This is a genomic window from Anaerotalea alkaliphila (genome assembly GCF_010179735.1).
Taxonomy (GTDB): Bacteria; Bacillota; Clostridia; order Lachnospirales; family Vallitaleaceae; genus Anaerotalea; species Anaerotalea alkaliphila.
This window is the reverse complement of the sequence record NZ_JAAEEH010000024.1, coordinates 1-49,000: the sequence shown is the minus strand read 5'-3', so window position 1 is coordinate 49,000 and position 49,000 is coordinate 1. Positions and strand designations below refer to the sequence as shown.

Genomic DNA, 49,000 nt, shown 5'->3' with positions numbered 1-49,000 from the left:
GAGTAAGACCCCTGGAAGACTACCAGGTTGATAGGTTGGAGGTGTACGCATGGCAACATGTTCAGCTGACCAATACTAATCGGTCGAGGGCTTGACCTAGGCGACTAGGCGTCAAACCATAATTGTGAATAAATACTGTTGCACATGCTATGCGGTTGTTTTCGTAACAAGGCAGGAGACAACAGGCAAGCGTCGGAACATCCGATGTTTGCCTGTTGTTTTGTTGTTTTATATGGAAAAAACGGCAACCTTCCTATATAATGGTGCAAAAGGGATGGAAAGGCCTGAGAGGGAGGTGTGGTATGGAATATGTGGTCAAGATGGAGGAAAGGCCGTTTGAGCTTTTCAATGGTTTTTCCACACCGAGGACGGTACGGGTGGAATCCATCCATCCAGAGGAAAAATCGACGAAAGTACAGCACTTCGGGTGGATGACGCCGGAGCTTTTCAAAGAGTATCATGCGCTGGACAAGGATGTCATGCTGAAGGACGTCTACTTCCAGGATTTCGACATCCATCTATACCGGGACCTGTTCTACCGGGAGAGCCTTCATTATGTAGACCGATTCCATGCGGAACGGTGTTTTTTCGATGGGGACAGCCACTTTGGGAGTACCGTTTTTGGAAAGGGAGGATTCAGTCTGGCCCATTCCACTTTCGGAAACGGTAAGGTGGACTTCAGCAAATCAACCTTCGAATCGGAAGCCGTCTATTTCAGCGGAATCCGTTTCGGCTGCGGGGAAAAGTTGTTCACTTCCACCGTGTTTCTGGGGAACAGCGTGAACTTCTTCAGTACGGATTTCTCGGATGGACACGTGAATTTCAAGACGAGCAATTTTGAGAATGCCCATCTGAATTTCAGCGGTGCCATCTTCGGTGATGGGGACGTGGATTTTGACTTTTCCCGTTTCGGGTCTTTGGGCACGGATTTTACGGGCGTCTGTTTCGGGGATGGCCTGATTTCCTTCCGGAACTGCAATTTCAACAGCGGAGACCTGCTGCTTTTCGGTTCCCGTTTCGGTCAGGGCAAGGTGACTTTCAGCGATGCGGTTTTTGGCGACTGCAATGTGGACTTCAGCTTTTGCCACTTCAAGAAGACGATTTTCCATTTCAAATACGCGAAACTGGGATATGGCCGTTTTGCCATGAACAACATCCGCTTGGAAGAAGGGTATGTTCTCTTCAAGTCCGTCGAATTCAAGAGCAAAAGCGTGAATTTTTCTGACAGCGTCATCGACAAGATCCATTTTTGGAACTCCATCTTCAACGAGCATGTGAACATGGCGGTCAGGAAGTGCAACCGTCTGACGCTGGAAAACTGCATCATCGAAAAGACCTTCGACATGATTTCCACCACCAAGCGGAAGGTGGAGATCCAGTGTCTGAACCTGATGGACACCAGGAATTTGGGGATGATCTATGTGGATTGGGATCTGAACGACGTGAAGCAGATGATTTATGCCCAGGGGAAGAGCACCTCCCACCTGGACAAGGCCCACCAGTTCCGGCTTCTGAAGGAGAATTTCCACGAGATTGGCCACTACAAGGACGAAGACCGGGCCTACGTGGAGCACAAGCGCTGCGAGGCACTGGCGGAACTGAAAGGGGAAGACCTGGTACACGTGGAGAACAAGGGACGGATCACCCTGCTGCGGCGGTTGCAGTATCCCTTCCGCTGGTTCGTCCTCGATTTCATCGGAAACTATGCCACCAATCCGTTCAGGATCCTGGGGACCCTGGTCCTGACGATCCTAGCATTCACCTTCATCTATCTGCTCCCCTTCGTGGAGTTGGATGGAAGGAAGTCCTACTACGTAAGCTCCATCGTGGACCCCCAGAGGGCCGCCTTCATGACCGCACTCTACCACAGCATCGCCACCATTTTCACCATAGGCTATGGGGATGTGAATCCAGGCAACGGGATCTCCATGTTCCTTTCGGGCTTTGAAGGCTTCATCGGCCTGTTCCTGATGGCCTACTTCACAGTCGCCTTCTTAAGGAAAACACTGCGGTGAGGCAGGTTCGCAAAGGGGAATTCTTGACGCGCGCCGATTATTACAGTATAATGTATACTTGAGACGGGAAAATAGAAAGATCTGATAAGGAGAGAGTGTAAAATGAAGAAGACAATGAGCCGAATCCTCGCGCTTGTTCTGGCCATGACGGCATTTACAGGACAACCCGCAGTGGCGGCAGAGAGTGTTGTATTGACGGAGGCGGTCGTGGACAGCCTGCTGGACCTGCAGGAAGAGCAGAAGGAAACGTTCGTCGAGATGATTGAAATGTATGACATGACAGGAAACCAGACGGGATTGGCCGCATCCCTCCACGGTTCTTTTGGAGCCCTGGTCGGGGAGGCCGGACAGGAGAAGGCCGACCTGCTTTGGGAGATCCTGAATTATGTGGATGGATATGCGGACCAGCAGAACAAGAGCCTGGGTGAGATCCTGAAAAACTATTTCGACATCCAGGAGCTGGCGGAGCTGATGGACGTGGATGCGCGCCAGATGTTGGTGAACGCGCTGGCTGCATACGGGATGGAAAACATGCTAGCAACCGCGGGCGTCACCGAAGCCCTTGTGGCGGAATCCTTCGGCTACCTCCAGGGAATCCTGGACCTGTTGCTGGAGGTGGAGGACACCCCTGTCTTCGTAGTCGTCCCTGACAAGAGCAGCATGGGTGTCAACAAAAGCAGCGCAGCAATGACAAAGGTGGCGGACCTGTTGGCGGACCGCTTCACGAAGACAAAGATTGAGACAAGCCTTGGAAAGCTTTCCGCATTCTACAATGCCAATCCCGGCGACAGGGCGGCGGTTTACAGCTTCCTTGCCGGCTACGGCCTACTCCATCAGGAAACCGCACAGGCACCTGTCCCGGGCGGTGGCGGAGGTGGACTTGCAGGGGATCTGGCAGAGGTTCCTGGGGAGGAACCGGCAGAGGAATCCCCTGCTGCTGACATCGTCCGGTCCGTATCTGCGCTGAAAGTGGCGGCAACGACTTCCGTGGTGGAAGGAAGGACGGTCGCCGTCTCCAATGTGGATGCCGGAATCCTTTGGGACGCGCTGGTGCAGGCGGAAGAAGCCATCCAGGAAGCGAAAGAGAACGGTGGGGATCCGGAGAGATACCTGCTCCAGCCAGAGCTTCTCTTGGTGATGGATGTGGTGCAGGCGGACAAATCCCTGCTGGAGCTTTCCGCTGCCGACCTGTTGGCTGTCGAGGCGGCAGGAGCCGCGGGAATCCGGATTGCAAGCCCCTTGGGTTCCATACGGTTCAGCACCGCAAACCTGCAAGGCCTGCTGGGGGATGCCTCCAGCATCCAGGTTTTGATGGAAACCATCGACCCAGCCAACGTTGGGTTGGCTCCGGGAGCGGTTGTCGTGGATTTCAAGATCCTGGTGGACAACATCCCTGCAGAACATTTCACCGGCACTGTGGCGGCAACGTTTGCCTATACGCTTCCTGACGGAGCAGACCCGTCTTTCCTTGCCGTATACCATAGGGCGGAAGACGGTGCTGTGTCCCCCGTGGGGGGCAGGTACCGTGCAAAGGCCAAGGCGGTTGAATTCTTCACAAACCACTTCAGCACATTCTTCGTGCGGGAGAACAGGGTGGAGTTTGCGGATGTGCCCGGCAGCCATTGGGCCAACCAATATGTGAATGGGTTTGCCGCCAAAGGGTTCATCCAAGGCCGTGACGGCATCACGTTCGACCCGGAGGCCAATGTGACCCGCGCGGAATATGTGGCCATGATCGCAAGGATGTACAAGCTTGTGGGAGTTGCGGAAGAGAGCCCTTTCGGTGACGTCCAACCAGAAGACTGGTTTGCAGGCGCGGTTGCCGCTGCCCATCAGGCCGGAATCATCCGGGGTAAATCGGTCGACTCCTTCGACCCCCTTGCCCTGATCACAAGGGAGGAAGCCGCCGTTGTGGTTGCCAATGCATTGGAATATGCGGGATTCGCCCAGGCGAAAACAACAGAGCTCCTTGACCGGAAATTCCAGGATACGGAAAGCATAGCAGCCTGGGCAAGGGAAGCGGTAGCGACGGCTGTGCGGGAAGGGATCATCAACGGCCGCACCCAGGACACATTCGTTCCAAAGGCCAATGCCACAAGGGCGGAAGCGGCGAAGATGCTGTTCCAGCTGTATGCGGCGGAATAAGTTCATATCTGTGGACCGGGCAGGGAATCCCTGCCTGGTTTTTTGTACACTGGGAAAGGATGAGGGTTTGCGGAAGAGAAGGGTTTTATTGGCTGCACTGGCAGTGGGGACGGGTTTGTTGGTGGTTGCGGCCGGTGCCATGATACCGGTATGGCAGCAGGGTGGCAAGGATTGGTTTGGGGTGGAATCCCCTTCCGGGACGGAATCCGCAAAGAGGGTCGGGGAACAGGAGACTGTCCCTGGCCTCGAATCAAAAGAGGGAATCGAGGAAAACAAGGAGTCGGCTCCAATACAGGAGAAAATTGCCGCAACTGCGGACTCCACGGGGAAGCCCAAGCCTTCGGACGGGGGGGCCTCCTTGCAGGACATGCGGCCTGTGCCGGAGGAACCCCCATCGGAACCGGCAGAGGGTCCGGTTTCCAGTTACGAGGAGCATGTCCGAAGGAAAATAAGGGAAAACCAGGGAAGCCTGAAGGAGGAGGATGTGGCCTTCGGAAATGCCATGGCTGGCAAGGTGGATCCTTCCTATGTCGCAGGGCTGATGGAGAACGGTCTCACCCAGGAGGAAAGGGCGGAATTGAAGGCATACCTTCTTGCCCGGCTCACCGAGAACGAAGTCCAAAGGGCCTTGGAAATCTATCAGGCTTATGCGGGGGCGTTGCAATGAAGTTCGTGGACGTCCACAACCACACGCTCTTGGGTGTCGACGACGGCCCCCAAAGCATGGCCGCAGCCATGGAAATGGTTGCCCATGCCTATGGGGAAGGCGTACGGCAGATCATCCTCACCCCCCACTATCGGCCGGAAATCTTCCCTGTAAGGGAGAGGGCGTTGCAGGAACGGTTCCAGGAATTGAGGACGGCTGTCGGAAATTCGCATCCGGACCTGCAGCTGCATCTGGGGCATGAAGCGCATTTTTCCCATGACCTGCTGGATGCCCTGGATGCCGGAGAATGCAAGACGTTGGCAGGAAGCAGGGTTGTCCTTTTGGAATTGCCTGCGTTTTGGAACCCACAGACAATGGAACGTTTTTTCTTCGACGGGGAAGCCAGGGGATACAAATTTCTGATTGCCCATGTGGAGAGGGTCGAGAAGCTTATGCAGGACAGCGCGCTGATGGGGGACTGGCTGGACCGGGGTGTCCTGTTCCAGGTTAACGCCTCCAGCATCACGAATGGGCGGCCCAAGGCACAACGGATCTTGCGCAGGCTGATCATGACGGGCTGCATCCATGTGGTTGCAACGGATGCCCATTCCATGGGAAGGAGACGTCCGGACATGGCCCAGGCCTATGGATTGGTGGAAAGATGGGCTCCAGGATCGGGAGAATCCCTTTTTTACGGAAACGGATTGAAAATCATTGAAAACAAGCAGGTGGAGAAGAGGGAACCGTGCATCGGGGAAAATCACTGGTTCCAAAGATTGAAAGGGGTAACGAAGTGGAACATGAATTTGAAGAAATAGATTTGATGGAATTGATCCATGCGGTGTTGGCCAAGTGGTGGATTGTCGCATGTCTGGGACTGCTGGGCATGGGAAGCGCCGCGTTTGTGACTGCGGAGTACATCACGCCCATGTATGAGGCGAAGACAACCCTGTTCATAGGCAAGGAGGCGAACAGCCTGGCCGGCATCAGCATTTCGGACATCACCTTGGGGGACAAGCTGGTGGGAGACTATAGGGAACTGATCAAGACCCGACTGATCGCAGAGGATGTGGTGCGCATCCTGGAGTTGGACATGCCCTATGAGACGCTTGTTGGGAGATTGAAGATCAGCACCATCAGCGACTCCAGATTCATCAACGTCAACTTCCAGGATTCCGATCCCGCGCAGGCGGCAAGGATTACAGACACCCTGTCGGAGGTTCTGGTGTACAGGGCCGAGGAAATCGTGGGCGCGGAGAATGTGCGGATTGTCGATTACGCGGTGGTGCCAAAAAGTCCGGTCAGCCCCAATCTGCGGATGAACGTGATGATTGCCGGTGTCCTGGGGGCAATGGCCGGCCTCTTCCTGATTTTCCTCCTGATGATGATGGACAACACCATCAAGCGGGAGGGTGACATCGAGAAGCATCTGGGAATCAGCGTATTGGGCGTTGTGCCCAAATTCAAGGGAATGGAGCGTGTGAAACAGTGAATAGGGAGTATCTGATATCCATCACAGACCCCAGGTCCCCGGTCGTGGAAGCCTACCGGATGATCCGTACAAACCTGGAATTCACCAATGTGGAGAAGACGAACAAGACCATTGTGGTCACCAGTGCCAAGACACAGGAGGGGAAGAGCACCACCACGGCCAATCTGGCGATCACAATCGCCAACAGCGGCAAGAAGGTACTGGTCATCGACGGGGACATGCGCAAACCCAAAATGCACCATATGTATGATTTGCCCAATGACAGGGGGTTGAGTACGGTGATTGCGAAGAAGGATCCCTTGGAAGAGGTGGTCCACAGGATTCCGGACGTGGAGGGTCTTTCGGTGCTGGTTTCCGGACCGGTTCCCCCCATGCCGGCAGAACTGCTGGGTTCAAAACGGATGTCACGGCTTCTGGAAGAGGTTTCCCAGGGGTACACGTGCTCATCGACACCCCACCCCTGCTGAGCGTGACGGATGCAGGAATCCTGGCATCGACGGCGGACGGCGTGGTGATGGCGGTATCCACCGGCGAGACCCATGTGGAGGCCCTCAAGGCCGCAAAAAAAAGCCTGGAGAAGGTGGGCGCCCATATACTGGGTGTCGTATTGACGAAGGTGGAGATGGACAAGAACAACAGCTACTACTACCATTACGACTACAATTACAGCGAGGAGCCGAAAATCCTGGGGAAAAGGCGGAAGTGGTTGGGAATTTTTAATAAATGACCCAAGATTCTAATGAAAGTTCCAGAAGTATTTGCTATAATGGTGAAAGAGCGTTTATGGAACGCGCTGGGCGGGCAACGGCGATGTCTTCGGGCGGATGCGGTTGCCCGTAGTTGAGAGTGGAGGGATTCGAATGACGATTGGTTCAATCAAGGAGTGCTTGGAGGCCCACTACTATTGTGGGGAGGAATACCAGGGGGATACGCTGGAATATTGCTACAGCTGCGACCTGATGAGCGACGTCCTGGCTTATGTGAAGAACAATGTGATCCTGCTTACAGGCTTGGTCCATCCCCAAGTCATCCGGACGGCGGAGATGCTGGATATCCGCGCCATCATGATCGTGCGGGGGAAAAGGCCCAGCGAGGAGATCATAGAGATGGCCAAGGAAGGCGGAATCGTCCTGATGGGCACCCGGCATTCCCTTTTTACAGCATCTGGCATACTGTTTGGAAACGGCATGCGCGGAGAGGAGATCACCCACGATGAAAATGCATTATGATGTGGAGGGTGGGGAGTTCATCAATGTGGGTACCGCTTCCAGCCAATTCAAGAAGACGCTGAAGATGCTGGGCATCGGTGCGGACATCATCCGCAGGATTTCCATTTCCATGTACGAAGCGGAAATCAACATGGTCATCCATGCCAATGGTGGAAGCATCGATACGGAAATCACGCCGGAGAGGATCCATGTCGTGCTGCAGGACCAGGGCCCCGGTATAGAGAACTTGGACCTTGCAATGAAGGCTGGATATTCCACCGCCTCCAGACAAGCCAGGGAGATGGGTTTCGGAGCGGGCATGGGCTTGCAAAACATGAAAAGGAACTGCGACGAGCTGCAGATTTCATCCGTCCTGGGAGAGGGAACCCGGGTGGAAATAACCGTCTATCTGAACCAAGAGTCCTGAACCAAGGAGGAAACCTATGAGCTACACCCATTCCGTAACGCTAGATTGGGAAAAATGCATCGGATGCACAGACTGCATCAAGCGATGCCCCACGGAGGCCATCCGGGTGCGCAATTCCAAAGCGGAAATCATGAATGACAGGTGCATCGACTGCGGCAACTGCATCCGGGTCTGCAGCAGCCATGCGAAAAAGGCCACCACGGATCCGATCGAGATGATGGCGGACTACAAATACAAGGTTGCCATACCGGCCCCCACCCTCTATACCCAATTCAAGAAACTCAGGAATCCGAACATCATCCTTACGGCACTGAAGAAGATGGGGTTCGACGAGGTATTCGAAGTCGCCTTGGGAGCGGATGTGGTGACGGAATACAGCAAGCTGCTGGTGCAGGAGAAGAAGGTGCAACTGCCCATGATTTCCTCCGCCTGTCCCGCCATCGTCCACCTGGTGCAGATGCGCTTTCCCACGCTGATCCCCAACATCATGCCGGTCATTTCCCCGAAGGAGGCCATCGCCCGGTATGCCAGGAACCACCTTGTGAAAAAAGGGATCCCTTCCGACGACATCGGCATCTTCTTCATCTCCCCTTGCGGTGCAAAGGTTACGGACACCAGGGATCCGGAAGTGTTCGACACCTCCATGGTGAACGGTGTTTTCAGCATGAAGGAAATTTACCTGTACCTGGTTCCGATCATCCGCGAACTGGGGGAAGACGAGGTGGAAGTCCTGCAGATGGGCAGCGCCAATGGAATCGGATGGGCCGCCATAGGAGGCGAAAGCACGGCCTCGGAGGTCTACAACCGGGTGGCTGTGGACGGCATCGAGAACGTGATCAACATTCTGGAACGGATGGAAAACAACAAGTTGGATGTGGAGTTTGTGGAAGCCCTGGCCTGCGTCAACGGCTGCCTGGGAGGCCCGCTGACGGTGGAAAACAGTTTTGTGGCCACCAACAGGATGCTGAAAATCAGGAAATACCTCCAGTTCAAGGGGAAGACCCGGGATTTGAACATCCTGGACAGCAGCGTATCCTTGGATTGGGACAGGCAGCTCAGCAACAAGCAGGTGATGAAACTGGATGAGGACATGTTCAAGGCATTGGAGAAGATGGAACGGATGGAGGCGCTGTACGAGACGCTGCCTCAAATCGACTGCGGCTCCTGCGGTTCACCCACATGCAGGTCCTTTGCAGAGGACGTGGTCATGGAGCATGCCAGGATCGAAGACTGCATATTCATGTTGCGGGAACAGGTCCGCAAAATGGCCGAAGACATGGTCAAGTTGGCGGAGAAATTGCCGCCATCCATCAGAACGAAGGGTAAAGGAGGAGAGGACGAATGACGGTAGGAGAAATTGTTGAAAAATTGGGATTGGAAGTCGCCTGTGGAAGAGACCACTTGGACAGAACCGTTTCCGGTGGTTTTGTGGGGGACCTTTTGAGCGTGGTCATGGGAAAGGCCACAGAAGATTGTGTCTGGGTAACCATCCAAGGTCATATGAACATCATAGCCGTGGCTTCCCTGGTGAATGTGTCCTGTGTGATTGTGAGCGAAGGTTACGCGGTGGATGAGGACGTCCTGGTCAAAGCGGAGGAGGAGGAGATTCCCATCCTGCGCTCCAAAGATTCCTCCTTTGAGGTAGTCCGGGCATTGGTAGGTGCAGGGGTTTGATGAAGGAACTGTCCATGCACATCCTGGACATCGCAAACAACAGTGTGCGTGCGGAAGCGAGCGTCATCACCGTGGCCATTTCGGAAGACCTGGAAGGGGACCGGCTGGAAATGACCATTACAGACAATGGGAAAGGTATTCCGCCGGAAATGTTGAAGTCCATAAGGGACCCTTTCACAACCAGCCGGACCATGCGGAAAGTAGGCCTTGGAATCCCCTTCCTGCATGAAACCTGCAGGGCATGCGATGGGGATTTGAGGATCGAGAGCACCCCCGGGGTAGGGACCACCGTAACCGCCTGGATGCGCCGCAGCCACATCGACCGCCCTCCCATGGGAGACCTGGTCTCGACCATGCTCACCTTGTTCCTGACCCCAGGGGAGATCGAATTCCGCTATATGCATCAGATCGGCAAAGAGTCCTTCGCCTTGTCGACTTTGGAACTGAAGGAAGTGCTGGGGGAGGTGCCCCTGAGCGATCCCCAAGTCTATCTGTGGCTGAAGGGGTATCTGCAGGATTCCTTGGAGGAGCTTGGAAATGCATAATTCCAGGGTTTCCCTTGCAATTATGGGTTAAATTATTAACAGTAAACGCCCAAACAGAAGCGCACCGTGTATTTTTTTGTATGCAATGAACATCCAGGGGGGTGTGTTGTCTGACAACCAACACGCCCCCCTTTTTGCATCCAAACCCTAATGGATGCTGTGCTTGCATGGTTTTATGGACAAACAATGCAATGATCAACTGTTGCACTTCTGTTGACTGAGTTAACCAAATTATATAAATTTTTAACAAAAAAAGCTTGTAAAATGCATGTCAATAGTTGTAAAAAGCAAAAAAATATTATATTATTAGAAAGTCGAAGTATGTTCAATTTTAAGACTGGGGGTAACCAATGTCAGGATTAACTTTTAAGAGGGGGATTCATCCTCCCCACGCAAAATTCTATTCAGAACAAAAGGCAATTGAAAAATTAATGCCAAAGGGTGATCTTGTGTTTCCCATGGTGCAGCATATAGGAGCGCCATGCAAACCACTTGTGAAAAAGTCCGACAGGGTACTCGTGGGACAAAAGATCGGCGAGGCGTCCGGTTTCGTTTCCTCTCCCATCTATTCCAGTGTTTCCGGGACAGTGAAAGCCGTGTCGGAGATCTTGCATCCCAATGGGAGCAAGGTGCAGGCTGTCATCATCGAGAACGACGGCGAATACACCGAAATCGAAACCATGGGACAGACAAAGCCCTTGGACCAAATGACGGATGATGAGATCAGGGAACTGATCAAGGAGGGTGGCGTTGTGGGATTGGGTGGCGCCGGTTTCCCAACCTTCATCAAACTTTCACCCCCACCGGACAAAAAAATCGACCATATCCTTGTCAATGGCGCCGAGTGTGAGCCCTATCTGACATCGGACCACCGAATCATGCTTGAAGAAACGGAAAACGTCGTTTCCGGTTTGAAAGTCATCCTCCGGCTGTTCCCGGATGCCAAAGGGGTCATTGGCATCGAGGAAAACAAACCGGATGCCATCAAGAAGATGCAGGATGCCGTCAAAGGCGAGGACCGGATCCAAGTGGCCGTCCTGCAAGTGAAATACCCCCAAGGAGCGGAAAAACAGCTCATCTATTCCATAACACAACGGGAGGTCCCCTCCGGTGGCCTTCCGGCAGATGCAGGATGTATCGTGCAGAATATTGACACCGTGGTCGCCATCCACAAGGCGGTCGTGGAGGGACGTCCTCTCATGCGCAGGATTGTGACGGTTACGGGAGGCGCCGTGAAGAACCCGTGCAACTTTGAGGTGAAGATCGGAACAAGCTATAGGGAAGTGGTGGAAGCAGCCGGCGGATTCATCGAGGAACCGGTCAAAATCATTTCCGGTGGCCCGATGATGGGAATCGCACTGTTCTCCCTGGATGTGCCAATCATCAAGACAAGCTCCTCCATCCTTTGCCTGTCCAAGGCGGAGGCGGACGAGCGCAAGGAAAGCAGCTGCATCCGTTGCGGAAAGTGTGCGACCGCTTGTCCCATGAACCTGTTGCCGATGGAGTTGGACAAGTATTCAAGATACAACGCACAGGAAGCTTTTCTTCACTATAAGGGTATGGAATGCATCGAATGCGGATCCTGCTCTTTCGTATGTCCGGCCAAAAGGCACCTGGTGCAATCCATCAGGACAACGAAGAGAACCATTTTGGCCAACCGCAAAAAATAACGAAAGCAAGGCACACAGGAGGATAAAAAGTGAGCGAACTACAATTGATCTCTTCATCACCCCATATACGTTCCAAGGATTCCACACAGAACATCATGGGATATGTGATTCTGGCGCTGTTGCCGGCCACAGCCGTAGGCGTGTACAATTTTGGTTTCAAGGCGCTGATCAACATATTGATTTGCATCATCGCATCGGTCGCATTTGAAGCCGGAGTGCAAAAACTGTTGAAAAAGGAGTTCACAATCAGGGACAACAGTGCGGCTCTTACGGGGCTTTTACTGGCTTTGAACCTGCCGCCGGCAGCCCCCGTCTTCATCGGCATCCTGGGCAGCTTTTTCGCCATCGTTATCGTAAAGCAGATTTATGGCGGCATAGGGATGAACATCGTGAACCCGGCCTTGGCGGCCAGGGCATTCCTGCTGGTATCCTATGCTGAAATAATGACCGCATGGGAAGTGGACGGCGTATCCAGCGCCACACCGTTGGCGATGCTGAAGGATGGTTCCGAACTTCCCGCCGTGGGGGATGCTTTCCTCGGAATGATCGGCGGTTCCATCGGGGAGGTTTCCGCCATAGCGATCCTCATCGGAGGGATTTTCCTGATTGTCAAGAAAATCATCAGCTACAGGATTCCGTTTTACTTCATCCTGAGTACGGCGTTGATGGTCCTTCTGTTCGGGGGCCGAGGGTTCGACCTTTCCTATCTTGGTTACCATCTGTTCAGCGGAGGTCTGATGCTGGGTGCGTTTTTCATGGCTACCGATTATGTGACTTCGCCGATGACGCCAAAAGGACAGATCATCATGGGTGTGGGATGCGGCATCATTACGGCGCTGGTCCGCCTGTTCGGCGGATATCCGGAAGGCGTCTCCTTTGCCATCCTGATCATGAACCTTTTCGTCCCCATCATTGACAGATATACCATTCCAAGAGCGTTTGGGGAGGTGGCCAAATAATGGAAAATCAAAAAGACAACATTCTGAAGAATGCACTTATCCTTTTCACGATCACAATCATTGCGGCAGTCATCCTTGGCTTTGTCTACAACATCACTTTGGAGCCCATTGCCGCGCAGCAGTTGAAGACCAGGGACAACGCCCTAGGAAACGTCCTGCCCGACACCAGCTTCGATACGCTGGAAGTGCAGAATCAGGAGACCTACAGCCAGTTGGTTGAGCTGTTCGAAGGAAAAGACGCTGCTGGAAACGTGGTTGGATACGCTTTCAAAATGGCTACGAAAGAAGGTTATGGAGACCTGATTGAACTCATCGTGGGAATCCGGATGGATGGAACCATTGCCGGTATCGATGTGATCCGGCAGGCGGAAACTCCTGGTCTGGGTGCGAAAGTGGACGAACCGTCTTTCAAGGACCAATTCGCAGGCAAAGTCGCCACGGCCCTGACTGTCGTGAAAGGCGCCGCAGGCGCAGAGGAGGAAATCTCTTCCATCAGCGGTGCCACCATCACTTCCCGGGCAGCCACAAATGCTGTGAACCAGGCGGTGGAATATTTCAATACGGAAATAGCGAAGGAGGGCAACTAGGATGGGCAATCCAATGACAAGACTTAAAACGGGCCTGATCACCGAGAATCCGGTATTCACCCAGGTGCTGGGGATGTGCCCCACACTGGCTGTGACCACATCCGTGAAGAATGGGATTGGAATGGGGTTGGCGACAACTGCTGTTCTATTCTTCTCCAACATGGTTATTTCCCTGCTCAAGAACATCATCCCCTCAAAAGTGCGTATTCCGGCCTTCATTGTGGTAATCGCCACCTTCGTTACCGTAGTTGAACTTGTGTTGAAAGGGTTCGTCCCCGCACTGTACGACTCCCTGGGACTGTTCATCCCGTTGATTGTGGTAAACTGCATCGTGCTGGGACGCGCGGAAGCGTTCGCATCCAAGAATGGCGTCTTCGATTCCATGATGGATGGAATCGGCAACGGCCTTGGATTCACCCTGGCGTTGTTCTGCCTAGGCGCAGTCCGTGAACTGCTGGGGGCAGGTTCCTTCTTCGGCATCCGTGTGATGCCCTCGGCCTTCCAGCCTGCCATCATCTTCGTGCTTGCTCCAGGAGCCTTTATCGCCCTTGGAATCCTGTTTGCATTGTTCAATCATCTTAAAGATCGTCAACCCAAAAAAGCGTAGGGAGGTAAGACATGTCAGCCTATATTTTATTGTTCATCGGTGCCATTGTTGTCAACAACGTGGTTCTGTCCAGGTTTCTTGGCATCTGCCCCTTCCTAGGGGTCTCGAAGAAGGTGGAAACTGCTTTGGGCATGGGAATGGCCGTTACTTTCGTCATTACCTTGGCATCGATCATTTCCTATTTGGTTTACGGACTCATCCTTAAGCCGCTGGAAATAACGTTCCTTTACACCATTGCCTTCATACTGGTAATCGCTTCCCTGGTGCAGCTGGTGGAAATGGTCATCCAGAAGACAAGCCCGTCCCTCTACCAGGCGCTGGGCGTATATCTGCCGCTCATCACAACCAACTGTGCGGTGCTCGGGGTTGCGGTCATCAACATGCAGAAGAACTACAATTTGCTGCAGAGCACGATCAACGGTGCGGGAACAGCCATCGGCTTCACCTTGGCCATCGTGCTGCTTGCCGGACTTAGGGAAAAAATCGAATACAATGACATTCCGAAGCCTTTCAAAGGCTATCCGATCGTATTGGTTACCGCAGGACTCATGGCCATCGCATTCCTGGGATTCGCAGGATTGATCAAATAAGAGCAAGGAGGAACATTCATTGAATATCAATAACATCATCTTTCCGGCCTTGAGCCTGGGTGGACTGGGTCTGCTCTTTGGGCTGGGGCTGGGGTTCGCAGCGAAGAAATTTGCAGTTCAAGTGAATCCCCTGGTCCCCAAAGTCCGGGATGCATTGCCTGGAGCCAATTGCGGCGGATGTGGATTCGCCGGCTGCGACGCCTTTGCGAAAGCGGTAGTGGATGGACACGCCCCCCTCAACGGTTGTCCCGTAGGCGGTGGGGAATGCGCCACAGCCATAGCGGCCATCATGGGCATGGAGGTCAAGCAGACTGCAAAAACAGTCGCCTATGTGAAGTGCAACGGAACCTGCGACAAGGCGAAAGAGAAATATGTCTATGAGGGTGTCATGGATTGTGTCAGCGCCAACATGCTCCAAGGCAAGGGTTCCAAGGCATGCGAATATGGCTGCCTCGGACTTGGAAGCTGCATCAAGGCATGCCAGTTCGGAGCCATCGACATTGTGGACGGAGTAGCGGTCATCCTTCCGGAAAAATGTGTCGCTTGCGGCATGTGCGTCAGCGCCTGCCCCAAGAACCTGATCGAAATCGTGCCGGATGCCATGAAAGTCCGGGTGGCTTGCAGCTCCTTCGACAAAGGAAAGAGCGTCAAGGACAACTGTGCGGTGGGTTGCATCTCCTGCGGCCTGTGCCAGAAAAACTGTCCCTACGATGCCATCCACGTGAACAACGGGCTGGCCAAGGTGGATTATGACAAATGCGTGCAATGTGGCATCTGTGTGGACAAATGTCCTACCGATGCAATTGTGCGTTACCAGATTTGAACCGAGTTTCAAGACGATACGCAAGAAAAGGCTGCAGCCGTTCCCGACGGCTGCAGCCTTTTCTCATGCGGGCAGTGGGAAGAATTGCATATATACAAAGTCATACGCATATGTTAGAATTAAAAAATATTGGAGATGAAGGAGCGATTCACGTGGCGAACTACGGAAAAGGCAACAGAAACGCATGGGCTATGTTTTTCATGATCCTTTCGGGAATTGTATTGGGAGGGTTTTTGGGCCATCTGGCTGCAGGTGTTTCCTATCTGGAATGGTTGGGTTTTGGGTATTCCTTCGGCATGCCGCATCCGTTCACTTTGGACTTGAAGGTTGTATATCTCAGCATACAGATCCTATTGGATATGAATATCGCAAGCATTTTGGGGATCGTGCTGGCCATATTCATTTATAGAAAACTGTAACAGGAATCCGGGGGGAGCATATGGGAAAAAGCGGTGTTGGCGTCGGCGGAACCACAATCAAGGAAATGCCCTTTTCAGAACGGCCTTACGAAAAGCTGGAACAGTATGGCCCACAGGTGCTGTCCGATGCGGAGCTGTTGGCGATCATCATCCGTTCGGGAACACGCAATGACCCGTCCGTTTCTGTAGCCCGTCAGATCCTGCAACTGAATCCCCGTGGACTGGGAGGCATCCATCAGCTTACCCTGGAAGAGTTGAAGGAAATCGACGGCATAGGAAGAGTGAAATCCATACAGATCAAAGCCATAGCAGAGCTCAGCAAAAGGCTTTCGAAGCTCCATGCCATGGACAAGGTGCGGATCAACTCCCCTTCCACCGTCGCAAACATTTATATGGAAGAAATGCGTTACCTGGAACAGGAGCATCTGAAGATAGTCATGTTGGACACCAAAAACCAAATAACCGGTGACAGCCTCCTGTCCATCGGCACGGTAAACGCCTCTTTGGTCAACCCACGGGAGGTGTTCATACACGCCTTGAAGCAAAGCGCCGTGCAGATCATTCTGGTCCACAACCATCCAAGCGGCGATCCTGAGCCGAGCCGTGAAGACATAGCCATCACCAATAGGGTGAAGGAAGCCGGAGAACTGTTGGGGATCCATCTGTTGGACCATTTGGTCATCGGTGACGGAAGTTATATCAGCCTGAAGGAACGCAATCTTTGCTGATTGCGTCCCAAGGGATGCAAGGAGAAAGGAACCAAAAGCCAGTATGAACCGGAGACAACCGATCACATCTAGAAACATCCTGTTGGCCATCACCCTGTTGGCTGTCATTTTGATGGTCTTCACATTCGAAGCCAAAGGACGATTGGCCCCCTTGGAGAAGAGCATCACCCACGTGGTCATCCCTGTACAGAAGGGAGTCACGTATTTTGGGGACTGGTTGCGGGAACAGGTTGCATTTGTAAAGAACATCAACCAGCTGGAACAGATGAATGACGCGATGGCCACAGAGCTTGACCAGTTGCGCTACGAGAACAGGATTCTGGAGCAGAACAAGCTTGAACTGCAGCAGTTGAGGGCATTGCTCGAGCTGGACAAGCGGTATGCGGAATACCCCAAGGTAGGCGCCCGGATCATAGGAAAGGATCCGGGCAGCTGGTACGAAATCTTCATCATCGACAAAGGAAGCCGTCATGGATTGGAGGTCAATATGGTTGTGCTTGCCGGTGACGGACTGGTGGGAAGAATCGTCGAGGTGGGCAACTCCCATGCGAAAGTGAAGTCCATCATTGACGATACAAGTTCCGTAAGCGGCAAGATACTGCGCACCTCCGACTTGGCGACCGTAAAGGGAGACAAGGTTTTGGGTGACCAGGGCCTCTGCCTTGTGGAATACATCGCCGAAGATGCCCACGTGGTCGAAGGGGACGAAATGGTGACTTCCCATTTGGGACAGATCTACCCTCCAGGAATCACCATAGGTACAATAAGGAGCATCGAGTCCAATCCACACAAGCTGACCAAGACTGCCGTGCTGGAGCCGGTGGTCAACTTCAAGCATCTGGAAGAGGTGTTGGTCATCACCCAGTTGTGGGGACAGGAGCTTCAGGAGGCGGAAGGGAAGGTTTCTCCCGGGACGACGGAGCAGGAGGAAACACCCCTGCCGGAGGAAATGGAATGAGGATGTTGGTCATGGGGATACTGTTGGTCCTGAACATCGTGTTTCAAAGCACGCTTTCACCTGCAATCGCAATCAACGGTGTGGTCCCTAATTTCATGATGGTGACCATCGTTTCCTTCGCCATCCTGCGTGGAAGGGTGGAGGGGGCTTTGATCGGCCTTGTTTTCGGTTTGACCCAAGACATCCTGTTCGGAGACGTGATCGGCTTCTACCTGTTGCTGTATTTCTACGCCGGCTTTTTGTGCGGCCATCTGAATAGAGCCTTTTACAGGGAAAGCATAATGATTCCACTGGTCATGGTTGGGATTTCGGAATTTCTCTTCAATATGCTTGTCTATGTATCCACGTTCCTCTTTAGGGGGAAGGTGGATTTTGCGGTGTATTTGTTCTATACGATCATCCCTGTGGTGACGTACACCACATTGGCCGCGGTCATCCTATACAGACTGTATATCATACTGAACCTGAAATTGGAAGCGCACGAACATAGAGAAAGGGATTTTAAGACGTGATTTCAGATTTTTTGAACGGCATTATGAAACACAGGCTTTTGGTCATGGCCATCCTGGCGGTTGCCTTGTTTTATGTCCTTGTGGCCCGTCTGTTTGAGCTGCAGATCATCGAGGGGGCACGGTTGGAAGAGCGGTTCGAGCTGTCCGTCCTGAAGGAGATCCAGACGACCGGAAAACGGGGAAACATCTATGACCGGAACGGATATCCTCTCGCTGAGAACACCACCGCCTTTTCCGTTTTCTATGACGACAGTGTCACGGTGGCGGACAGGAATGGGATGTTCCACAATTTGGTTCGGATCATCCGCAGAAACGGGGACGACATCATCCAGACCCTGCCGTTTGCACTGAATGAGGACAAAAGGCTGGTGTTCACCCAGTCGGGTGCCCAAGTCCTACGCTTCAAAAGGGAGCTCTTCAACCGAAGGGAACTGACGGAGGAGCAGGCGGCCATGGATGCCTACGGCATCTACAGATACATGAAAGACCGCATGTTCGTCATCGAAGACAGCAGCTATACCATGGAGGAAAACCTGGACATCCTGTCAATCCGATATGCGCTTTGGCAAAAGAGGTATTCCAAGTTTCTTCCCCAGGAAATTTCCTATGACATCAGCCAGGAAACCTTGGCCGAGGTCGAAGAGATGCGGGACATGCTGCCCGGCGTGAGCATACAGGAAAGTTCCCTGCGTTTGTATCACGATGCGGAATATTTCGCCCATATCATCGGCTATACCAGCAAGATCGACCAGGAGACGCTGGAAACCCTGAAACCTGAGGGGTATACCGCCAACGACATCATCGGCAAGATCGGAATCGAACGTGCCATGGAATCCTATTTGAAGGGGATCGACGGCAAGCAAATGGTGGAAGTGGACAATCTGGGGCGCACCATGAAGGTTGTGGAAACCCTGGAGTCCGCTGCCGGCAAGGATGTCTACCTCACCTTGGACACCGAACTGCAGAAGGTCAGCCAGGACGCCTTGGTGGAGCAACTCGCCTCCATCCTCGTGGAAAAGCTGTCCATCCGAAGGCCGACCTCCGGAGACAACCGTGTTCCCCTGTTGAAGGACGCCTTCAAGAACCTGTTCACAAACAACACAATCGACATAGAAAGGCTGGAACTGGGAGAAACCCCTTCCCAAGCCGCGCTCTACAGGAGTTTCCGCAACCAGTACGAAGGCATTTTGGCCAGACTCGGCAACGTGCTGCACCAGAATGCGTTGCATCAAGACAAGCAAATGGAGCTGACCATCAGTTACGTGCTGCGCAACCTCTCCGGGGACGGGGTGTTGGAGGACGGGTACAGGAAAACGGATGCGTACAAGGAGTTCGACAGCGGGAAAATGGGCTTCAAGCAGATGATGGAAGCGCTGTTCAAGGAGGGCTATCTGTCCGCCAGCGGACAATGGACCGGTGTCGACACCAAGGATTTCGAAAGCGTATATGCCCATGTGGCAGACACACTGATCATGGGTGGGTATGTGCAAAACAAAAGCTACCACAAAGCCTTGTACGAGCATTTCGCCGCAAATGAGCAGCTCTCGTATGTGGACATGACAAGGACACTGATAGACCAGGGGGCCGTCACCGCAACAGCCGAGGAAATCTCCAGACTGGCTTCCCGGGGGCTCTCCCCATTGGAGTTCATCAAGAGGAAGGTCGCCTCCTTGGAACTGACGCCAGCCCAACTGGCGTTGGATCCATCCAGCGGCGCGGTCGTAGTGACGGATGTGAACACGGGAGACGTATTGTCGCTTGTCAGCTATCCTGGATATGACAATAACCGATTGGTCAACAATTTTGATTACGGATATTACGTAGAGCTTTTGAACGACCCGGCAAAGCCGTTGTTCCCCATGGCTACCCAAGGGAAGACGGCTCCGGGATCCACATTCAAGATGTTGACTGCAGTGGCTGGTCTGGAGGAAAAGGTCATCACGGACAGGGAAACCGTCCGCTGCACCGGCCGATTCACGAAAATCAACCCCAGCATCGCCTGTTGGATCGCTGCATATGGAGGATCCCACGGGCCTGTGACCGTGCGCACGGCCCTTGCGGTATCCTGCAACACGTATTTCAACGAGGTCGGCTATCGGCTCGGGACGAAAGGGAGCAGCCGCTACGTCCCCCAGAACGGAATCGACAAGCTGGTGGAATATGCGGAAAAATTCGGTTTGGACAAGACTACCGGCATTGAGCTTCCGGAAACTACGCCTTCCCTTCCCGGAAGCGTCGAGGGAGGCATCGCAAACCCTGTGGCCGCAGCAATGGGCCAGGAATACAATTCCTATACCCCGGCCCAGATCGGCCGGTATCTGACCACTTTGGCCAACGGCGGCACCCTTTTCGACCTCACCTTGCTGGACCAGGTCAAGACACCGGATGGGCTCACCTATTTGAAACAGGAGCCGCAGGTCGTCATGCAGAGTGAATTTTCAGCCAATACGCTCAAGGCCGTATACGAAGGCATGTGGGAAGTCGCCAACGGAAGCAGGGGCACCTTCAGGAGCACCTTCCAAGGGTTTCCGGTGACAGTTGCCGCAAAAACAGGAACGGCCCAGCAAATCAAGACGAGGCCTTCCCATGCCATCACTGTCGCCTATGCGCCTTATGAGGCGCCGGAAATCGCGGTGACCGTTGTCATACCCTTCGGCTATACCGCCCAATATGGCGGAAAGGTCGCCAAAGAGATTTTCAGCCACTATTTTCAGGTGGAAGGACAGAGCGAAGGCGGCTACACCACGGACCACGTGCTGGATTGATTATTATCTAAACAATGTATGTACATCGAATAAAAATTTATGTATAATGGATAAGAGCCGGCACAACGGCAGGAAGCGGACATAAGGAGTCGGATATGAAGGATGCAGTTTTGATCAAGGGGAACCAGCATGGCCTTTCGGTGGTCATAGAACCGGACACGCCCTTTCAGGACGTGAAGGAAGCGGTCAGGCGGAAAATGAGCGCTGGGCGGCAATTCTTCGGCAATGCCCAGGTGACCTTGACATTTGAAGGAAAGTCCTTGGAACAAAAAGAAAAGGAGGAGCTCCTGGGAGTCATCCAGGAGAATTCCCAATTGGAAATCATCTGCCTTGTGGATGAGGACGAAAGACGGCTTGCGGAGAAGATGCTTTTTCTCAAGGCTGCCCAAAAGGAAGCGGATGAGAGCGGAGCCATTTTCTACAACAAGACCTTGCGGTCGGGACAGGAATTGGAGACAGACCGGGGTGTTGTCATCTTGGGAGACGTGAACAACGGAGCCAAAATATCCGCCGGCGGGAATGTGGTGGTTCTGGGGAATCTCAAGGGGTTTGTCCACGCAGGCACACGATATCCGGACAAGGCTTTTGTCGTCGCGCTGCACATGCAACCGATGCAGATCCGGATCGGGCAGGTGATGGGAAGGTCCCCCGACAGCGGCGGCATGGAAAAGACCGGCTATGATCCCAAAATCGCATTTGTCGAAGACGACAGGATAGTGATCGAACAAATAACAAACACGATTTATAAAGAGTTGGGACTCTAGTATAAATCAGTCAAGAAACAAGGAGTGAACCCATGAGTGAAGCTATTGTAATAACATCCGGCAAAGGCGGGGTAGGAAAGACGACTACCAGTGCGAATTTAGGTACGGGACTTGCCATCCTGGGTAAAAAGGTTGTCTTGTTGGATGCTGATATCGGTTTGCGCAACCTGGATGTCGTCCTTGGGCTGGAGAACCGGATTGTGTACAATTTGATCGATGTGATCGAAGGGAACTGCAAACTGAAGAATGCGTTGATCAAGGACAAGAAGCACCCCGGCCTGTTTTTGCTCCCGGCCGCACAGACCCGCGACAAGGATGCGATTTCTCCGGAGCAGATGATGGAGCTGATCACTACGCTGAAAAAGGATTTCGATTATGTTCTGATCGACTGTCCGGCTGGAATCGAGCAAGGCTTCAAAAATGCCATCGCTGGGGCCGACAAGGCCATCATCGTAACGACACCGGAAGTGTCCGCCATCCGGGATGCTGACCGCATCATCGGCTTGTTGGAGGCAAACGAGATCAAGGATGCCCGCCTGATCGTGAACAGGATCCGGATGGACATGGTGAAGCGCGGAGATATGATGTCCATTGAGGACGTTGTGGAAATCCTGGCGATCGACCTGATTGGGGTCGTCCCGGATGACGAACAGATCGTCATCTCCACGAATACAGGGGATCCGATTGTGAACAGCCAGAACATCCTGTCCGGGCGGGCGTATCTCAACATATGCAAGCGCATCACGGGGGACGACGTCCCGTACCTGGACCTGAATGCAGAAACCGGACTTTTCAGAAGGCTAAAGAGCCTGATTGGCTTCAACAACTAGAAAGGTGGAACCGCCATGTTTGATTTTTTTACCAGAAAAGGGAAATCAAAATCAGTAGCAAAAGACCGCTTGAAGCTGGTTTTGATTCATGACCGGGCGAATTGCTCGACGGAGGTTCTGGAGTTGATGCGTGCCGACATCATCAGGACCATCAGCAAATACATGGAGATTGATGAAGAGGCTTTGGAATTCAAGGTAGGCACAACCAAATCGGATACGTCCGAAAACCTGGTTCCGGCGCTTTTTGCGAACATTCCGATCAAAAGCGTAAAGCGTCAGGAAGTGCTGTAGGCAAATGCTGCGGACTTACAAGAACTACCATTTGAGGAAATACGATTTCCTGTTGATTTTACTCCTTTGCCTTTTGGCCGGCATCAGCATCACAGCCATAGGAAGTGCCACACAGGTGAACAGTCCCGACGGAACGGACTATTTTGCCAGCAAACAGCTTGTAGGCTATGTTTCCGGACTCGTGATGATATTGGTGGTATCTTCAATCGACTACCGTTTCATCACCAGGTTCTACATACCCATCTATATCCTGAACATAGCGTTGCTAGGGGGCGTGCTCTTGATCGGGGAAACGGTGAACGGGGCCACCCGCTGGATCAACATCGCCGGATTTACGATACAGCCATCGGAGTTTTCCAAACTGTTCATGATTCTTTTTCTTGCGAAATATTTCGATAAATGCAAGGACAAGATCAATGAATTCCACATCCTGCTCATGGGAGCCGGCGCCATGGCGGTAACCATCGGCCTCATTTTCCTCCAGCCAAACCTCTCCACAGCCATTGTGATGTCGATCCTTTTCCTTGTGATGGTTTTTGCCGGGGGCATCAGCTACAAATATATCGCAGCTGGAATCAGTGTTGCTGTACCTACATTCCTGTTCCTTCTGTGGTACATCCAGCAACCCTTTCAGAAATTGCTGAAGCCCTACCAGCTGAGCAGGGTCCTTGCCAACATCAATCCAGAGGAATACGCGCTTTCCACATCCTTGCAGACCAACAATTCCATTCAAGCCATCGGCTCAGGGCAGTTGTTCGGCAAGGGACTGTATCTCGGCAAATTGAACAAGTACAACTATTTGCCTGAGCCCCAGACGGACTTCATCTTTTCCATCATCGGTGAGGAGTTCGGCTTCGTTGGATGCGTGGTGGTCCTAGCGCTTCTTTTCCTCCTCATCATTCGTTGCCTTTGGCTGGCGAAAGATGCGCCGGACAATCAAGGGATGCTGATCATTGTGGGCTTTGTGGCGCTCATCCTGTTTCAAACATTCATCAATGTAGGTGTGACCACAGGAATCGTACCGAACACAGGGGTCACATTGCCGTTCGTAAGCTATGGGCTCAGTTCCCTATGGAGCAACATGATCGCCATCGGAATCATACTGAACATAAGCATGCAAAGAAGAACTACATACTAAGGGGGAATTCCATGAACATCGGACTTGTTGCACATGACAAAAAGAAGAAATTGATGCAGAACTTCTGCATTGCCTACCGGAACATCTTGAGCAAGCACACGCTGTACGCTACGGGAACCACGGGTAGGTTGATAGAAGAGGTGACCAATCTGAACATCCATAAATACTTGGCGGGTCACTTGGGAGGAGAACAGCAGCTGGGTTCCCAGATTGCCCACAATCAGATCGATATGGTCGTTTTCTTGCGGGATCCGGTGTCGAAACAACAGCATGAACCCGACCTTTCCTCCATCGTACGGCTTTGCGACATCCACAACATACCTGTGGCCACCAACCTTGCAACGGCAGAACTGCTTGTCAAGGCTTTGGACAGGGGAGACTTGGAGTGGAGGAACATTGTCCATTAAAAAAGGACTGTCCTTGGGACAGCCTTTTTAATTTACAGCAGGAAAATTCGTCCAAGACAGCTTGGGACCAAACTTTCTGCTGTAGCCTGAATGCATGCGAGGCATGCGTTCTTGTCAAGTCGGCAAATGGAGGAACCGTCTGCTTTCCCGTATATTTTAAGGTTTATATCGCATATTCCTTGAGGAAATCCGGCAAATCCTTGTTTTCGCAATTGATGCTGGCAATGAGGCGCACATTGAACCGGTCGGTCACAGCCTTCAATTTTTCGATCAGTTCATCGGAACTTTCAATCTGGCTCACATGGGCCATTTTCAAAAGTCCGTCAACAAAAATCTCCGTTATGTCACTGTCTTCGGAGAGGACGCCACACATGAAACCAAAGAACGCATTGTAATTGTCGATAGGATACTCTGAAATGTTGATGTATCGGATTTCGTGGTGCAAGGCCAACATATGGCTGTTGTCGCCGTCGATGTAAACCACATGTCCTTTTGTGCCTTTCACCGTCTCGTTGGCCAAATCAATCAGACTTTTGGTTTTTCCCTCACCTGTACTGCCTGCAACAATCCTTATCATATGAATCTCCTCCTTGTTTTCTGAGTGTTCATGGTTGAGAATGTGAAAGCATGATTCCTGCTTATTATACCTTATATTCGATGGTTTTTGCGGGTTTCCTTCTAAATAAATAAAAATTTTGCAAAACTTGCGCCAGGAGGCGATTAGGATGAATAAACAGCACGAAGCAGTGAATAATCAGACATTGATGGGGGGATGCGATGGATTCGGTATATAGCACATACAGCGATTATCTTCTTGGAAAATACAAAGGCAAGGTGTACAAGCTGCCCGTGGACATCAGGACCACCTGCCCCAACCGGGATGGCACATTGGGGACCGGCGGCTGTCATTTCTGCAGTCCCTTGGGAACAAGCTTTGAAGGGGACGGCAAGGAACTGGGTGTAAAAGAGCAGTTGGAGCGTAACAAGGAAAAAATCAAGAAGAAATACAAGGCCACAAAGTTCATCGCATATTTCCAAAACTACACCAATACCTATCTGCCGCTGGAGACCTTCGCACAGGTGATCCGTGATGCGTGCCAGGAAGACATAGTGGAAATTGCGGTATCCACCCGACCGGATTGCGTATTGCGCACCCATTTGGACATCCTGCAGTCCTGCAGCAAGGAATTTGCTGTGGATATAAGCCTTGAGCTAGGCCTGCAGACCGCCAATGGGAAGACCTTGGAAGCGGTCAACCGCGGACACACGGTGGAGGATTTCGTCCGGGCGGTTGAATTGATCCATTCCTATGGGTTTTCCGTATGCACCCATTTGATCCTGAATCTCCCGGGAGACACGAGGGAGGATGTTTTGGCTTCTGCGGCGCTGATGAACCGCCTCGGAATGGAGCAGGTGAAGCTGCATTCCCTGTACGTCGCCAAGGGGACTGTGTTTGCGGACCTGTATGAACGAAATGAATTGGAAATATGCAGCATGGAAGAATACAAGGAGCGGGTCATCCTGTTCCTGGAACATCTAAACCCCGATATTGTGGTCCAACGCCTGTTGGGCAGAGCGCCCGAAGGGGACTCCCTGTTCTGCAACTGGAACACCAGTTGGTGGAAAATCAAGGATTCCATCGAGGCCATGATGGTGGAGAGGGGATCAAGACAAGGGAAGGCCTTGGTTGACCAGGAGGCATCTTTATGAGAAGTAAAAGCAAATCCAACAAATACATCCAAAGCCATCAGCTGCATCAGGCAAAAAAGGAGGCGAACAACCACATCTACCTTGGCGGATTCGTCTATTTCCTGATTTTCTCCTACTTGACATTCCTGGGATTTCAAGCCAGCCAGGCGGAGAAGTCAAACCATTCCTTGGCCGAGCCTGGATCCATCCTGCAAGAGGAAATGTTCACCGGAATGATCATCCGAAACGAGGTTCTGGTCGCGAGCCAGCAGGAGGGAGCCCTCCAATATTATGTCCCGGAAGGAGAAAAGGTGAAGAAGGGAAGCCTGGTTTGCGCAGTGGACCAGGACGGACAGCTCCAGGCGTTGCTGGAAAAAAGCGTGCGGGAAAACAAAAGCAAAATAACAAACAGTGCGGAAATTTCTGACACCAACTACCAGTATCTGCAGGCGCAAATACGCAATTACGTAATCAACAGCGAGGACAATCCGTTTGAACATCTCTACGCGGCGGTCAATTCCATCGACAAGGCGGTCCAGGACATCTCCAGCATGGTGGTGGTAGCTGACCCGGCGGCGTTCCAAAGTGTGTTGGATACCCTAAAGATGTATGAGGAACGCATGCGCAACAACGGCACCTATTACCAAGCCCCGAAAAGCGGTGTGGTTTCCTATGCTGTGGATGGTATGGAGGATGTTACCCGGGAGAGTTTCAAGCCTTCCGATTTGGTTCGTCAGCCGACATCCATCAGCAGGGAAGAGCGCCAGGTGGCCCAAAAGGATTCGGTCCTGTTCAAGATTGTCGACAACGGACATTGGTATGTGGCGGCCCGCATTTCCCAGGAAGGGGCCGCCTATCTTCAAGACCGGCGTTTTGTCACCATGCACTTCACCCAGAAGAACGACAAGATCATCGCAGAAGTGGATTCTTTGTACCAGGAAGAGGAGTACAATTATGTGATTTTCAAATTGGACCGGCAGATGAATGATTTCCTGATGGAGCGGAGGGTTCCTTTTAAGCTTATCTACAATTCCTACACGGGAATCAAGATTCCGAACGCTGCAGTGAAGGAAATGCAGGTATTTCCTGTGCCCCGAACCGCGGTATTCACTGACCGGGCAAGCCAGCAGATTGAGATGCAAGTGACCGACCCGGAGGCTGTGGGGAATGTGACACTGAGGCAAATCCCGATAAAGGTGTATTACCGAAGGGACAACAGCACGTTTGTGGCCCCCATCAATGAAGGGGATGTGCTCCGTCCAGGCGACACCATCACCTACACCGATCCCACAGGCGCTTCCCAAACGAAGCTTTTCCATACCCTGTTGTCACCCGAAGTTGTGGAAGGTGTTTTCGTATTGAACAAGGGTTTTGCGGATTTCAAGAGGATTGAAACCATCTACAAGGAAAGCGGTTACCGGATTGTGGACGAAACAACATCCTATGGTGTTCGCATCTACGACAAGATTGCAAGTGACGCTTCCGCCTATAAGGAATTCCAGGTTATCCTGGAATGAACGCGAAAGCGAGGAAGGGTAGAATTATGGAAAAAAATCTGCAGCGGATAAGACAAGACATCGAGGAGGCTTGTGCCAGGGCAAACAGACCGCCTTCCACAGTCCTCCTGATCGCAGTGACCAAGACGCTCCCGGTGGAGAGGCTGCAAGAAGCGTGGGATGCGGGCATACGGGATTTTGGGGAGAACAAGGTCCAGGAGATACGTGACAAGTCCCCCCTTTTTTCCGGTGAAGCCCATTGGCATATGATCGGCCACCTGCAGACGAACAAGATAAAATACATCATCGACAAGGTCTCCTTGATCCATTCTGTGGATTCCCTGAAACTTGCCCAAGCCATAGACCATGCCGCGGGCAAGGCCGGAAGGGTGCTTCCTGTTCTGGTCCAAGTGAACGTAGCCCAGGAAGACAGCAAGTATGGGGTTGCCCTGGAGGAGTGCGAAGGCTTGGTCAGGGAAATCGCTTTGCTGCCCCATGTGCGGGTGGAGGGCTTGATGACGGTAGCCCCTTTCGTGTTCGACCCCGAAGAGAACAGGCCTGTTTTCAGAAGGCTGAAAGAACTTTATATTGACATTAAAAACAAAAACATTGATAATGTGAATATGCATGCACTGTCTATGGGCATGAGCAACGACTATGTCGTGGCCATTGAAGAAGGCGCCACCATGGTACGCATCGGAACCGCACTGTTTGGAGAAAGATTCTACAAATAAGCACAAAAATTGATGAGGTGATTGTATGGCCAAACTATTCGACAAAATGATGGATTTCATGAAATTGAATGATGAGTATTCGGATGAGGAAACAAACGGGTATGAAGATGATTTCAACTCGTTCACTGGACAGCCCCAGCCTGTAAACGCTCCCCAGCAGCAGGCACCACCCGTAGGGAACCAGGGGTCTGAAGCCAAGAGCGGTTTCAAGACCTATGCCGGGGGCAGGAAGTCGGGTGGAACCAAGGTCGTCAACTTTCAGGCCAATGTGCAGATGGAGGTTGTTGTCCTGCAGCCGGACACCTATGACGAGGCGCAGGAAATTTGCGACCATATCAAGAGCCAGCGGCCCGTGATCATCAATCTGGAAGCCATGGACAAAGCGATTGCGCAGAGGATCATGGATTTTGTCAGTGGGGCGGTCTATACATTGAACGGGAACCTGCAGCGTGTGACCAACAACATTTTCATCATCGCACCGGAGAACATCGACATTGCAGGGGATTTCCGGGAAGAGCTGAAGTCCAACGGAATCATCCTGCCCTGGAAGAGTGAATAGGCCATGGTAGGCATGCTGTATGCAGGCACATTCCTGCTCTACTTCTTGAACGCACTGCAGCTCATCGTCCTGGCGCGTGTCATCGTATCCTGGCTGCCGGTCAGCCCCAGCAACAAGCTGATCGACTTCATCTATTCCATTTCAGAACCCATATTCGTTCCGATCCGCCACCTCATCAAGCGGTCTATTTTTGGGGGGCGCAACGGGGGGATGCTGCTGGATTTTTCACCGATGGTTGCCTTTCTGCTGATCAGCATGCTGGCGAATTTCATCAGCAGGATGTTGCTGGGACTGGGGACGGTATGACCGAAGACGATCTGCTGGTGAAGAAGCTGCTGGACAAGGCACATCAATGTCATGAAAGGGCTTACGCAACCCATTCGGAATTTTTGGACCTGCATGAGCAGACCCTTTTCGAAATGTCCAGGAAGTCCTTCCCCCCGGTGAAACATATGTTCGACGGTGGCAGGAAGGAAAGCGAGCGCAAGATGCTGATCTTCTATCCGGAATTCATGGATCCCAACCAGGTGGAGAAACCGTTCGCCTGCATCAGGATCAAGGCCGACACCCAAGAGGGTGGACATCCCGGGCACAGGGATTACCTGGGAAGTCTGATGGGCCTTGGAATCAAGCGTTCCTGCATGGGGGATCTGCTGGTCCATGGCGACACGGCCCATGTGTTCGTTTTGGACACCATGGCCTCCTATGTGTTGGACCAGCTGCATGCAGTGGGGAACACCCCAGTGCGCGCGGAGAAGATGGAGGATACTACGGTTTTGGGGAACCTACGCCCGGCGTTCGTTTCCATCCGGAACACGGTGGCTTCCCTGCGGTTGGACAGCGTGGTCAAATTGGCCTTCGGCATGGGACGAAAGGATGCTGCTGAACTTGTCTCGAAGGGAAGGGTCCATGTAAATGGGGAGGAAAAATTGCAGCCATCCTCCCCCGTGAAGGAAGGGGACCTGATTTCAGCAAGAGGCAAGGGGAAATGCAAGCTGCAGACAGTCGGCTGTGAAACGAAGAAAAACAGGATTTTCATAGAAATCCACAAATACATATAGGAGGAATCATATGCTTACACCTTTGGACATCGAATCAAAGCAATTCTCAAAAGCAGCGGTGGGAGGATATAATGTCTCCGAGGTCCGTAAATTCATGCGGGAAATTCTGAACTCCTATGAAAAGGCATACAAGGAAAATATCGAGATGCGCGACAAGGTCAATATCTTGAACGAGGGAATCCAGTATTACAAGACATTGGAGGAGACCCTGCAGAATACGCTGATCATGGCTGAAAAGATGGCGGAGGAGACAAAACAGAGCGCACGAACCAAAGCGGAGCTCATGGAAAAAGAAGCCGAAGCCAATGCCCGTAAAATCGTCGCAGATGCGAAGGCGGAGGTTTTGCAACTGCAGCAGATGGTGGATGGGCTGAAAAAGAACTATGAAGTTTCCAAAATCCAAATCCAACAATTTTTGAAGATCCAAATGGAAATGATTCAGAACGACAGTTTCCTGACAGGGATTCAAGCAGAGGAGAAACCGAACGACGAGCCTCTGCCTACCGACATGGACACCTTATCCTGGAACCTGGAAGAACCGTTGGAAAATCTGGACGATTAGGAACAGGCAGGATGCGTTCATGCCGACCGGTTTGAACGTTGACAGCATAGAGGATACGGGAAGAATGCCACCACGGACCCCAGGTTGTCCAGTGATGGCATTCTTCCTGTGCAAACAGAACAGGCAGGTGGACATATGCAAAGATTGGATGTTGAAACAAAGAGCAAGCACTATGAAATCCTTGTGGACCAGGACTTCCTGGATCTCGTTCCAGCCATTCGAGGACTGGACAAGGATTTCAGCAGCTACCATGTGGTGAGCGATGACAACGTGACACCGCTTTACCAGAGGGAAATCCTGGACGCGCTGGCTGGGTTCGGAAAGCCCGTGCACGGCGTCACATTTCCCCATGGTGAAAAGAACAAGAACCTGTCCACGATGGAGGCAATCTACCAGGCACTGATTGAAAATGGTGCGGACCGAAAATCCCTGATAGTCGCACTGGGGGGAGGTGTCGCCGGAGACATGGCAGGTTATGCGGCGGCAACCTATATGCGCGGCATTGCGTACATCCAGATTCCCACAACCTTGCTCTCCCAGGTGGACAGCAGCATCGGTGGAAAGACGGGCATCGATTTCAATGGATACAAGAACATCATCGGCGCATTCCATCAGCCGGAACTGGTGTACATCAACACTGCAACCCTCAAGACGCTCCCAAGGGGTGAATTCACTTCTGGTATGGCGGAAATCATCAAGCATGCCATGATAAAGGATGCGGCCTACTTCGATTTTCTGGAGCTGGAGAGGGAAAGGGTCCAGGCGCTTGACCATGAGGTTCTCACGTCGATGATCCTCCGTTCCTGTGAAATCAAAAGCCAAGTGGTTTCAGAAGATGAAACGGAGAAGGGGAACCGTGCCCTACTTAATTTCGGGCATACGGCCGGACATGCCATCGAGCGGCTGATGGATTTCAGGATGCTGCATGGGGAATGCGTTTCCATCGGCATGGTGGCGGCCGCCCGGCTCTCTGCTGCCGAGGGGGGATTCCCGCCCGCGGAAGCGGAGCGGTTGGTCAGGCTTCTGGAAGCCTACGGCCTTCCCCTTGCTGTGCCGGACCTGTCCGCCGAGTCCGTCTATGAGGAACTGTTCCACGACAAGAAAACCATGGGGAATACCCTGACATTCGCCCTTTGCCGCAGGATCGGCGACAGCTACCTATCCAAGGGTACCCTGACAAAGGCGCAGATCCTGGAGGCGTTGGACCAGGTCATGGAAAGGGAAAGGTAACCTCATGCTTGCATTTCTAACGGTTTTATTGTTGGTGGCTTTCGACCAGCTGACCAAATATCTGACGGTGGCGTTTCTGAAAGGGAATCCGCCGGTTGTCCTATGGGATGGCGTTTTCCAGCTCACCTATGTTGAAAACCGGGGAGCCGCTTTCGGCATCTTCCACGACCAGCTGGTACTGCTGGCAACGGCTACGTTGGTGATTTTGTGGGTTTTGGTCCGCTACTATAGAAGCATTCCCCAAAGAAGCGAATATGGAACCCTGCGGGCATGCCTTCTCCTGATCGTTGCAGGTGCCATGGGCAACCTGGTGGACCGTCTCCTGCACCAATATGTGATCGACATGTTCTACTTCCAACTCATCGATTTTCCCGTTTGGAATGTGGCGGACATGTACATCACCTGTGCTTCCGCCCTGCTGGTGTACCTGCTGCTGTTCAAGCATCAGGATTTGGATGCGGCCACAGGTAAAAAAGAGGAGGAAAATGGAAAATGAATGGAATCTGCAGGTGGAGCTTTCCGAGCCTGTGAGAATAGACAAATATCTTTCCCAGCAGTTTCCCGAACAGACGCGGACCTATCTGCAGAATCTGATCAAGGAGGGTAAAGTGCTTGTGGAGGGGAAAGTCGTAAAGGCAAACCACAAGGTTTGCACAGGGGAGCATATCCGGGTGGAAATCCCCCCCCTGGAGCCTCTGGAAATCACCGCGTCCGATTTGGATCTGGACATCGTCTATGAGGACAAGGAGCTTCTGGTCGTGAACAAGCCCCAGGGCATGGTGGTCCATCCCGCGCCAGGACATGCGGAAGGGACCCTGGTCAACGGAATCCTCCATCATTGCAAGAAGGAGCTTTCCGGCATAAACGGTGTCGCCAGACCGGGCATCGTGCATCGGATTGACAAGGACACTTCCGGACTCCTGATCGTATGCAAGACGGACAGGGCCCATCTGTCCATCGCACGCCAGTTGAAGGAGCACACCATTGTGCGCAGATACGAAGCCATCGTGCACAACGAAATCGCGGAAGAGGAGGGTACCATCGAAGGCCCTATCGGACGGCATCCCGTACATCGGAAAATGATGTGCATCAATGAAAAGAACGGAAAGCCCGCCGTCACCCATTACCGGGTACTGGAGCATTTCCGCCGGTTCACCCATGTGGAGTGCCGTCTTGAAACAGGGAGGACACATCAGATCCGGGTGCATATGGCAAGCCGCAACCATCCCATTCTGGGAGATCCCGTATATGGTCCCAAGCGGGAACAGTTCCGCCTAAAGGGACAGGCGTTGCACGCCAGGACCATTGGATTCAAACACCCCATTACGGGGGAATACATGGAATTCACCTCGGAATTGCCCCAATATTTCAAGGAATTGTTGGAGAAGCTCCGGCACATCCGTTAAACACACGACCAAACAACAGGAGGCAGCTATGGAGAATATCACTGCAGGCAAAAAACTCGTCCTTGGATTCCAGCACGTTCTGGCAATGTTCGGCGCGACGGTATTGGTTCCCTTTTTGACCGGATTGGATCCGGCAATCGCCCTTTTTTCGGCTGGAGTCGGAACCTTGTTGTTCCACCTCTGTTCCAAAATGATCGTGCCCGTCTTTCTGGGTTCCAGCTTCGCCTTCATCGGTGCCATCGCATTGACACTGAATCCCCAAGGTTTCGACAACAGCGTCCTGCGCGGACCTGGGAACTGGGTGAATTACCTGGACACCTTGGCTGTCGTCAAGGGAGGGATCATTGCGGCCGGTTTCGTATACATCCTGATTGCCGGTCTCATCTACTTCCTGGGGGTGGAAACGATCAAGAAATTCTTTCCGCCCATCATCACGGGGCCCATCATCGTGGTCATCGGCCTGCGGTTGTCGCCCATCGCCATCAATAGCGCTTTCTTAAACAATGGGGTGTTCGACCTGTCGTATGTGGCTGTTTCCTCCATCGTTCTCTTGACGATGATCGTGGTGTCCATATTCGCCCACGGTTTCTTCAAAATGGTCCCGATCCTCATTGCTGTAGGGGTAGGCTATCTTGTTTCGGTCCCGTTCGGCCTGCTGGACACTACATCCATACAGGAAGCCAGCATGTTCACCGCATTCGACCCCCAGGTGCTGAGCCAGCTCGGCACCCTGCCGACATTCACCCTAAGCGGTGTCATCGCCATCGCACCAATCGCTTTGGTCGTCTTCATCGAGCATATCGGGGACATCACAACCAACGGAGCCGTCGTAGGGAAGAATTTCCTGGAAAATCCGGGTGTACACCGAACCATGCTGGGGGATGGCGTGGCAACGGTGTTTGCGGGGCTGATTGGCGCTCCAGCGAATACGACCTACAGTGAAAACACCGGTGTTCTGGCAGTCACAAAGGTGTATGACCCCAAAATCATCCGGATTGCCGCCGTCATCGCCATCCTGCTGAGCTTCGTCGGCAAATTCGCAGCCGCCATCCGGAGCATCCCCACACCGGTCATGGGGGGAATCAGCATCATGCTGTTCGGCATGATCGCCAGCGTTGGCATGCGCATACTCATCAATGCCGCTTTGGATTTCTCCCACAGCCGGAACCTGATCATCAGCGCCATCATCCTAGTGTTGGGGATCGGCGTTTCGGAACTCCCCCTGGGAGCAACCGGCGTCACCATTTCCGGCCTCGCACTGGCTGCCTTGTTCGGGGTTGTGTTGAACATTGTCCTTCCCCAAGAAATCTAAGCAAAGCCCACAATGGCTGCCGCCTACCTGGAGTAAGGGAGGGGCAGCCATTTCCCTTGGATTGCATCTTGTGGTGTGTTATAATCTAGGCATAACCCATGGACGCTTCCACTAAAAGACAAAGAGGTGTAGAAAAGTGATTTTCAATCGGAAACATTTTTTGGATGTGAAGTCATTGTCGGCGCAGGAAATCCATTATATCCTAAATACCGCCCAGAAGATGAAATACGTGCTTCTGGCAAGCCGATCGAATGTGGCTCCCCATTTGAAGGGGAAAACTGTGGCTACATTGTTCGCGGAAGAGAGCAGCAGGAGCAAGCTGTCCTATGAACTGGCCGCGCAGAGCCTGAGTGCCAAGGTAATCAACATGTCCACCTACCGGCAGTACCAGAAGGGGGAATCCCTGAAGGAAATAGGCACCTATGTGGACCAGATGGGAGCGGACTTCATAGTAATCCGGCACCCCGTTGCGGGAAGCGCCCACTATTTGTCCAAATACGTAGAGGCTTCCGTCATCAACGCGGGGGACGGGCGCAACGAGAATCCCAGCCAGTCCCTCATCGACCTGCTGACCATCCTGGAATTCAAAGGGACCTTCAAGGACCTGAAGGTGGTCATCATCGGGGACATCATGCACAACCGGGTCGCAAAAAGCAACATCTGGGCACTGACGAAATTGGGGGCGCGTGTGGCCATAGCGGCGCCGGCGACCCTGCTGCCCAGCAAGATCGAGCTTTCCGGCGTCGACATCTACACCTCGGCCACGGAGGCCATCATCGATGCGGATGTGATCATGACGCTCAAGATACAGAGCGAGCGGCAGGAAGCCAACCTGTTGCCATCCATGAACGAATACAAGAAGCTCTTCAAGCTGGACGTGAACCGCCTGCACTATGCAAAGGAGGATGTGATCGTCATGCACCCCGGGCCCATCAACAGGGGGATAGAAATCTCCTCAGAGGTCATCGACGGCAGGAGTTCCATCATCAACAAGCAGCAGGTGAATGGGGTGGCCGTGCGCATGGCCCTGTTCCACCTTTTGGGAAAGAAAGGGTTGGGGGTGAATCTGAATGAGTAACACAAACACGCTGCTGGTCAAGAACGGGACCATCGTCACACACGACAAGACGATCTTCAACATGGACATCCTGATTTCCAACGACAAGATCGTCCAGATCGACCTGAACATCGAGGAGGAGAATTGCGATGTGATTGACGCCACCGGGTGCATCGTGGTCCCGGGGCTGGTGGACTTGCATTGCGACCTCTGCGATCCCGGCTACGACTACAAGGAAACGCTGGAAACCGCAGGGAACAGCGCCATTGCAGGGGGGTTCACGACCCTGACCTATTATCCGCGCACGGTGCCGGTCATAGACAACAAGGCGGTGGTGGAGTACATGAACAGCAAGGCCAAACAGGAGTGCCCGGTCCATGTGTTTCCCTACGGCGCCTACACGAAGAACTGCGAGAACAAGGAAATGGCGGAGATAGGGGAGATGCAGATTGCCGGGGTCGTAGGCCTCTCGGACGGGGACCGGAGTGTCCAGGACAGCGCCCTGATGAAGAACATTTTCCACTATGGAAGCATGTTCGACATCCCCTTGATTGTCCACTGCGAGGAAACGACCCTCTCGAACAGAAGCGGCCTGAACGAGGGGTATGTCTCCACCCAGCTGGGCATCATCGGAAACCCCGAATGCGCCGAAACGACCATGCTGTCCAGGAATGTGTTGCTGGCGGAAACCTACGGCGCACGGCTCCATGTAACCCACGTTTCCACAGCTCGCAGCGTGCAACTGATCCGGAATGCGAAGAAGGCGGGAGGGCGCATTTCTGCAGAGACATCCCCCCATTATTTCAGCCTGGACGAACGGTATGCCTATGACTTCAACACATTGGTGAAGGTGAATCCGCCGCTGCGGACAGAAGAGGACCTGAAGGGGATCATCCGCGGACTGAAGGATGGGACCATAGACGCCATCAGCTCGGACCACAAGCCGCATACCATCGACTCCAAAGAGCTGGAGTTCGATCTGGCTTCCTCTGGCATCTCCTCCTTCGAGACGGCCTTTCCGGTGGCATATACCTATCTGGTGAAGGCAGGACACCTGACGCTGGAGGAATTGGTGGAGAAGATGGCCTTCAATCCCGCAAAAATCCTTACCTTGAACAAGGGCCGGATCAGCAAAGGTGCGGATGCCGACCTGATGATTTTCGACCCGGAAGAAATCTTTACCGTGGACGCTTCCAAATTCAAATCCAAGGCAAAATATTCCCCTTATGACGGCATGAAGCTGCAGGGCTTGGTCCGGTATACGATTGTGGGCGGGAAGAAGCATGCAGTGAACGTATGAACCGGACGTTCACCATACGCAAAGGGTGGAGGGAGGCGGAAGCGGTCAAAAGGCAAGGCCGGCCGTGCGGTAGGACGGCCGGTTTCGCAAAAAGCAAACTATGCGCAAAACACAACTTTAATGAATAGATAAGGGTCGGGAGGGATTTCCAATGGCTGGAACCAACAATTACCATGAACAACAGAACATACAAAATGCCGTGAAATTGCGTGAGCTCCTACAAGCTTTGCCTGCCTTCAGTTATGAATTTTTCCGAGGGATCGAACCTACGACGTCCTCCAAGACCAGGATCGCATACGCCTATGACCTGGGGGTTTTTTTCGAATTCCTGCGTCTGTACCATCCTGATTTCATGGGCATCCAGACCACGGACATCACTTTGGACCTGTTGGACCGGGTCGCTCCCGATCATGTGGAACAATATCTGGAATACCTCAAGTACTACGTCAAGGAAGGTTCCAAGGAAATCGCCCACATCAACCACGAACGCGGCAAATCCAGGAAATTGGCCACCCTTAGGAGTTTCTACAAATATTTCTACAAGAAACGGAAACTCAAGACCAATCCCATGCTCCTGGTCGACATGCCGAAAATCCATGAAAAGAACATCATCCGCCTGGAAGTCGATGAAATCGCACGTCTTTTGGACGAGGTGGAATCCGGTGAAAACCTTACGGACAAGCAAAAGCAGTTCCACGCCATCACCCGGGACCGGGACCTTGCCCTGGTCACCCTTCTCCTGGGAACTGGCATTCGGGTCAGCGAATGCGTCGGTTTGAACTTGGGGGATTTGGATTTCAATGTGAACGGCATCCGGATCCTGCGCAAGGGCGGTTCGGAAGTGATCATCTACTTCGGGGAAGAGGTCGAATGGGCCTTGCGCAACTATCTGGAAAACGGACGCAAGCAGGTCCCCGTTCAGACCGTCCACGGGGAAGCCCTATTCATTTCCCTCCAGGGAAAGCGGCTCAGTGTGCGCTCCGTACAGAATCTGGTCAAGAAATATGCCGGACTCATCACCCACCTGAAGAGCATCTCCCCCCACAAGCTCAGGAGCACCTATGGAACGAACCTGTACCGGGAGACCGGCGACATCTACCTTGTGGCGGATGTGCTGGGGCACAAGGATGTGAACACCACAAAAAGGCATTATGCGCAGATTGAGGATGAAAGGCGCCGGCAGGCTGCCCGCTCCATCCGCTTGCGGGAACAATAGCCGCCTCCGGTACTTAAATCAAAAGAAGAAGCCCAGGGTTTACCGTAAGCGCATTACGTAAACCCTGGGCTTCTTCCGTGCCCTGCAGGTGCAATTTCAAGGGTGGAACCCCTCCCTCTTCCCCTCCCCTTCCATCAGCATGGGAAGGGTGAGTGTCTGTCCAGCGTAAATCTTCCCCCCCTCCAGGCCGTTGATGGCGGAGACCTCCCGCATGTAGCTGTAGCGGGTGTAGTGGACCTTGTCCATATGGATCCCTGCCAGGTCCCAAAGGGTGTCACCCTTCTCTACGGTGTGGGAGATGTATGCTTTGTGGATCTGTTCGGCTCCCTGCACTTTGGGGGCTTCCATCCACAGGAACAATATTGCCAGGACAAGCAGTGCCAGCCCCATGGCAAAGGACGGGATGGACTTGACAGGGAACGGGAAGCTTTGGCTGGGGCGGCACCTTCTCTTGGATCGCCGGTTTCGATGGACAGTCAGGTTGGATTCATTCAGCATCATCGTCTGCACCTCCGAACATGTGTTTGTTTAATTCATTATATCCGAACATGTGTTTGTTGTCAATAAGATGCGGCAAAAAAGAACATTTGTTTGATATTTCTTATGGCATGTGCTATAATCGGTACCAAGACAAAAGCTTAAATCCCATGCAGACAAGAGGTGCGCATATGAAAGAGGAAATGAACGACCGACAGAGAAGGATCTTGGAATTCATAAAGGAAGAGCTTTGGAACAAGGGATATCCGCCGGCGGTCAGGGAGATTTGCGACGCCGTGGGACTTAAATCCACGTCCACTGTCCATGCCCATCTGGAGCGGTTGGAGCAATTGGGAGTGATCCGCAGGGACCCCACCAAGCCAAGGGCGATTGAAATCACGGACGACAGTTTTGTCCCCATCAAGAGGGAGATGGTGAACATCCCCATTGTCGGCAGGGTAGCCGCAGGGCAGCCGGTGCTAGCCGTGGAGAACATCGAGGATTATTTCCCCTTGTCCATGGATTACGTGAAGCACAGCAACAAACAGCTCTTCATGGTCCAGGTCAAGGGGGACAGCATGGTGGATGCCGGCATGTTCGAAGGGGACCTGCTGGTGGTGGAGAAACAGGAGGTAGCCGCCGACAACGACATCGTTGTTGCCCTCATCGACGATTCGGTGACAGTGAAGACCTTCTTCCGGGAAGCGGACCATATCCGGCTCCAGCCCCAGAACGCTGCCATGGAACCGATCCGCGTCAAGGATGTGGCGATTCTTGGCAAGGTCATCGGCCTCTACAGGCAATTCGCCTGAACCGGCTTGTGTGGTTGCGTGATGCAGCCCATAAGAAAAGCGCCGCCTCACATAAATGAGGCGGCGCTTTTCTTATGGGCTGCTTTCCTAAGGACAGGTACGAAACTACAGGTCGATGACTTCTTTGCCGTCGGTCCAAAGCTTCTCGAGGTCGTAGAACATGCGCTCCTGCTTTCCGAACACATGGACGATGAAGTCCGTGTAGTCCATCAGCGTCCATCCGCCGCTTTTTGCGCCCTCCACGTTCTTGGGCTCCACGCCGGCTTTGGACAGCTTTTCGTCCACGGCATCCACCATCGCCTGGACATGATTCACGTTGTTGCCGTGGGCGATGATGAAATAGTCGGCAAGGACACTCAGTCCGCGGATATCCAGAATGCGGACGTCCTCGCCCTTCTTGTCCTTGATCGCGTCCGACGCGATTTTAAGCTTCTCTAAGGTGCTCAAATTCTGACTCATTGTGTATTTCCTTTCCACTCAGGTGCTTGTAGGTTTCGATGGTGATCTGGTCGATCTGCTTCTCTTTGGTGAGCAGATAACCGATCTTGTCTTCCAGAATCATCAACAGGGATGTGTTCAGGTCATGGAACGCCAGTTTGCGGATTTCCTCCATCCGCCCATGGGGCTTTCTGCCAGGCTCGATGTAATCGGCCACGAAAATGACCTTGTCCAAAGGCGTCATATGGGGTCTTCCGGTGGTGTGGTAGCGGATGGCGTTCAACACATCCGGATGGGAGACCAGGTATTTCTCCCTGGCCACCACTGCCCCCACTTTCGCATGGACCAGGTCGTTGTTAAGCAGTTCATCCATGGACAATTCTATGTGGTAGCGCTCACAGAGCCTTGCCATCTTTTCCTGTTTGTAGTTCTTTGCGCAGTCGTGGAGCAATGCGGCCGTCGCACTGTGGGAAGGGTCCACATTGTGGGCCATGGCCAGTTGGACGGCGGTCTCCTCCACACGGAGGGTGTGCTCGTACCGGCGTTCCTCCAACTCCCTTTTCAATGTTTTCCGCATGGAAAGCCGTTGCTTGACCTCCAAGGGGTGTTCCAAAAATTTTGTCATACAAAACCTCCCGGATCACCGATACAAATCATACCTGTTGATGTATGCAGCTACGGATTCAGGCACCAGATAGCGGATGGTGCGCCTCTCCCGGACCCTCCTCCGGATGTCCGAAGATGATATTTCCATATCGGGGATTTCGATCTCCTGGATCTGGCAGGGGAACCTATCCAGGATCCAGGCCTTTTGCCGGTCGATGGCTTCCCTGGAATAGCCGCTTCGGTTGACAAGGGCAAAATTGCAGATCTGTAGCAGTTCCTCAGAGCGGTGCCATTTCTGAAGGTCCAGGAAAGCATCCGAACCAACCACAAGGAAATGCCGGTCTTCGGGAAACCTTTTCCCCAAGGCGGTCATCGTGTCGAAAGTATAGGTGTTTCCGGACCGGTACAGTTCCTCCGTGGAAATCAGGAACCGGTCGTCCTCCTGCAGTGCAGCCTCCAGCATGCCCAGCCGGTGTTTGGCGGACGCCATCTGGATGTCCGGCTTGTGGGCAGGGGTGCCGCTGGGGAGAAAACAGACCCTGTCGAAATAACGCGAGTCGGCCACTTCGGAAGCGGCCACCAGATGGCCCGTGTGGACAGGGTTGAAGGACCCTCCCATCCAGGCGATGCGTTTGCCCATGGGCTTCCTCCTTCTTATTTGGGAAGCGTGATGACCGGGTTGTCCTTGGATGGCCTGTAAAGGACAATCCTGCGGCCGATGGTTGCCACAAGGATGGACCGGGTCCTGCCGGCCAGGATTTCTCCGGCCTGGTCCACGTCTTCCATGCAGTTCTTCAGTACGGTCAGTTTGACCAGTTCCCTCTTCTCCAGGGCCTCCGAAACCGCTTCGGTCAATTCAGGGGTCACGCCGGCCTTGCCGATCTGGATGATGGATTCGATGTTTTGGGCCAGTCCCCGTAAATACGCACGTTGTTTGCTTGTCATCTCGCACTCCTTATTTGATGTATTCGAACTCCAGGTAATACAGACGGACCGTATCCCCTTCCTCTATGCCTAGGGTCTCCAGCTCTTCCAGGATTCCGTTCTCCTTCATGAAGTTCTGGAAGAAAACGAAGCCTTTTTCGGATTCCAGGTTGGTATATCCAAGCATGCGCTCCACTTTGGAACCCTCGATGCAATACACGTCGTCCTCCTCGTCATGGTAGACACGGATGGGCTCCTCCACCTTGGGAATGTCGTAGAGGTCGATTTCCTTCTCGTACACGATGGTTTCCGTACCCATGGAAATGACCATGTCCTTCAGGTGATAGAGGAGTTCCTGCATGCCTTCCCCGGTAACCCCGGAAATAGGGAACACCGGGATGCCCTTCGGCTCGTAGACTGCCTTGATCTTCTCAAGGACATCCTTGTCGTACAGCAGGTCGACTTTGTTCGCCGCGATGACCTGCGGTTTTGCCAGCAAGGTCTCGTTGAACGCCCCCAACTCCTTGTTGATGGTTTCAATGTCCTCCAGGGGATCCCGGCCTTCCATGCCGGAGGCGTCGACGATATGCAGGATGGCCTTTGTGCGCTCCACATGCTTCAGGAACTCATGGCCCAATCCTACCCCCTGGGACGCTCCCTCGATCAATCCCGGGATGTCTGCGATGACAAATCCGAAATTGTCCAGTTCCACCACACCCAGATTCGGGTTCAGTGTCGTGAACGGATAATTGCCGATCTTCGGGTGCGCGTTCGTGACCCTGGAAAGGAAGGTGGACTTGCCGACATTCGGAAATCCGACCAGTCCGACATCCGCAATGGATTTGAGCTCAAGGACGACTTCCAGCTCCTTGCCTTCCTGGCCAGGCTGGGAGTACTTGGGAATCTGCATGGTAGCGGTCGCGTAATGCTGGTTTCCCTTGCCGCCCCGTCCACCCCGGAGGACGATTTCCTTGGAGTCGTCGAAAGCCAGGTCCACAATCACCTTGCCGGTGGCCGCGTCCTTGATGATGGTCCCCTTGGGGACCTTGATGATCAAGTCTTCCCCGTTCTTTCCATGGCAATGGTTGCCCATGCCGTACTGGCCGTTTCCGGCCTTGAATTTCCTGCGATGCCGGAAAGCATAAAGGGTGTTCGCGTTGGGGTCCACTTCGAACACCACATCCCCGCCCTTGCCGCCGTCTCCGCCGTCTGGGCCTCCATTGGGAACATATTTCAAACGCCGGAAGCTGACACATCCGTCACCACCGTTTCCGGCCTTGAGGATCACTTTGGCTTGGTCTACAAATATCATTGCAATCACATCCTTCCTGTTATTATACTATGAATTTAAAAAAGTTTCAAATGAGAGCCCTCATTTGAAACTTTCGTAAATTCCTTATTGAGCGATAGGATGGACAGAAACCTGTTTTTTGTCTCTGCCTTTTCTTTCGAAGCGTACAACGCCATCCACCAGGGCGAACAGTGTGTCGTCGTTTCCTCTGCCCACATTGGTTCCAGGATGGATCTTGGTTCCACGTTGTCTATAAAGAATATTTCCAGCTGTCACGAACTGACCGTCCGCTCTCTTTGCGCCAAGTCTTTTCGACTCGGAATCCCTTCCGTTTCTGGTGGATCCCACACCCTTTTTATGGGCGAACAATTGAAGGTTCATTCTCAACATCGTATTACACCTCCTCTTTTTTTACTTGTATGTATTCTCTTCCGTAATCTTCATGGATTCCTCGAACACCCAGTTCAAGGGACTTCAACAGCAGTGCGGCCTCTTTGCCGGGAGCGTGTTCCAGACGGAAATGCAGTGAACCTTCCTCCTCGTCGACAGACACATGGAACTTGTCCGATGTGAAGGCCTCAATGGAATTCACCGTGTTCAGCGCCAGTGCCGAAACGGCTGCGCATACGATATCCTTCCCGTGCACGTCGAATCCGGCGTGCCCGTCCATGGAGAATCCCATGGGCTGCTTGTTGCAGTATAAGAACCGAACATGGATCATGGCCGTTCCTAGGCGTTGATCTTGTCGATCTTGACTTCTGTGTAGGACTGTCTGTGTCCTTGCTTTTTGGAATAACCTTTTTTCGCTTTGTACTTGAAAATGGTGATCTTCTTGCCTCTGCCTTCTTTGGAAACAGTTGCGGAAACACTTGCATTTTCAACTACGGGACTTCCTACAGTCACGCTGCCGTCCTTGCTCACCATGAGCACTTGGTCGAATGTGACGGTGTCTCCTGCGCCGGCGGCAAGTTTCTCCACTTTGACGACATCACCTTCGGCAACTCTGTATTGTTTTCCACCTGTTGCAATGATTGCGTACATATCTTTGGCACCTCCTCGTTTTTAAGACTCGCCGCTTACGGTGGGCTTTTGGGCCGCTTGAACCTGCGCGTGCGGTATACCACCAGGATACATTATCATAGTTGGAGGCCTTTGTCAAGGAAAATATCCCTGAACTGGGCCTGCAGGCTCTTGCTGACCTTCTTCCTGGTCATTTCCACCAGACCCAACGCGGTCATGTCCACCACATGGGTTTGTACCGGATCCGTCTTGCAGAAGGACTCCAGAGCGGCCATCAGTTCTTTCTTTTGGGCGGCCATCTTCATGTCGATGAAATCCACAACGATGATTCCGGAGATGTTACGCAATCGGATCTGCCGGGCGATCTCCTCCGCCGCCTCCAGATTGGTCCGGCGGATGGTTTCCTCCTGGTTCTTCGCACCTGTGAACTTTTCCGTATTCACATCGATGACGGTCAGGGCTTCCGTAGGCTGGATCACCAGGGAAGCCCCGCTCTTCAGCCATACCTTTTCCGCCAACGCCTTGCGCAGCTTGCCTCCCAGGTCGTAATGCCGCCAGATGCTGTCCTTCTCCTGCCTTGCCAGGATGCCGCCCCTTTCCGGGAAAAGCCTGCATTTCTCCAGACGGTCGGGGGCGTTCTCCGAGAAATACAACTGGGCCTCCACCAGCAGCTCCTTGTCATCGTACAGATACTTGTCCACCTGCTGGCTGGGAAGGTTCTTCACATAAGCCAGATGTGCCTTTTCCGGCCGATGGAGCAATGTCCTGGATTTCCGGAAACGGTAGGTTTCCATGATGCGGTGGTGCTTTTCAAAAAGACCTTCAAGTTCCTTCTCCAGAACGGGTGCGGGTACCTGAGCCGCATTGGTCCTGCAGATCAGCCCGGTCCCCGTCTCCGCCTTTCCGGCCATCAAGGTCCGGAGCCGCCGGACCTCCTCCGGGTCCTCCAGCTTGTTGGACACCCCCAGGGTGGTCCTTTCCGTATCCAGAACGAAATAATGTCCCGCCAGGGAATAGGCGGATGTCAATTTGGGAGCCTTGGATTTGATGGGGTCTGAAACCACCTGCACCAGAAGGGCATCCCCCTGCACCGGGGGTCTGTCCGTCCCCTTGCCGTCCCCGTAGAAATACTTCTGCCCGGGAGACAGCGGCAGATAGCCCATGACCCCTTCCTCCAATTCCACAAAAACCGCCTGAATCCCCTTCACCACCTTGTCCACCCTGCCAAGATAGATGTTGCCCACCAGGGTGGGCTTCTCCAGGTCGGCGAGGGTGATTTCCAGAAGCTTGTCCTTTTCGTCCATCAATCCGTAGCAGAGGAACGAAGTGGATTTGGCCACAAAACACGTGTTTCCCATAGCCTTTCCCCTTCCTCTATAATGGAACCAGTTTTCCGTCCGCCTGCCTGTAGAGTTCGGTCCGATGCACCCGGTAGTGGACGTCTTGTCCGGCGGGGGTTCCGGCGAATTCCAGCAGCAGGGAAAGGACTGTCTCCGGCTTGATGTTGAAAACGCTTCCCGTGGCCAGGGTCATGTGGAGTTTCCCGTCCTCCAGGTCGAAAGCGAGGATGCCCGGCCGCAGGTCCTGTTCCTTGCTCTTCCCCTTCTTGTTGATCTTCAGGACCAGAATCTGTTCCTGGTCCATGAAGGCCTGCAGGATTCCCGCATCCACTAGGGAATCCTGCAGTTCGACCACATAGCTGGAGGCCGCAACGGCGGCCATTCCGGCCGTTTCCCCTTCTTCCAGGATCCTGGCCGTGAGGAAACGGACCCCCGGAGGGGCTGCCTGGTTGGCCTTGGCCAGGAGGGAAGCCAATTCCCCTTTGTCGAACGCATGGGTGAGCTGCATGTCCAGATAATCCCCCTCGCTTGTGGTTCCCACGGGAAGGGGGGCCGCAATGGAGAAGTTCTGGTGGGGGCTAAACCCTTCCGAATAGGCCACAGGAATTCCGGCCCTGCGGAACAGCTTCTGCAGGGTACGCATGAAGTCCAGGTGCCCCACGAAACGTATGGGACCCGTTTTGGTGAATTTAAGCCTTGCTTTCAATGCAAATCCCTCCCTTGAACACCCCGGCGCCACAATGGACGCAGTCCACCATGCAGTTGGGCGTGGTATGGGCGTTGACGGCCCGTTCGTATTCCTCCCAAAGGAACTTTTTGGTGACGCCGATGTCGATGAATTCCCAGGGCAGAATCTCCTCCCTGGAACGCTCCCTTGCGCTGTAGAAAAGCGGGTCCAGGCCGGTCTGCTCAAAAGCCTTCGCCCAGCAGCCATAGGAAAAGTGCTCCGTCCAGGCGTCGAAGACCGCACCGTTCCGGTAAGCGGCCAGCACGAGCGCCCCCACCCGTCTGTCTCCACGCGCCAACACGCCTTCCAAGACGCTGGTCTGGGCGTCGTGGCTGTTGTACTTGATCCGCTTCTTGTTGATCCTGCCGTTCAGCAGCCGTTGCTTGGAGAGGAAGTCCTCCTTCCTGTCCTGGGCGCACCACTGGAAGGGGGTGAACGGCTTCGGGACGAAGAAGGAGGTGCTCACCACAACGGAGACGGGACCGTTGCGCTGCTCTTTGGGGATATGGTGGTAGCAGTCCACAATCTTCTGGGAAAGGTCCGCAATGGCCTCCACATCCTCCATATGCTCCGTGGGAAGGCCCAGCATGAAATAGAGCTTCACCCGGTTCCAGCCGGATGCGAAGGCTGCGGAGGCGCCCCCAAGGATGTCCTCTTCCGTCAGCCCCTTGTTGATCACATCCCGCATCCGCTGGGATCCGGCCTCCGGAGCGAAGGTCAGGCTGCTTTTGCGCACATCCTGCACCTTCTCCATCAGGGAAAGGGACATGGAGTCGATCCGCAGGGAAGGCAGGGACAGGTTCACATGTTCCTGGCCGCAGCTGTCCACCAGATGTTCCGCCAGCGGCTGCAGCTGGGGATAGTCGCTGGAGCTGAGGGACACCAGGGACATCTCGTCGTGCCCGGTGTTCCGCACCAGCGCGTCCGCCTGGGCTGCCAAATCCTCCAACGGCTTGTTCCGCACGGGCCGGTAGACCATCCCTGCCTGGCAGAAACGGCAGCCCCGGGAGCACCCGCGGAAGAGTTCCAGCACCATCCTGTCGTGCACGGGCTTTATGTAGGGCACGATGGGGTCCAGGGGGAAGTCCAGTCCCTTCAGGTCCACCACCAGCCGCTTCTGGATCCGGGATTTGGCCTTTGGATGGTTGGGCCTGAAGGAGGCGATGGTTCCGTCCTCCTTGTAGGCGACATCATAGAACCGCGGCACATAGATCCCCTCCACATCCAGAAGGGAAACCAGATAGTCCTCCCGGCTTCCACCCCGTTCCTTGTTCTGCTTGTACAGGTCCAGCACCTGGTCGAAGGCGACCTCCGCCTCCCCGATGTAGAAGAAGTCCACGAAATCGGCCAAGGGTTCCGGATTGTAGGTGCAGGGACCTCCGGCGCAGACAACGGGGTCTTCCGGAGTCCTTTCCGAAGCCAGCAGGGGGATTTTGGACAGGTCCAGGATCTGCAGTATGTTGGTGTAGCTCATCTCGTACTGGACGGTGAAGCCAAGGAGGTCGAAGGACCGAACGTCCTGCTGGGACTCCAAAGCGAACAAGGGGATGTCCTTTTCCCGCAGGACCTTGTCCAGGTCGGGCCAGGGGGAAAATACGCGCTCGCAAGAGGCATCCGTCCGCTTGTTCACCTGGTTGTAGAGGATGGAAAGTCCCAGATGGCTCATCCCGATCTCGTAGACGTCCGGAAAGCAGACGGCGAGACGGACGTCCACCTCTTCCGGCGACTTCCACACCATATTCGGTTCGTTTCCTATATATCTGGCCGGTTTCTCCAGATGCATCAAAATCTCATCGCTCAATCTCAATTCCTGCATTGCATGCTCCTTCAAAGGTCAAACGGGTATGGTCCGTCACGGACCGTACCTATCATGATAATGCAGCCGACCTGACCTGTCAAGAAAAGCATTGCCCTGCCCTCTTTTTTATGATATAAATATAATAATGTCCTGACAAGAAAACCAATGAGGAGGTTCATCATGAAAAGCGCTTATGACATTTTGAAGGAACGGGGCTTTATCGAGCAGGTGACCCACGAGGACGAGGTGCAAGCCTTGTTCCGGGATGAAAAAGTCACGTTTTACATAGGATTCGACGCCACCGCCGACAGTCTGACCGCAGGCCATTTCGTGACGGTCATGGCCATGGCCCATCTGCAGCAGGCGGGACACCGTCCGATTGCCCTCCTGGGCGGCGGCACCACAATGATCGGGGATCCTTCCGGCAAGGCCGACATGCGCCAGATGCTTACGGTCGAGCAGATCCAAAACAATGCGGAGCGTTTCAGGCAACAGCTTTCCAAATTCATCGACTTTTCCGACGACAAGGCGGTCATCGTCAACAATGCGGATTGGCTGCTGCACCTGAACTACATCTCCTTCCTCCGGGAGGTGGGGGCGCATTTTTCCGTGAACCGGATGCTGACCGCCGACTGCTACAAGACCCGGATGGAGAAGGGATTGACCTTCTTGGAGTTCAACTACATGATCCTCCAGTCCTACGACTTCCTGGAGCTGAACCGGCGCTATGGCTGCACCCTGCAGTTGGGCGGGAACGACCAATGGTCCAACATCCTGGGGGGTGTGGAACTGATCCGCAGGAAGGACGCCAAACCCGCCTTCGGCATGACCTTCAAGCTCCTGACCACCAGCGAGGGTGTGAAGATGGGCAAGACGGTGAATGGAGCCGTCTGGCTGGACTCCGCAAAGACCAGCCCCTATGAGTTCTTCCAATACTGGAGGAACATCGAGGACGCGAAGGTGGGAGAGTGCCTGGCCCTGCTCACCTTCCTTCCCATGGAAGAAGTGAACGACCTTGCCGCCCTGGAGGACGCCAAGATCAACCACGCCAAGGAAGTGCTTGCCTTCGAAATCACAAAAATCGTCCACGGGGAAGAGGAGGCCAGGAAAGCCCTGGAGGCATCCAAATCGCTGTTCGGTGGCGGTCCCATGGCCGGATCCGTGCCCACCTCCACCATCTCCCTGCCCGACGGGAAAATCGACCTCATTTCCCTCTTGCTGGAGACGAAGCTTGCCCCCACCCGTTCAGAAGGAAGACGGCTGATCCAGCAAGGAGGCATCCGGATCGACGAGGTCCAGGTGCAGGAAGTGGACAAGGTGCTCACCATGGAAGATTTTGCCGCCGGTGAAATCATGATCAAAAAGGGGAAGAAGGTGTTCCACAGGGTCCTGCTGGAAGCCTAGGAACCCATGAAAAAAGCAAGCCGACATCGGCGAGGCCACTGAAAAACATCATAGTTTTTCGTAGCCGCAAATTTAACCAAACAAAAACCCACCATGACCTGAAACGTTTTCAGGTCATGGTGGGTTTTTCATGTCTGTTTGTTGCCTATGATGCTTTTTCTATTCCATCAATTTTATGATGCGCTTCAGATTGACTGCGAATATGGTGACGGCGCCTTGCATTTCCATGCCTGAAAGACCTGACGATGATGCAACATCATAGCCATGCCTGTGTTTGAGCTCGCTGTTTTTTGCTTCGATTTTATACCGTTCCTTGGATTTTTCCTTGAAGTGTTCACTCT

Annotated in this window: 58 protein-coding genes and 1 rRNA gene; 45 read left to right on the top strand and 14 right to left on the bottom strand. The window is 53.3% G+C overall.

The features are described from left to right. The 29 genes from GXN74_RS09475 to mgsA form a co-directional block, all read left to right on the top strand. A 23S ribosomal RNA gene (locus GXN74_RS09475) occupies window positions 1–99 on the top strand; the annotation flags it as partial. 203 nt (window positions 100–302) lie between these two features. Further along, on the top strand, window positions 303–2,015 hold the full coding sequence (locus GXN74_RS09470; protein WP_162370689.1) for a potassium channel family protein: 1,713 nt from the start codon (window positions 303–305) through the stop codon (window positions 2,013–2,015). A gap of 102 nt (window positions 2,016–2,117) precedes the next feature. After that, the gene (locus GXN74_RS09465) at window positions 2,118–4,160 is read left to right on the top strand and encodes an S-layer homology domain-containing protein (RefSeq protein WP_162370688.1); all 2,043 of its coding nucleotides are present in this window, start codon (window positions 2,118–2,120) and stop codon (window positions 4,158–4,160) included. An 88-nt stretch (window positions 4,161–4,248) separates the two neighbouring features. Continuing rightward, window positions 4,249–4,827 carry a hypothetical protein gene (locus GXN74_RS09460; RefSeq protein WP_162370687.1) on the top strand — a complete coding sequence of 193 codons (579 nt, stop codon included), beginning with the start codon at window positions 4,249–4,251 and terminating at the stop codon, window positions 4,825–4,827. Then, the gene (locus GXN74_RS09455) at window positions 4,824–5,624 is read left to right on the top strand and encodes a tyrosine-protein phosphatase (RefSeq protein WP_162370686.1); all 801 of its coding nucleotides are present in this window, start codon (window positions 4,824–4,826) and stop codon (window positions 5,622–5,624) included. Before GXN74_RS09460 ends, GXN74_RS09455 begins: the two co-directional genes overlap by 4 nt. A 5-nt stretch (window positions 5,625–5,629) precedes the next feature. Further along, a complete protein-coding gene (locus tag GXN74_RS09450) occupies window positions 5,630–6,298 on the top strand; it encodes a YveK family protein (RefSeq protein WP_212505758.1) in 669 nt (222 codons plus the stop codon). After that, window positions 6,295–6,765: a CpsD/CapB family tyrosine-protein kinase gene (locus GXN74_RS14525; RefSeq protein ID WP_343032814.1), complete on the top strand. Its 471-nt coding sequence runs from the start codon at window positions 6,295–6,297 to the stop codon at window positions 6,763–6,765. Before GXN74_RS09450 ends, GXN74_RS14525 begins: the two co-directional genes overlap by 4 nt. Beyond that, window positions 6,738–7,025, top strand: coding sequence for a P-loop NTPase family protein (locus tag GXN74_RS14520; protein ID WP_246208660.1), 288 nt, complete (start codon window positions 6,738–6,740; stop codon window positions 7,023–7,025). The genes GXN74_RS14525 and GXN74_RS14520 overlap by 28 nt, the downstream gene beginning before the upstream one ends. 133 nt (window positions 7,026–7,158) lie before the next feature. After that, entirely contained in the window at window positions 7,159–7,527 is a 369-nt protein-coding gene (locus tag GXN74_RS09440; protein ID WP_162370684.1) for a DRTGG domain-containing protein, read from the top strand. Next, a complete protein-coding gene (locus GXN74_RS09435; RefSeq protein WP_162370683.1) occupies window positions 7,511–7,933 on the top strand; it encodes an ATP-binding protein in 423 nt (140 codons plus the stop codon). The genes GXN74_RS09440 and GXN74_RS09435 overlap by 17 nt, the downstream gene beginning before the upstream one ends. 16 nt (window positions 7,934–7,949) lie before the next feature. Then, window positions 7,950–9,278 carry a [Fe-Fe] hydrogenase large subunit C-terminal domain-containing protein gene (locus GXN74_RS09430; protein ID WP_162370682.1) on the top strand — a complete coding sequence of 443 codons (1,329 nt, stop codon included), beginning with the start codon at window positions 7,950–7,952 and terminating at the stop codon, window positions 9,276–9,278. Then, window positions 9,275–9,607 (top strand): DRTGG domain-containing protein, encoded by a 333-nt coding sequence (locus GXN74_RS09425; RefSeq protein WP_162370681.1) that lies wholly within the window; start codon window positions 9,275–9,277, stop codon window positions 9,605–9,607. The genes GXN74_RS09430 and GXN74_RS09425 overlap by 4 nt, the downstream gene beginning before the upstream one ends. Further along, on the top strand, window positions 9,607–10,152 hold the full coding sequence (locus GXN74_RS09420; RefSeq protein WP_246208661.1) for an ATP-binding protein: 546 nt from the start codon (window positions 9,607–9,609) through the stop codon (window positions 10,150–10,152). The genes GXN74_RS09425 and GXN74_RS09420 overlap by 1 nt, the downstream gene beginning before the upstream one ends. A 350-nt stretch (window positions 10,153–10,502) precedes the next feature. Further along, window positions 10,503–11,822, top strand: coding sequence for an electron transport complex subunit RsxC (rsxC, locus tag GXN74_RS09415; protein WP_162370679.1), 1,320 nt, complete (start codon window positions 10,503–10,505; stop codon window positions 11,820–11,822). 29 nt (window positions 11,823–11,851) lie between these two features. After that, window positions 11,852–12,781: an RnfABCDGE type electron transport complex subunit D gene (locus GXN74_RS09410; protein WP_162370678.1), complete on the top strand. Its 930-nt coding sequence runs from the start codon at window positions 11,852–11,854 to the stop codon at window positions 12,779–12,781. Beyond that, window positions 12,781–13,368 carry an RnfABCDGE type electron transport complex subunit G gene (locus GXN74_RS09405; RefSeq protein ID WP_162370677.1) on the top strand — a complete coding sequence of 196 codons (588 nt, stop codon included), beginning with the start codon at window positions 12,781–12,783 and terminating at the stop codon, window positions 13,366–13,368. Before GXN74_RS09410 ends, GXN74_RS09405 begins: the two co-directional genes overlap by 1 nt. 13 nt (window positions 13,369–13,381) lie before the next feature. Further along, window positions 13,382–13,975: an RnfABCDGE type electron transport complex subunit E gene (locus tag GXN74_RS09400; RefSeq protein ID WP_246208659.1), complete on the top strand. Its 594-nt coding sequence runs from the start codon at window positions 13,382–13,384 to the stop codon at window positions 13,973–13,975. An 11-nt stretch (window positions 13,976–13,986) separates the two neighbouring features. After that, the gene (rsxA, locus tag GXN74_RS09395) at window positions 13,987–14,565 is read left to right on the top strand and encodes an electron transport complex subunit RsxA (RefSeq protein WP_162370675.1); all 579 of its coding nucleotides are present in this window, start codon (window positions 13,987–13,989) and stop codon (window positions 14,563–14,565) included. A gap of 19 nt (window positions 14,566–14,584) precedes the next feature. After that, complete coding sequence (locus tag GXN74_RS09390; RefSeq protein ID WP_212505757.1) at window positions 14,585–15,388, top strand: RnfABCDGE type electron transport complex subunit B; 804 nt, start codon at window positions 14,585–14,587, stop codon at window positions 15,386–15,388. A gap of 110 nt (window positions 15,389–15,498) precedes the next feature. Then, on the top strand, window positions 15,499–15,807 hold the full coding sequence (locus GXN74_RS09385) for a DUF4321 domain-containing protein (RefSeq protein WP_162370674.1): 309 nt from the start codon (window positions 15,499–15,501) through the stop codon (window positions 15,805–15,807). A gap of 20 nt (window positions 15,808–15,827) precedes the next feature. After that, window positions 15,828–16,535, top strand: coding sequence for a RadC family protein (gene radC, locus GXN74_RS09380; RefSeq protein ID WP_162370673.1), 708 nt, complete (start codon window positions 15,828–15,830; stop codon window positions 16,533–16,535). Window positions 16,536–16,578: 43 nt separating this feature from the next. Then, window positions 16,579–17,493 carry a rod shape-determining protein MreC gene (mreC, locus tag GXN74_RS09375; protein WP_162370672.1) on the top strand — a complete coding sequence of 305 codons (915 nt, stop codon included), beginning with the start codon at window positions 16,579–16,581 and terminating at the stop codon, window positions 17,491–17,493. Further along, window positions 17,490–18,005: a rod shape-determining protein MreD gene (mreD, locus tag GXN74_RS09370; RefSeq protein WP_162370671.1), complete on the top strand. Its 516-nt coding sequence runs from the start codon at window positions 17,490–17,492 to the stop codon at window positions 18,003–18,005. Before mreC ends, mreD begins: the two co-directional genes overlap by 4 nt. Before the next feature lie 23 nt (window positions 18,006–18,028). Next, complete coding sequence (locus GXN74_RS09365) at window positions 18,029–20,770, top strand: penicillin-binding transpeptidase domain-containing protein (RefSeq protein WP_162370670.1); 2,742 nt, start codon at window positions 18,029–18,031, stop codon at window positions 20,768–20,770. A gap of 95 nt (window positions 20,771–20,865) precedes the next feature. Further along, complete coding sequence (gene minC / locus GXN74_RS09360) at window positions 20,866–21,534, top strand: septum site-determining protein MinC (RefSeq protein ID WP_162370669.1); 669 nt, start codon at window positions 20,866–20,868, stop codon at window positions 21,532–21,534. A 32-nt stretch (window positions 21,535–21,566) separates the two neighbouring features. Further along, window positions 21,567–22,364, top strand: a complete 798-nt coding sequence (gene minD / locus GXN74_RS09355; protein WP_162370668.1) for a septum site-determining protein MinD — start codon at window positions 21,567–21,569, stop codon at window positions 22,362–22,364. 15 nt (window positions 22,365–22,379) lie between these two features. Continuing rightward, entirely contained in the window at window positions 22,380–22,655 is a 276-nt protein-coding gene (minE, locus tag GXN74_RS09350) for a cell division topological specificity factor MinE (protein ID WP_162370667.1), read from the top strand. Window positions 22,656–22,659: 4 nt separating this feature from the next. Further along, window positions 22,660–23,793, top strand: coding sequence for a rod shape-determining protein RodA (rodA, locus tag GXN74_RS09345; RefSeq protein WP_162370666.1), 1,134 nt, complete (start codon window positions 22,660–22,662; stop codon window positions 23,791–23,793). Window positions 23,794–23,804: 11 nt separating this feature from the next. Then, window positions 23,805–24,200 (top strand): methylglyoxal synthase, encoded by a 396-nt coding sequence (gene mgsA, locus GXN74_RS09340; RefSeq protein WP_162370665.1) that lies wholly within the window; start codon window positions 23,805–23,807, stop codon window positions 24,198–24,200. Window positions 24,201–24,363: 163 nt separating this feature from the next. Here the strand turns inward: mgsA and GXN74_RS09335 are convergent, their stop codons facing one another. Next, window positions 24,364–24,777, bottom strand: coding sequence for a twitching motility protein PilT (locus GXN74_RS09335; protein ID WP_162370664.1), 414 nt, complete (start codon window positions 24,775–24,777; stop codon window positions 24,364–24,366). A gap of 200 nt (window positions 24,778–24,977) precedes the next feature. Here GXN74_RS09335 and mnmL point away from each other — a divergent pair, with 200 nt between their 5' ends. The 14 genes from mnmL (at window position 24,978) to GXN74_RS09265 (ending at window position 37,822) form a co-directional block, all read left to right on the top strand. Continuing rightward, on the top strand, window positions 24,978–25,910 hold the full coding sequence (mnmL, locus tag GXN74_RS09330; RefSeq protein WP_162370663.1) for a tRNA modification radical SAM protein MnmL/YtqA: 933 nt from the start codon (window positions 24,978–24,980) through the stop codon (window positions 25,908–25,910). Further along, window positions 25,907–27,406: a biotin/lipoyl attachment domain-containing protein gene (locus tag GXN74_RS09325; protein WP_162370662.1), complete on the top strand. Its 1,500-nt coding sequence runs from the start codon at window positions 25,907–25,909 to the stop codon at window positions 27,404–27,406. Before mnmL ends, GXN74_RS09325 begins: the two co-directional genes overlap by 4 nt. A gap of 26 nt (window positions 27,407–27,432) precedes the next feature. Then, the gene (locus GXN74_RS09320) at window positions 27,433–28,119 is read left to right on the top strand and encodes a YggS family pyridoxal phosphate-dependent enzyme (RefSeq protein ID WP_246208658.1); all 687 of its coding nucleotides are present in this window, start codon (window positions 27,433–27,435) and stop codon (window positions 28,117–28,119) included. A 25-nt stretch (window positions 28,120–28,144) separates the two neighbouring features. Further along, window positions 28,145–28,678, top strand: coding sequence for a cell division protein SepF (locus GXN74_RS09315; protein WP_162370661.1), 534 nt, complete (start codon window positions 28,145–28,147; stop codon window positions 28,676–28,678). 3 nt (window positions 28,679–28,681) lie between these two features. Then, complete coding sequence (locus GXN74_RS09310) at window positions 28,682–28,984, top strand: YggT family protein (protein ID WP_246208657.1); 303 nt, start codon at window positions 28,682–28,684, stop codon at window positions 28,982–28,984. Beyond that, window positions 28,981–29,739 carry a YlmH family RNA-binding protein gene (locus tag GXN74_RS09305; protein ID WP_162370660.1) on the top strand — a complete coding sequence of 253 codons (759 nt, stop codon included), beginning with the start codon at window positions 28,981–28,983 and terminating at the stop codon, window positions 29,737–29,739. The genes GXN74_RS09310 and GXN74_RS09305 overlap by 4 nt, the downstream gene beginning before the upstream one ends. 10 nt (window positions 29,740–29,749) lie before the next feature. Further along, window positions 29,750–30,301, top strand: a complete 552-nt coding sequence (locus tag GXN74_RS09300; RefSeq protein ID WP_162370659.1) for a DivIVA domain-containing protein — start codon at window positions 29,750–29,752, stop codon at window positions 30,299–30,301. Between the two features lie 135 nt (window positions 30,302–30,436). Beyond that, window positions 30,437–31,531 carry a 3-dehydroquinate synthase gene (gene aroB, locus GXN74_RS09295; protein ID WP_162370658.1) on the top strand — a complete coding sequence of 365 codons (1,095 nt, stop codon included), beginning with the start codon at window positions 30,437–30,439 and terminating at the stop codon, window positions 31,529–31,531. 4 nt (window positions 31,532–31,535) lie between these two features. Then, window positions 31,536–32,027, top strand: coding sequence for a signal peptidase II (gene lspA / locus GXN74_RS09290; RefSeq protein WP_162370657.1), 492 nt, complete (start codon window positions 31,536–31,538; stop codon window positions 32,025–32,027). Then, window positions 32,017–32,937 (top strand): RluA family pseudouridine synthase, encoded by a 921-nt coding sequence (locus tag GXN74_RS09285; RefSeq protein ID WP_162370656.1) that lies wholly within the window; start codon window positions 32,017–32,019, stop codon window positions 32,935–32,937. The genes lspA and GXN74_RS09285 overlap by 11 nt, the downstream gene beginning before the upstream one ends. Before the next feature lie 28 nt (window positions 32,938–32,965). Further along, window positions 32,966–34,249, top strand: a complete 1,284-nt coding sequence (locus GXN74_RS09280) for a uracil-xanthine permease family protein (RefSeq protein ID WP_162370655.1) — start codon at window positions 32,966–32,968, stop codon at window positions 34,247–34,249. Between the two features lie 136 nt (window positions 34,250–34,385). Beyond that, a complete protein-coding gene (locus GXN74_RS09275; protein ID WP_162370654.1) occupies window positions 34,386–35,327 on the top strand; it encodes an aspartate carbamoyltransferase catalytic subunit in 942 nt (313 codons plus the stop codon). Then, window positions 35,320–36,606: a dihydroorotase gene (locus tag GXN74_RS09270; protein WP_162370653.1), complete on the top strand. Its 1,287-nt coding sequence runs from the start codon at window positions 35,320–35,322 to the stop codon at window positions 36,604–36,606. Before GXN74_RS09275 ends, GXN74_RS09270 begins: the two co-directional genes overlap by 8 nt. Window positions 36,607–36,757: 151 nt before the next feature. Further along, window positions 36,758–37,822: a tyrosine-type recombinase/integrase gene (locus tag GXN74_RS09265; RefSeq protein WP_162370652.1), complete on the top strand. Its 1,065-nt coding sequence runs from the start codon at window positions 36,758–36,760 to the stop codon at window positions 37,820–37,822. A gap of 96 nt (window positions 37,823–37,918) precedes the next feature. Here the strand turns inward: GXN74_RS09265 and GXN74_RS09260 are convergent, their stop codons facing one another. Beyond that, window positions 37,919–38,323: a LysM peptidoglycan-binding domain-containing protein gene (locus tag GXN74_RS09260; RefSeq protein WP_162370651.1), complete on the bottom strand. Its 405-nt coding sequence runs from the start codon at window positions 38,321–38,323 to the stop codon at window positions 37,919–37,921. Window positions 38,324–38,490: 167 nt separating this feature from the next. Here GXN74_RS09260 and lexA point away from each other — a divergent pair, with 167 nt between their 5' ends. Continuing rightward, window positions 38,491–39,111 carry a transcriptional repressor LexA gene (gene lexA, locus GXN74_RS09255; protein ID WP_162370650.1) on the top strand — a complete coding sequence of 207 codons (621 nt, stop codon included), beginning with the start codon at window positions 38,491–38,493 and terminating at the stop codon, window positions 39,109–39,111. A gap of 105 nt (window positions 39,112–39,216) precedes the next feature. Here lexA and rsfS read toward each other — a convergent pair whose 3' ends face one another. The 11 genes from rsfS to GXN74_RS09200 form a co-directional block, all read right to left on the bottom strand. Then, window positions 39,217–39,570, bottom strand: a complete 354-nt coding sequence (gene rsfS, locus GXN74_RS09250; protein WP_162370649.1) for a ribosome silencing factor — start codon at window positions 39,568–39,570, stop codon at window positions 39,217–39,219. Next, a complete protein-coding gene (gene yqeK, locus GXN74_RS09245) occupies window positions 39,536–40,174 on the bottom strand; it encodes a bis(5'-nucleosyl)-tetraphosphatase (symmetrical) YqeK (RefSeq protein ID WP_162370648.1) in 639 nt (212 codons plus the stop codon). Before yqeK ends, rsfS begins: the two co-directional genes overlap by 35 nt. 15 nt (window positions 40,175–40,189) lie before the next feature. After that, the gene (gene nadD, locus GXN74_RS09240) at window positions 40,190–40,795 is read right to left on the bottom strand and encodes a nicotinate-nucleotide adenylyltransferase (protein ID WP_162370647.1); all 606 of its coding nucleotides are present in this window, start codon (window positions 40,793–40,795) and stop codon (window positions 40,190–40,192) included. 14 nt (window positions 40,796–40,809) lie between these two features. Then, the gene (gene yhbY, locus GXN74_RS09235; protein WP_162370646.1) at window positions 40,810–41,100 is read right to left on the bottom strand and encodes a ribosome assembly RNA-binding protein YhbY; all 291 of its coding nucleotides are present in this window, start codon (window positions 41,098–41,100) and stop codon (window positions 40,810–40,812) included. A 10-nt stretch (window positions 41,101–41,110) separates the two neighbouring features. Then, a complete protein-coding gene (gene obgE, locus GXN74_RS09230; RefSeq protein ID WP_162370691.1) occupies window positions 41,111–42,388 on the bottom strand; it encodes a GTPase ObgE in 1,278 nt (425 codons plus the stop codon). 87 nt (window positions 42,389–42,475) lie between these two features. Further along, window positions 42,476–42,760 (bottom strand): 50S ribosomal protein L27, encoded by a 285-nt coding sequence (rpmA, locus tag GXN74_RS09225; RefSeq protein WP_162370645.1) that lies wholly within the window; start codon window positions 42,758–42,760, stop codon window positions 42,476–42,478. Between the two features lie 4 nt (window positions 42,761–42,764). Next, complete coding sequence (locus GXN74_RS09220; protein WP_162370644.1) at window positions 42,765–43,091, bottom strand: ribosomal-processing cysteine protease Prp; 327 nt, start codon at window positions 43,089–43,091, stop codon at window positions 42,765–42,767. Between the two features lie 8 nt (window positions 43,092–43,099). Further along, a complete protein-coding gene (rplU, locus tag GXN74_RS09215) occupies window positions 43,100–43,411 on the bottom strand; it encodes a 50S ribosomal protein L21 (protein ID WP_162370643.1) in 312 nt (103 codons plus the stop codon). Window positions 43,412–43,506: 95 nt separating this feature from the next. Continuing rightward, a complete protein-coding gene (locus GXN74_RS09210; RefSeq protein WP_162370642.1) occupies window positions 43,507–44,748 on the bottom strand; it encodes a ribonuclease E/G in 1,242 nt (413 codons plus the stop codon). 16 nt (window positions 44,749–44,764) lie between these two features. Next, window positions 44,765–45,436, bottom strand: a complete 672-nt coding sequence (locus GXN74_RS09205; RefSeq protein WP_162370641.1) for a TIGR03936 family radical SAM-associated protein — start codon at window positions 45,434–45,436, stop codon at window positions 44,765–44,767. Continuing rightward, window positions 45,420–47,273 (bottom strand): TIGR03960 family B12-binding radical SAM protein, encoded by a 1,854-nt coding sequence (locus GXN74_RS09200; protein ID WP_162370640.1) that lies wholly within the window; start codon window positions 47,271–47,273, stop codon window positions 45,420–45,422. Before GXN74_RS09200 ends, GXN74_RS09205 begins: the two co-directional genes overlap by 17 nt. Window positions 47,274–47,435: 162 nt before the next feature. Between GXN74_RS09200 and tyrS the strand changes: the two genes are divergently transcribed. After that, window positions 47,436–48,659, top strand: coding sequence for a tyrosine--tRNA ligase (gene tyrS / locus GXN74_RS09195; RefSeq protein ID WP_212505754.1), 1,224 nt, complete (start codon window positions 47,436–47,438; stop codon window positions 48,657–48,659). A gap of 159 nt (window positions 48,660–48,818) precedes the next feature. Here the strand turns inward: tyrS and GXN74_RS09190 are convergent. Beyond that, window positions 48,819–49,000: transposase (locus tag GXN74_RS09190; RefSeq protein ID WP_212505683.1), on the bottom strand; the 182-nt coding region annotated here is incomplete at its 5' end.

Coding starts and splice junctions, on each gene's coding strand:
- GXN74_RS09470 (WP_162370689.1), top strand. CDS start 303: ATGGAATATGTGGTCAAGATGGAGGAAAGGCCGTTTGAGCTTTTCAAT.
- GXN74_RS09465 (WP_162370688.1), top strand. CDS start 2,118: ATGAAGAAGACAATGAGCCGAATCCTCGCGCTTGTTCTGGCCATGACG.
- GXN74_RS09455 (WP_162370686.1), top strand. CDS start 4,824: ATGAAGTTCGTGGACGTCCACAACCACACGCTCTTGGGTGTCGACGAC.
- GXN74_RS09450 (WP_212505758.1), top strand. CDS start 5,630: ATGGAATTGATCCATGCGGTGTTGGCCAAGTGGTGGATTGTCGCATGT.
- GXN74_RS09440 (WP_162370684.1), top strand. CDS start 7,159: ATGACGATTGGTTCAATCAAGGAGTGCTTGGAGGCCCACTACTATTGT.
- GXN74_RS09435 (WP_162370683.1), top strand. CDS start 7,511: ATGAAAATGCATTATGATGTGGAGGGTGGGGAGTTCATCAATGTGGGT.
- GXN74_RS09430 (WP_162370682.1), top strand. CDS start 7,950: ATGAGCTACACCCATTCCGTAACGCTAGATTGGGAAAAATGCATCGGA.
- GXN74_RS09425 (WP_162370681.1), top strand. CDS start 9,275: ATGACGGTAGGAGAAATTGTTGAAAAATTGGGATTGGAAGTCGCCTGT.
- GXN74_RS09420 (WP_246208661.1), top strand. CDS start 9,607: ATGAAGGAACTGTCCATGCACATCCTGGACATCGCAAACAACAGTGTG.
- rsxC (WP_162370679.1), top strand. CDS start 10,503: ATGTCAGGATTAACTTTTAAGAGGGGGATTCATCCTCCCCACGCAAAA.
- GXN74_RS09405 (WP_162370677.1), top strand. CDS start 12,781: ATGGAAAATCAAAAAGACAACATTCTGAAGAATGCACTTATCCTTTTC.
- GXN74_RS09400 (WP_246208659.1), top strand. CDS start 13,382: ATGACAAGACTTAAAACGGGCCTGATCACCGAGAATCCGGTATTCACC.
- rsxA (WP_162370675.1), top strand. CDS start 13,987: ATGTCAGCCTATATTTTATTGTTCATCGGTGCCATTGTTGTCAACAAC.
- GXN74_RS09385 (WP_162370674.1), top strand. CDS start 15,499: ATGTTAGAATTAAAAAATATTGGAGATGAAGGAGCGATTCACGTGGCG.
- radC (WP_162370673.1), top strand. CDS start 15,828: ATGGGAAAAAGCGGTGTTGGCGTCGGCGGAACCACAATCAAGGAAATG.
- mreC (WP_162370672.1), top strand. CDS start 16,579: ATGAACCGGAGACAACCGATCACATCTAGAAACATCCTGTTGGCCATC.
- mreD (WP_162370671.1), top strand. CDS start 17,490: ATGAGGATGTTGGTCATGGGGATACTGTTGGTCCTGAACATCGTGTTT.
- GXN74_RS09365 (WP_162370670.1), top strand. CDS start 18,029: ATGAAACACAGGCTTTTGGTCATGGCCATCCTGGCGGTTGCCTTGTTT.
- minC (WP_162370669.1), top strand. CDS start 20,866: ATGAAGGATGCAGTTTTGATCAAGGGGAACCAGCATGGCCTTTCGGTG.
- minD (WP_162370668.1), top strand. CDS start 21,567: ATGAGTGAAGCTATTGTAATAACATCCGGCAAAGGCGGGGTAGGAAAG.
- minE (WP_162370667.1), top strand. CDS start 22,380: ATGTTTGATTTTTTTACCAGAAAAGGGAAATCAAAATCAGTAGCAAAA.
- rodA (WP_162370666.1), top strand. CDS start 22,660: ATGCTGCGGACTTACAAGAACTACCATTTGAGGAAATACGATTTCCTG.
- mgsA (WP_162370665.1), top strand. CDS start 23,805: ATGAACATCGGACTTGTTGCACATGACAAAAAGAAGAAATTGATGCAG.
- GXN74_RS09335 (WP_162370664.1), bottom strand. CDS start 24,777: ATGATAAGGATTGTTGCAGGCAGTACAGGTGAGGGAAAAACCAAAAGT.
- mnmL (WP_162370663.1), top strand. CDS start 24,978: ATGGATTCGGTATATAGCACATACAGCGATTATCTTCTTGGAAAATAC.
- GXN74_RS09325 (WP_162370662.1), top strand. CDS start 25,907: ATGAGAAGTAAAAGCAAATCCAACAAATACATCCAAAGCCATCAGCTG.
- GXN74_RS09320 (WP_246208658.1), top strand. CDS start 27,433: ATGGAAAAAAATCTGCAGCGGATAAGACAAGACATCGAGGAGGCTTGT.
- GXN74_RS09315 (WP_162370661.1), top strand. CDS start 28,145: ATGGCCAAACTATTCGACAAAATGATGGATTTCATGAAATTGAATGAT.
- GXN74_RS09310 (WP_246208657.1), top strand. CDS start 28,682: ATGGTAGGCATGCTGTATGCAGGCACATTCCTGCTCTACTTCTTGAAC.
- GXN74_RS09305 (WP_162370660.1), top strand. CDS start 28,981: ATGACCGAAGACGATCTGCTGGTGAAGAAGCTGCTGGACAAGGCACAT.
- GXN74_RS09300 (WP_162370659.1), top strand. CDS start 29,750: ATGCTTACACCTTTGGACATCGAATCAAAGCAATTCTCAAAAGCAGCG.
- aroB (WP_162370658.1), top strand. CDS start 30,437: ATGCAAAGATTGGATGTTGAAACAAAGAGCAAGCACTATGAAATCCTT.
- lspA (WP_162370657.1), top strand. CDS start 31,536: ATGCTTGCATTTCTAACGGTTTTATTGTTGGTGGCTTTCGACCAGCTG.
- GXN74_RS09285 (WP_162370656.1), top strand. CDS start 32,017: ATGGAAAATGAATGGAATCTGCAGGTGGAGCTTTCCGAGCCTGTGAGA.
- GXN74_RS09280 (WP_162370655.1), top strand. CDS start 32,966: ATGGAGAATATCACTGCAGGCAAAAAACTCGTCCTTGGATTCCAGCAC.
- GXN74_RS09270 (WP_162370653.1), top strand. CDS start 35,320: ATGAGTAACACAAACACGCTGCTGGTCAAGAACGGGACCATCGTCACA.
- GXN74_RS09265 (WP_162370652.1), top strand. CDS start 36,758: ATGGCTGGAACCAACAATTACCATGAACAACAGAACATACAAAATGCC.
- GXN74_RS09260 (WP_162370651.1), bottom strand. CDS start 38,323: ATGATGCTGAATGAATCCAACCTGACTGTCCATCGAAACCGGCGATCC.
- lexA (WP_162370650.1), top strand. CDS start 38,491: ATGAAAGAGGAAATGAACGACCGACAGAGAAGGATCTTGGAATTCATA.
- rsfS (WP_162370649.1), bottom strand. CDS start 39,570: ATGAGTCAGAATTTGAGCACCTTAGAGAAGCTTAAAATCGCGTCGGAC.
- yqeK (WP_162370648.1), bottom strand. CDS start 40,174: ATGACAAAATTTTTGGAACACCCCTTGGAGGTCAAGCAACGGCTTTCC.
- nadD (WP_162370647.1), bottom strand. CDS start 40,795: ATGGGCAAACGCATCGCCTGGATGGGAGGGTCCTTCAACCCTGTCCAC.
- yhbY (WP_162370646.1), bottom strand. CDS start 41,100: ATGACAAGCAAACAACGTGCGTATTTACGGGGACTGGCCCAAAACATC.
- rpmA (WP_162370645.1), bottom strand. CDS start 42,760: ATGTTGAGAATGAACCTTCAATTGTTCGCCCATAAAAAGGGTGTGGGA.
- GXN74_RS09220 (WP_162370644.1), bottom strand. CDS start 43,091: ATGATCCATGTTCGGTTCTTATACTGCAACAAGCAGCCCATGGGATTC.
- rplU (WP_162370643.1), bottom strand. CDS start 43,411: ATGTACGCAATCATTGCAACAGGTGGAAAACAATACAGAGTTGCCGAA.
- GXN74_RS09210 (WP_162370642.1), bottom strand. CDS start 44,748: ATGGGAAACACGTGTTTTGTGGCCAAATCCACTTCGTTCCTCTGCTAC.
- GXN74_RS09200 (WP_162370640.1), bottom strand. CDS start 47,273: ATGCAGGAATTGAGATTGAGCGATGAGATTTTGATGCATCTGGAGAAA.
- tyrS (WP_212505754.1), top strand. CDS start 47,436: ATGAAAAGCGCTTATGACATTTTGAAGGAACGGGGCTTTATCGAGCAG.